At 61.8% G+C, this 56,737-nt stretch carries 49 protein-coding genes (2 of these 49 only partly in view); 19 read left to right on the top strand and 30 right to left on the bottom strand.

Annotated features, from left to right (window positions below; genetic code table 11):
- A protein-coding gene (locus ACFOGH_RS13640) for an MFS transporter (RefSeq protein ID WP_380073620.1) crosses the window boundary here: on the top strand, window positions 1–859 show its 3' portion. Its footprint begins 332 nt before the window's first position; the window shows 859 of its 1,191 coding nt (coding positions 333–1,191); its start codon lies beyond the left edge, outside the window; it ends in the stop codon at window positions 857–859.
- Between the two features lie 88 nt (window positions 860–947).
- Window positions 948–1,970 (top strand): aspartate-semialdehyde dehydrogenase, encoded by a 1,023-nt coding sequence (locus ACFOGH_RS13635; RefSeq protein ID WP_380073619.1) that lies wholly within the window; start codon window positions 948–950, stop codon window positions 1,968–1,970.
- A 196-nt stretch (window positions 1,971–2,166) separates the two neighbouring features.
- Here ACFOGH_RS13635 and ACFOGH_RS13630 read toward each other — a convergent pair whose 3' ends face one another.
- Entirely contained in the window at window positions 2,167–4,113 is a 1,947-nt protein-coding gene (locus ACFOGH_RS13630; RefSeq protein WP_380073618.1) for an oxidoreductase, read from the bottom strand.
- A gap of 118 nt (window positions 4,114–4,231) precedes the next feature.
- Here ACFOGH_RS13630 and ACFOGH_RS13625 point away from each other — a divergent pair, with 118 nt between their 5' ends.
- Window positions 4,232–4,804: a helix-turn-helix domain-containing protein gene (locus ACFOGH_RS13625; protein ID WP_380073617.1), complete on the top strand. Its 573-nt coding sequence runs from the start codon at window positions 4,232–4,234 to the stop codon at window positions 4,802–4,804.
- Here the strand turns inward: ACFOGH_RS13625 and ACFOGH_RS13620 are convergent.
- The 3 genes from ACFOGH_RS13620 to ACFOGH_RS13610 form a co-directional block, all read right to left on the bottom strand.
- Entirely contained in the window at window positions 4,785–6,020 is a 1,236-nt protein-coding gene (locus ACFOGH_RS13620; protein WP_380073616.1) for an ATP-grasp domain-containing protein, read from the bottom strand. The genes ACFOGH_RS13625 and ACFOGH_RS13620 overlap by 20 nt on opposite strands.
- A 242-nt stretch (window positions 6,021–6,262) precedes the next feature.
- On the bottom strand, window positions 6,263–6,721 hold the full coding sequence (locus ACFOGH_RS13615) for a tetratricopeptide repeat protein (protein WP_380073615.1): 459 nt from the start codon (window positions 6,719–6,721) through the stop codon (window positions 6,263–6,265).
- A 79-nt stretch (window positions 6,722–6,800) separates the two neighbouring features.
- On the bottom strand, window positions 6,801–8,135 hold the full coding sequence (locus ACFOGH_RS13610) for an aspartate aminotransferase family protein (protein ID WP_380073614.1): 1,335 nt from the start codon (window positions 8,133–8,135) through the stop codon (window positions 6,801–6,803).
- 143 nt (window positions 8,136–8,278) lie between these two features.
- Here ACFOGH_RS13610 and ACFOGH_RS13605 point away from each other — a divergent pair, with 143 nt between their 5' ends.
- Window positions 8,279–9,904, top strand: a complete 1,626-nt coding sequence (locus ACFOGH_RS13605; protein WP_380073613.1) for a DUF4139 domain-containing protein — start codon at window positions 8,279–8,281, stop codon at window positions 9,902–9,904.
- 390 nt (window positions 9,905–10,294) lie between these two features.
- Here ACFOGH_RS13605 and ACFOGH_RS13600 read toward each other — a convergent pair whose 3' ends face one another.
- On the bottom strand, window positions 10,295–11,506 hold the full coding sequence (locus ACFOGH_RS13600; RefSeq protein WP_380073612.1) for a winged helix-turn-helix domain-containing protein: 1,212 nt from the start codon (window positions 11,504–11,506) through the stop codon (window positions 10,295–10,297).
- A 176-nt stretch (window positions 11,507–11,682) separates the two neighbouring features.
- Here ACFOGH_RS13600 and ACFOGH_RS13595 point away from each other — a divergent pair, with 176 nt between their 5' ends.
- Both ACFOGH_RS13595 and gfa read left to right on the top strand, forming a co-directional pair.
- Window positions 11,683–12,918 carry a cation:proton antiporter domain-containing protein gene (locus tag ACFOGH_RS13595; protein WP_380073611.1) on the top strand — a complete coding sequence of 412 codons (1,236 nt, stop codon included), beginning with the start codon at window positions 11,683–11,685 and terminating at the stop codon, window positions 12,916–12,918.
- A 91-nt stretch (window positions 12,919–13,009) separates the two neighbouring features.
- Entirely contained in the window at window positions 13,010–13,582 is a 573-nt protein-coding gene (gene gfa / locus ACFOGH_RS13590) for an S-(hydroxymethyl)glutathione synthase (RefSeq protein ID WP_380073610.1), read from the top strand.
- Window positions 13,583–13,805: 223 nt separating this feature from the next.
- Here the strand turns inward: gfa and ACFOGH_RS13585 are convergent, their stop codons facing one another.
- The 4 genes from ACFOGH_RS13585 to cysD all read right to left on the bottom strand — a co-directional run bounded on the left by ACFOGH_RS13585 (window position 13,806) and on the right by cysD (window position 21,285).
- Window positions 13,806–16,916 carry an efflux RND transporter permease subunit gene (locus tag ACFOGH_RS13585; protein ID WP_380073609.1) on the bottom strand — a complete coding sequence of 1,037 codons (3,111 nt, stop codon included), beginning with the start codon at window positions 16,914–16,916 and terminating at the stop codon, window positions 13,806–13,808.
- 3 nt (window positions 16,917–16,919) lie between these two features.
- Window positions 16,920–18,173 (bottom strand): efflux RND transporter periplasmic adaptor subunit, encoded by a 1,254-nt coding sequence (locus ACFOGH_RS13580; protein WP_380073608.1) that lies wholly within the window; start codon window positions 18,171–18,173, stop codon window positions 16,920–16,922.
- Between the two features lie 250 nt (window positions 18,174–18,423).
- The gene (cysN, locus tag ACFOGH_RS13575) at window positions 18,424–20,349 is read right to left on the bottom strand and encodes a sulfate adenylyltransferase subunit CysN (protein WP_380073607.1); all 1,926 of its coding nucleotides are present in this window, start codon (window positions 20,347–20,349) and stop codon (window positions 18,424–18,426) included.
- Window positions 20,350–21,285: a sulfate adenylyltransferase subunit CysD gene (gene cysD, locus ACFOGH_RS13570; protein WP_380073606.1), complete on the bottom strand. Its 936-nt coding sequence runs from the start codon at window positions 21,283–21,285 to the stop codon at window positions 20,350–20,352. It abuts the gene before it with no gap.
- 324 nt (window positions 21,286–21,609) lie between these two features.
- Here cysD and ACFOGH_RS13565 point away from each other — a divergent pair, with 324 nt between their 5' ends.
- A complete protein-coding gene (locus ACFOGH_RS13565) occupies window positions 21,610–22,287 on the top strand; it encodes a hypothetical protein (protein WP_380073605.1) in 678 nt (225 codons plus the stop codon).
- Window positions 22,288–22,318: 31 nt separating this feature from the next.
- Here the strand turns inward: ACFOGH_RS13565 and ACFOGH_RS13560 are convergent, their stop codons facing one another.
- From ACFOGH_RS13560 to ACFOGH_RS13535, 6 genes are all read right to left on the bottom strand, one after another.
- The gene (locus tag ACFOGH_RS13560) at window positions 22,319–22,987 is read right to left on the bottom strand and encodes a dienelactone hydrolase family protein (protein ID WP_380073603.1); all 669 of its coding nucleotides are present in this window, start codon (window positions 22,985–22,987) and stop codon (window positions 22,319–22,321) included.
- Window positions 22,988–22,991: 4 nt separating this feature from the next.
- Entirely contained in the window at window positions 22,992–24,029 is a 1,038-nt protein-coding gene (locus tag ACFOGH_RS13555) for a fatty acid desaturase (RefSeq protein ID WP_380073602.1), read from the bottom strand.
- A gap of 211 nt (window positions 24,030–24,240) precedes the next feature.
- Window positions 24,241–25,422, bottom strand: coding sequence for a 23S rRNA (adenine(2503)-C(2))-methyltransferase RlmN (gene rlmN / locus ACFOGH_RS13550; RefSeq protein WP_380073601.1), 1,182 nt, complete (start codon window positions 25,420–25,422; stop codon window positions 24,241–24,243).
- Window positions 25,423–25,504: 82 nt separating this feature from the next.
- Entirely contained in the window at window positions 25,505–25,963 is a 459-nt protein-coding gene (locus tag ACFOGH_RS13545) for a 6,7-dimethyl-8-ribityllumazine synthase (RefSeq protein WP_380073600.1), read from the bottom strand.
- 428 nt (window positions 25,964–26,391) lie between these two features.
- The gene (locus ACFOGH_RS13540) at window positions 26,392–26,685 is read right to left on the bottom strand and encodes a hypothetical protein (protein WP_380073599.1); all 294 of its coding nucleotides are present in this window, start codon (window positions 26,683–26,685) and stop codon (window positions 26,392–26,394) included.
- 305 nt (window positions 26,686–26,990) lie between these two features.
- Entirely contained in the window at window positions 26,991–27,518 is a 528-nt protein-coding gene (locus ACFOGH_RS13535) for an invasion associated locus B family protein (RefSeq protein WP_380073598.1), read from the bottom strand.
- Window positions 27,519–27,696: 178 nt separating this feature from the next.
- Here ACFOGH_RS13535 and ACFOGH_RS13530 point away from each other — a divergent pair, with 178 nt between their 5' ends.
- Both ACFOGH_RS13530 and ACFOGH_RS13525 read left to right on the top strand, forming a co-directional pair.
- Window positions 27,697–28,689: an asparaginase gene (locus tag ACFOGH_RS13530; RefSeq protein WP_380073597.1), complete on the top strand. Its 993-nt coding sequence runs from the start codon at window positions 27,697–27,699 to the stop codon at window positions 28,687–28,689.
- A 413-nt stretch (window positions 28,690–29,102) separates the two neighbouring features.
- Entirely contained in the window at window positions 29,103–29,450 is a 348-nt protein-coding gene (locus ACFOGH_RS13525; RefSeq protein WP_380073596.1) for a DUF2794 domain-containing protein, read from the top strand.
- A gap of 379 nt (window positions 29,451–29,829) precedes the next feature.
- Here ACFOGH_RS13525 and ACFOGH_RS13520 read toward each other — a convergent pair whose 3' ends face one another.
- The 3 genes from ACFOGH_RS13520 to ACFOGH_RS13510 form a co-directional block, all read right to left on the bottom strand.
- Window positions 29,830–30,648, bottom strand: coding sequence for a C40 family peptidase (locus ACFOGH_RS13520; RefSeq protein ID WP_380073595.1), 819 nt, complete (start codon window positions 30,646–30,648; stop codon window positions 29,830–29,832).
- 1 nt (window position 30,649) lies between these two features.
- Window positions 30,650–32,023, bottom strand: coding sequence for a leucyl aminopeptidase family protein (locus ACFOGH_RS13515; RefSeq protein ID WP_380073594.1), 1,374 nt, complete (start codon window positions 32,021–32,023; stop codon window positions 30,650–30,652).
- Between the two features lie 339 nt (window positions 32,024–32,362).
- Complete coding sequence (locus ACFOGH_RS13510) at window positions 32,363–32,755, bottom strand: hypothetical protein (protein WP_380073593.1); 393 nt, start codon at window positions 32,753–32,755, stop codon at window positions 32,363–32,365.
- A gap of 137 nt (window positions 32,756–32,892) precedes the next feature.
- On the opposite strand from ACFOGH_RS13510, the gene ACFOGH_RS13505 reads away from it, so the two are divergent.
- Window positions 32,893–33,540, top strand: coding sequence for a carbonic anhydrase (locus ACFOGH_RS13505; RefSeq protein ID WP_380073592.1), 648 nt, complete (start codon window positions 32,893–32,895; stop codon window positions 33,538–33,540).
- A gap of 433 nt (window positions 33,541–33,973) precedes the next feature.
- On the opposite strand, the gene ACFOGH_RS13500 is transcribed toward ACFOGH_RS13505, so the two are convergent.
- The 6 genes from ACFOGH_RS13500 to ACFOGH_RS13475 form a co-directional block, all read right to left on the bottom strand.
- The gene (locus ACFOGH_RS13500) at window positions 33,974–36,043 is read right to left on the bottom strand and encodes an alpha-galactosidase (protein WP_380073591.1); all 2,070 of its coding nucleotides are present in this window, start codon (window positions 36,041–36,043) and stop codon (window positions 33,974–33,976) included.
- 3 nt (window positions 36,044–36,046) lie between these two features.
- Window positions 36,047–37,993: a beta-galactosidase gene (locus ACFOGH_RS13495; RefSeq protein ID WP_380073590.1), complete on the bottom strand. Its 1,947-nt coding sequence runs from the start codon at window positions 37,991–37,993 to the stop codon at window positions 36,047–36,049.
- Entirely contained in the window at window positions 37,993–39,081 is a 1,089-nt protein-coding gene (locus tag ACFOGH_RS13490) for an ABC transporter ATP-binding protein (protein ID WP_380073589.1), read from the bottom strand. The genes ACFOGH_RS13495 and ACFOGH_RS13490 overlap by 1 nt, the downstream gene beginning before the upstream one ends.
- 16 nt (window positions 39,082–39,097) lie before the next feature.
- Window positions 39,098–39,946: a carbohydrate ABC transporter permease gene (locus tag ACFOGH_RS13485; protein ID WP_380073588.1), complete on the bottom strand. Its 849-nt coding sequence runs from the start codon at window positions 39,944–39,946 to the stop codon at window positions 39,098–39,100.
- Window positions 39,946–40,851, bottom strand: coding sequence for a carbohydrate ABC transporter permease (locus ACFOGH_RS13480; RefSeq protein ID WP_380073587.1), 906 nt, complete (start codon window positions 40,849–40,851; stop codon window positions 39,946–39,948). The genes ACFOGH_RS13485 and ACFOGH_RS13480 overlap by 1 nt, the downstream gene beginning before the upstream one ends.
- A 69-nt stretch (window positions 40,852–40,920) precedes the next feature.
- Window positions 40,921–42,153 carry an ABC transporter substrate-binding protein gene (locus ACFOGH_RS13475; RefSeq protein WP_380073586.1) on the bottom strand — a complete coding sequence of 411 codons (1,233 nt, stop codon included), beginning with the start codon at window positions 42,151–42,153 and terminating at the stop codon, window positions 40,921–40,923.
- A gap of 136 nt (window positions 42,154–42,289) precedes the next feature.
- Here ACFOGH_RS13475 and ACFOGH_RS13470 point away from each other — a divergent pair, with 136 nt between their 5' ends.
- Window positions 42,290–43,240 carry a helix-turn-helix domain-containing protein gene (locus ACFOGH_RS13470; RefSeq protein WP_380073585.1) on the top strand — a complete coding sequence of 317 codons (951 nt, stop codon included), beginning with the start codon at window positions 42,290–42,292 and terminating at the stop codon, window positions 43,238–43,240.
- A gap of 8 nt (window positions 43,241–43,248) precedes the next feature.
- On the opposite strand, the gene ACFOGH_RS13465 is transcribed toward ACFOGH_RS13470, so the two are convergent.
- Window positions 43,249–44,124: a LysR family transcriptional regulator gene (locus ACFOGH_RS13465; RefSeq protein WP_380073584.1), complete on the bottom strand. Its 876-nt coding sequence runs from the start codon at window positions 44,122–44,124 to the stop codon at window positions 43,249–43,251.
- Window positions 44,125–44,232: 108 nt separating this feature from the next.
- On the opposite strand from ACFOGH_RS13465, the gene ACFOGH_RS13460 reads away from it, so the two are divergent.
- The 8 genes from ACFOGH_RS13460 to ACFOGH_RS13425 all read left to right on the top strand — a co-directional run bounded on the left by ACFOGH_RS13460 (window position 44,233) and on the right by ACFOGH_RS13425 (window position 52,299).
- Window positions 44,233–45,255 carry a D-cysteine desulfhydrase gene (locus tag ACFOGH_RS13460; protein ID WP_380073583.1) on the top strand — a complete coding sequence of 341 codons (1,023 nt, stop codon included), beginning with the start codon at window positions 44,233–44,235 and terminating at the stop codon, window positions 45,253–45,255.
- 3 nt (window positions 45,256–45,258) lie between these two features.
- Entirely contained in the window at window positions 45,259–46,467 is a 1,209-nt protein-coding gene (locus tag ACFOGH_RS13455; RefSeq protein ID WP_380073582.1) for a DegT/DnrJ/EryC1/StrS family aminotransferase, read from the top strand.
- Entirely contained in the window at window positions 46,467–47,183 is a 717-nt protein-coding gene (locus ACFOGH_RS13450; RefSeq protein WP_380073581.1) for an aspartate/glutamate racemase family protein, read from the top strand. Before ACFOGH_RS13455 ends, ACFOGH_RS13450 begins: the two co-directional genes overlap by 1 nt.
- A gap of 59 nt (window positions 47,184–47,242) precedes the next feature.
- Window positions 47,243–48,232 carry a taurine ABC transporter substrate-binding protein gene (gene tauA, locus ACFOGH_RS13445; RefSeq protein ID WP_380073580.1) on the top strand — a complete coding sequence of 330 codons (990 nt, stop codon included), beginning with the start codon at window positions 47,243–47,245 and terminating at the stop codon, window positions 48,230–48,232.
- Between the two features lie 61 nt (window positions 48,233–48,293).
- Window positions 48,294–49,082, top strand: coding sequence for a taurine ABC transporter ATP-binding protein (locus ACFOGH_RS13440; protein ID WP_380073579.1), 789 nt, complete (start codon window positions 48,294–48,296; stop codon window positions 49,080–49,082).
- Window positions 49,079–49,939 (top strand): ABC transporter permease subunit, encoded by an 861-nt coding sequence (locus ACFOGH_RS13435; protein WP_380073578.1) that lies wholly within the window; start codon window positions 49,079–49,081, stop codon window positions 49,937–49,939. Before ACFOGH_RS13440 ends, ACFOGH_RS13435 begins: the two co-directional genes overlap by 4 nt.
- Before the next feature lie 16 nt (window positions 49,940–49,955).
- Window positions 49,956–51,266, top strand: coding sequence for a histidinol dehydrogenase (gene hisD, locus ACFOGH_RS13430; protein WP_380073577.1), 1,311 nt, complete (start codon window positions 49,956–49,958; stop codon window positions 51,264–51,266).
- Complete coding sequence (locus tag ACFOGH_RS13425; protein WP_380073576.1) at window positions 51,253–52,299, top strand: YeiH family protein; 1,047 nt, start codon at window positions 51,253–51,255, stop codon at window positions 52,297–52,299. The genes hisD and ACFOGH_RS13425 overlap by 14 nt, the downstream gene beginning before the upstream one ends.
- Before the next feature lie 100 nt (window positions 52,300–52,399).
- Here the strand turns inward: ACFOGH_RS13425 and ACFOGH_RS13420 are convergent, their stop codons facing one another.
- From ACFOGH_RS13420 to ACFOGH_RS13400, 5 genes are all read right to left on the bottom strand, one after another.
- Window positions 52,400–53,251 carry a dipeptide ABC transporter ATP-binding protein gene (locus ACFOGH_RS13420; RefSeq protein ID WP_380073575.1) on the bottom strand — a complete coding sequence of 284 codons (852 nt, stop codon included), beginning with the start codon at window positions 53,249–53,251 and terminating at the stop codon, window positions 52,400–52,402.
- On the bottom strand, window positions 53,248–54,102 hold the full coding sequence (locus ACFOGH_RS13415; protein WP_380073574.1) for an ABC transporter ATP-binding protein: 855 nt from the start codon (window positions 54,100–54,102) through the stop codon (window positions 53,248–53,250). The genes ACFOGH_RS13420 and ACFOGH_RS13415 overlap by 4 nt, the downstream gene beginning before the upstream one ends.
- A gap of 3 nt (window positions 54,103–54,105) precedes the next feature.
- Window positions 54,106–55,008 (bottom strand): ABC transporter permease subunit, encoded by a 903-nt coding sequence (locus ACFOGH_RS13410; RefSeq protein ID WP_380073573.1) that lies wholly within the window; start codon window positions 55,006–55,008, stop codon window positions 54,106–54,108.
- Window positions 55,005–56,012 carry an ABC transporter permease subunit gene (locus ACFOGH_RS13405; RefSeq protein ID WP_380073572.1) on the bottom strand — a complete coding sequence of 336 codons (1,008 nt, stop codon included), beginning with the start codon at window positions 56,010–56,012 and terminating at the stop codon, window positions 55,005–55,007. The genes ACFOGH_RS13410 and ACFOGH_RS13405 overlap by 4 nt, the downstream gene beginning before the upstream one ends.
- 81 nt (window positions 56,013–56,093) lie before the next feature.
- Window positions 56,094–56,737, bottom strand: partial view of an ABC transporter substrate-binding protein gene (locus ACFOGH_RS13400; protein ID WP_380074009.1) — the end only. It continues 955 nt past the right edge of the window; only the last 644 of its 1,599 coding nucleotides appear in the window; its start codon lies beyond the right edge, outside the window; it ends in the stop codon at window positions 56,094–56,096.

Below are 56,737 nucleotides of genomic sequence, written 5' to 3'. Positions count from 1 at the left end.
GGCCTATTACATCTTCGCCCGAAGCCTTGCGCCCGCAGTATTCGGCACGCTGGCGGGGGTGATGATCGGGGTCGGCTCGCTTGGCAATCTCGCGGCCTCACTGCCGCTGTCACTGGCGGTCGAGGTGATCGGCTGGCGGGGTGCACTTTGGGCGCTGTGTGCGGTGACGCTGATCACCGCCGCCGCCGTCTGGCTGCTGGTCCGCGACCCCGCACGGGTGATCCACACCACCAAAGGCTCACTGCTGGACCTTCTGAAAATGCCCGCCCTCTGGCCGATCCTCTTGATGATGGCCGCCTGCTACGCCCCCGCCGCTGGCCTGCGTGGCCTGTGGATCGGCCCCTATATGACCGACGTGTTCCAAGCCGACGCCGCCCGCATCGGCCAGGCCACGCTGATCATGGGGCTGGCGATGGTCGCGGGCAACTTCGCCTACGGCCCGCTCGACCGCATCTTCGGCAGCCGCAAATGGCTGGTGTTTGGCGGCAATGCTTTGGCCGTCGCCTGCCTGATCGGCCTCTACACCCACGCCGACACCCCCGGCCCTTTGCCCATCGCCCTGCTGGCGGGCGTCGGCTTTTTCGGTGCCTCCTTCCCGATGGTGATGGCACATGGCCGCGCCTTCCTGCCGCCGCATCTGGTCGGGCGCGGCGTCACGCTGATCAACCTGTTCGGCATCGGCGCCGCAGGCATCATGCAAATCCTGACAGGGCGCTTGCACCACGCCCTTACCCCCAGCGATACCCTCTTGAACAGCGCCCCGCCCAGCACCCCCTACGCCGCCCTGTTTGCCTTCTATGCCGCGCTGACCACCGCCGGATTGCTGGTATATCTGCTATCCAAAGACCGCACCGACTGACGCCCTTCGTTTTACGCTTTCCCCGCGCCGCCCCATGCGCTAACAGGCCACGTCTTTGACGGTCAAAGACTGAACTTAGGAGACCCCGATGGGCTATAAAGTCGTCGTCGCGGGTGCCACGGGTAACGTGGGCCGCGAAATGCTGAACATCCTCGCCGAGCGCGAGTTCCCGGTTGACGAGATTGCCGCACTGGCATCGCGTAAATCGCTGGGCACTGAAATCAGCTTTGGCGACAAGACCGTTAAGACTAAGGATCTCGAAACTTTCGACTTCACCGGCTGGGACATCGCCTTGTTCGCCGTGGGCTCGGATGCCACCAAAATCTACGCCCCGAAAGCCGCCGCAGCGGGCTGCGTGGTGATCGACAACTCGTCGCTCTACCGCTACGACGCCGCCGTGCCGCTGATCGTGCCGGAAGTGAACGCCGATGCGATTGCGGGCTACACCAACAAGATGATCATCGCCAACCCGAACTGCTCGACAGCACAAATGGTTGTGGCGCTGAAACCCCTGCACGACCGCGCCCGCATCAAGCGCGTGGTTGTCAGCACCTATCAGTCGGTTTCGGGCGCTGGCAAGGAAGGCATTGACGAGCTTTGGGATCAGACCAAGGGCCTCTACGTTCCCGGTCAGGAAGTCGCCCCGAAGAAATTCACCAAGCAGATCGCCTTCAACGTGATCCCGCATATCGACGTGTTCCTCGACGATGGCTCGACCAAAGAAGAATGGAAGATGGTCGCGGAAACCAAGAAAATCCTCGACAAGAACATCAAAGTCACCGCCACCTGCGTGCGCGTGCCGGTGTTCGTCGGCCATTCGGAATCGATCAATATCGAGTTTGAAGACTTCCTTGATGAACACGAGGCCCGCGACATCCTGCGCGAATCCCCCGGCGTCATGGTGATCGACAAGCGCGAAAACGGTGGCTACATCACCCCGATCGAATGTGTCGGCGATTACGCCACCTATATCAGCCGTATCCGGCAGGACAGCACGATTGATAACGGCATCAACCTGTGGTGCGTCTCGGATAACCTGCGCAAGGGTGCCGCGCTGAACGCCGTTCAGATTGCAGAACTGCTGGGCAGCCGTCACCTGAAAAAGGGCTGATCCGGGCCTGCGACGAATTTGAAAAGCCCTGCCGGTTGGCGGGGCTTTTTTTATGCCGCGCCGGGTTCAACTCGCAGCAAGGGCTACCAAGACCACAACATGTTGTGGAAAAATCACCAGAAAAGCCCTAAAACCACAAGTCATTCCCAGCGTGGAAGGCTTTCAGCGCTGCAGGCCAAACGGCGGTAAGCCGTTCTCAGGCCGCCACCCCAGCCTTCAGCCCGTCATAAACCGCTTCCTCTGCGGTGCGGGGGGCAAGGCAATCGCCGATCTGCGTGAAGCTGATGCCCAATGCCTGCAACTCGGCGGCCAGTCCATCCACCGGCACATGCCCAAGGCTCAGCACCAGTGTATCGACGCCCGCGATTTCCATCGCCTCGCCGCTGGGGGTGTGTTGCAGGTAAACCGTGTCCTCGGCGGTGCCAAACAGCCGCGCATAGGGCCGCACCTCGATCTGCAAACGGTGCAGATCGGCGGCCATGGTGTCGCGCACATACAGCGGCAAAGCCTCGCCCGGATGCAAACCGTTGACCGCCAGCGTCACCGTCGCCCCATCCCGCGCCGCCATTTCGGCAATGCCGGGGCCGATCCAGTCGCAGCGCCAATCCGCCACCACCACCCGCGCGCCCAGCTTCACCTCACGCCGCAGCACCTGCCAGGCGGTCACAATCTGGATCTGCCCGTCGGTGGGAAGTTCTGGGATGTGGGGGCGGGCACCCGTGGCGATGATCACCGCATCAGGCGCCTCGGTCTGCACCAGCGCAGCCGTCACCGTCACCCCCCGCCGCACCTGCACCTGCGCCCGCTCCATCTCACGCGCGAGGTTGGTGACAATGCCGCCAAACTCCGCCCGCTTCGGCAGCAGTTGCGCCAGCAACGCCTGCCCGCCCAACTGGCTTGCGGCCTCATACACCGTCACCTCATGCCCACGCTTCGCCGCCGTGATCGCCGCTTTCATGCCAGCCGGACCACCGCCCACCACCATGACCTTCTTGCGTTTGAGGGCAGGGGGCAGATTGCCATAGGTCAGTTCCCGCCCGGTCTCGGGATGCTGAATACAGGAAATCGGCAAACCGCGATGGAAATGCCCGATGCAGGCCTGATTGCAGGCGATGCAGGCGCGAATATCCTCCACCGCCCCCGCTTCGGCCTTGGCGGGCATTTTCGGGTCACAAATCAGCGCCCGCGTCATGCCGCACATATCGGCATGACCCGCCGCAATGATCGCCTCCGCCTCTTGCGGCTGGTTGATCCTGCCCGCGATGAAAACCGGGATGCGCAGGGCCTTGCGGAAGGCCCCGGCATCAGCGGCAAAATACCCCGCCGCATAGGCCATCGGAGCGGCGATATGCACAGCACCGCCAATGCTGGCCGACGTGCCGGTGGTGACATTCACAAAATCCAACCCGGATTCCAGCGCTTTGCAAGCCGCCAAAGCCTCGGGGATGGTCAACCCTTCTTCATCCCGCTCACCCGCCGAAATCCGCAGCCCAATGATGAAATCGTCATCCGTCGCCTGACGGACCGCAGCAAGAACACGGGCAAGAAAATGCTGGCGCTTGGCATCGCTGCCGCCAAAATCATCGTCCCGAAGGTTCACACGCGGATTCAAGAATTGCGCAGGCAAATACCCGTGCGAAGCGACAATCTCCACGCCATCAAACCCCGCCATATGCAACCGCCGCGCAGCCGAGGCATAGCCCGCGATGATATCCTCGATCATCGCAACCGATAAAGCGCGCGGCATCACATGAAACCGCTCATTCGGCACTGCCGATGGCGCATAAGCCACCGCCAGCAACCCATCCGCGCTTTCCATGATTTCACGCCCCGGATGGAACAGTTGCGACAGGATCACTGCCCCCTCGGCATGAACCGCCTTGGCCAATTCCGTATAGCCCGGAATACAAGCATCACTGGTCGCCATCAGCAGATGCGAGGTGTAGCGCGCCGTCTCATGCACCCCCGCCACCTGCGTGATGATCAACCCGACCCCGCCCTTTGCCCGCGCCTGATGATAAGCGATCAGCGCCGGATTGACCGTGCCATCGGTGGGCATGGTTGTGTCATGCCCGGTGGACAGGATGCGGTTTTTGACTTGCGTGCGGCGCAGGGTCAGCGGGGTGAACAGGTGTGGAAACATCGGATGCGGCCTTTGGGTATGCTCGCCGAGTGGTATCAGGTCAGTAAAAAAATTAAAGATAATTTTACTAAGGGCAAAATTGATTGTGCGCGTTGTGAAAGCGCGGCATGGTTGTTGCATGAATGAAACACATGATCCGACGGGTTTTCTGGGCGAACGGATGCGCGGGTTGCGCAAGCGCCGGGGGCTGACTTTGGCGCAACTGGCTGATGCGGCCGGGCTGTCGATTGGTTATATCAGCCAGTTGGAGCGCAATTTGGCCTCACCTTCCATTCCGGCATTGGTGAATATTGCCAAGGGCTTGGGCGTGACGGTGCAGTGGTTCTTCGCGGGTGATGCGCCGGTGCCAGAGGATGAGCGCGGCTATGTTATCCGCCGCGATAACCGCCTTAGCCTGCGGTATGCGGGCGGGATCGTCGATGAATTGCTGACGCCAAAGCTAAGCTTGCAGGTCGAGATGATCTACACCCGGATGCCTGCGGGCACCGAAAGCGCGCAATCTTACAGCCATGAGGGCGATGAGGTGGGCTTTGTGCTGCAGGGGCAGTTGGAAATCTGGATCGGTGAGCGGCATTTTCTGCTGAATGCCGGGGACACGTGCAGCTATGCCTCATCCGAGCCGCATCGTTATCGCAATCCGGGGCCGGGCGAGGCTATTGTGCTGTGGGCGATCAGCCCGCCGAGTTTTTAGCGCACTCTGCCAGCATCGATAGAAATCCTGCGAAGAGATGGCGCATGGCGGGGTGTTTGTAGGGAAACACCTGCGGCGGGTCCATGTCGTGCACGATCATGGCCACATCGACCTCGAACACCAAAAGGCGGCCATCGGGCAGCTCGGCGCAGTCGATGCCGAAGTAGTCAAGGCCGATCAGGTCATAAAGGCTGGCGAAGGCTGTGGCGTGGCGGTGGGCAAAGTCGTGGTGGAAATCGGCCATCCATGCGGCTTCAGCGGCGCGGCGGGTGGGGTGGTTTGACATATCGGCGTTCAGATAATGCACCATCCAATGCGGTGAGAGCGCCATATGGCTGGGGTAGGGCTTGCCCTTGATCAGCACGATGCGCTGTTTGGCGTAAAGGCCGTTGCTGCCGCGATAGTCGATGAAGGGCGCGGCATAGGCTTGGGTGGCGGCGTGGTTGCGCAGCCATGCAGCCAGATCGGCGCTGCTGGCGATCAGCGCCATGCCGATCCCCGCGTGGGTGCCGATGGGGCGCAGGATGTAAGGGGCGGCAACCGGAGCCGTCATCAACGCGGCCACCAGATCGGCGCGGGGCAGCGATCGGGTGGTGGGGATGCAGAGGCCGGGGGCATCGGCCAAGTGGCGTGCCACGGCTTCGCGCGACAGGGTGGAGATGATGTGGGGGGCGTTGTTGCAGATGGGGGTGGGGAAGCCGTGCAGCAGCGTGTGCATATGGGCCAGCACCGCCGCCGTAGTCGGAGATTCGCCGATGGCCATGAAGGCCACATCATGCGCGGGTAGGTTCGACAGGCTATCGGTTTCGCAATCGACGAAATGCAGGATCAGCACCGCATCCGAGCCGTGCAGTAGGAAATCCAACGGCGTGTTGGCCATGAAATCGCCCGCCGTCAAAAAGGCCAGTATCCGCAGACCCAGACCAGAGCCGTGGCTGATCACATAGCTTTTCTGCATTGCAATCGCATGGCGCTGCATCAGCGCGCCCTCGGCTGCCAGATCGCCGCCTTGCAGCATCATCAGGGTGGCGAGATCCAGCAAAGCGCCCAAATCCACTACCGGACCCTGCACGCGGGCCACCAGATCACGGCTGAGGCTGGAAAGATCGGCACCTGCATAGGCCTGCCGGACGATAGCGCCATAGCCAAGGCAGGGCTGCGCGGCCACGGGCCAAGAGGCGGGGGCCGCGGGGGAAAGCTGGGTAGAAAGCTGCATCAACACTCCTTCATACGCGCCGTTCTGGCGTGGCATCAGCAGTAAGGTCGATGTCTGAAGAAAGCGTTTCGGGGATTTGGACTGTATCGGATTTTAGCAAAGAACATGCGGGCCGGTGGGCCTGCACGCTTTCCCATCTGGGAATGACTTGTGGTCTTGGTCGGATACTTCGGGCATTTCCACAATATGTTGTGTTTACCTGCCGAAATTCCCAGGTTTCGCCTTAGAAGGGTTAACGCCAGTTAACCCTTTATGCCGATGGATTCAGCCAGATCGGTGGCTTCTTCACAATCACCACACAGGCCTTGCAGCTTTTTCAGATTGGCGATGGCGGCATCGGTCTGGCCAAGTTCCAGATACATCTCGCCCTGATATTCCAGTGCGCCGAGATGGCCGGGATTGATCTTGAGCGCCGCCGTGTAAGAGGTTGCCGCCACATCCATATTGCCCAGTTTGCGATTGGCAAACCCGCGCAGGTTCCAGGCATCGGCGTTTTGCGGTTCTTCGCTGGTGATCTTATCCAGCAAGGGCAGGGCAGCGGCGTAATCTTCAGCGTCAATCTTGGCCTTGGCGTCGGCATAGGTCGAGGCGGATTCGGTCTCGCTGCTGTCATCGGAACTGCCTGCGGCCATGGCCGGATCCAGCGCCATCGACAACAGCCCGAACAGGCCGATCAGGACGTAAGCAAAGATATGGGGCATTTTGGCTTCTCCCTCTGGTCGCGTAAACGCTAACCGATTCGATGATTTTGCCGCATCAAGCCTGCGTGAGATGGCGAAATTAAGCCAGAGCTTCGGAAATCAGCACCTGACGGATGGATTTTGCGGTTTTATCAACGATCTCTGTCAACTCATCATCGGTGCAGTTATAGGGCGGGGCAAGGATGACGATATCGCCGTTGCTGCCATCGACATTGCCGCTGACCGGGTAGCAGATCAGGCCGTTGGCCATCGCCGCCGCGCGGATTTTCAGTGCCAGTTGGCGCTGGGCGGCGAAGGGTTGTTTGCTGGCACGGTCGGCCACCAGTTCGGCGCAGATGAAATGGCCGCGGCCGCGAATGTCGCCGATGGCATCAAGGTCGTGCATCGCCTCGGCCAGCCAGGTTTTCAGGCGGGCTTCATTGGCGGTGACGCGGGCGAGCAGGCCTTCGCGCGCGATGATCTCTTGCACCGCGACCCCGGCGGCGCAGGCGGCGGTGTGGCCGGTGAAGGTGTGGCCGGTGCCGAAAGCGCCGTCACGCGCGCGGATGGCATCCCAGACGGCGGTGGTGCAGATCGCGGCCCCCAGCGGCATGTAGCCACCGGCAAGGCCCTTGGCGATGGACATGATGTCAGGCTCTACCCCGTCGCGATCCAGCGCGCGCCAAGGGCCGGTGCGGCCAGCGCCACACATCACTTCGTCGGCGATCATCAAGACGCCGTATTTGGTGCAAATCTCGCGCACGCGGCGGGCGTAGGTTTCGGGGGCGGGCACGCAGCCGCCTGCGGCACCGACGACGGGTTCAAAGATGAAGGCGGCGATGGTCTCGGGGCCGTGGGCGAGGATGGCGGCTTCGAGCTCTGCCGCGCAGGCTTCGCCTGCGGTGTCAGGCGTGGCCCCGGCGATGGGGCGGTAGGCGTTGGCCGGGGAAAGTTTGATCGAAGGGATGAAGGCGCCTTCATAGGCGGCGGTGCGTTCGGCAAAGCCCGAAACCCCCAATGCGCCCAAAGTGTTGCCGTGCCAGGATCGTTCGCGGCTGATGAAACGGCGGCGGGATTTCTGGCCGATGGCGGTTTGGTATTGCAGGGCAATCTTCAGGCAGCTTTCGACAGCCTCGGACCCGCCGGTGACAAACACCATCTCGCGCAGGGTGCCGCCGGTGTGCGTGCGGATGATCTCGGTGAGGTGTTCCAGCGCGTCGGTGCTGAAGTTATAGCGGTAGCCGTGGGCGATCTGGCCCAGTTGGGCGGCGATGGCGGCGTTGACCTCGGGGTGGGCGTGGCCGAGGCAATAGACGGCGGGGCCACCCGATCCGTCGATATACTGCTTGCCCGTCGCGTCCCACAGATAGCTGCCGCGCGCATGGGTGACTTTCGGCAGGGCGGCGGTGGCGGTGAGGGCATCTTTGCGCGACATGGTTGGGCTTTCCAGGTGGGCCGTTCGATTTGGGGCAGAATGGCAGGGCGCGGAATGGCCAGCAAGGGGCGAACGGGGGGGCGAGGGGGCTTGCCTGAGCGGGGGCTGCGGCCCTAGGCTTAGCGCAGGTGTTGGAGGGTTTCATGCGATATTTTGTTGGGCTGGTTTGGGCTTTGGGCATGGCAGCGGGTCCGGTGTTGGCCGATCAGATTGTGGTCGGCAGCCATATCACGGCGGTGACGGTCTATCCCCAAGGTGCGCAGGTGACGCGCGAGGTGGATTTTGACGCACCTGCGGGTGCGAGTGAGGTGCTGATCACCGATCTGCCGGAAGATACGCAGGCCGAACTGATCCGGCTGAATGCAACGGGTGTGGTGCTGGGGGCGTTTTCGCTGCGCACCGATCGGCTGCCGCCGCGCGATGATTCAAAAGACCCGGCGGTGCTGGCGGCCAAGGCGGCGGTCGAGGCTGCAGAGGCAGGCGTGCGCAAAGCCCAAGCCGGGGTCGATGCGATCACCGCCAAGGTGGAAGCGGCAGAGGCGCAGGCCGATTTCCTGCGGCGGGTGAAGCCTGAGGGTGACGCGGTGACGGTGGATGGCGTGAAGGCGCTGGCGGTGATGGTGGGCACGGAAGTGCTGGCCGCGCGCGAGGCGGCGTTGGCCGCCAGTGCCGATCTGCCCGCGGCACAGAAAGCCGTGGAGGATGCGCAGAAGGTTTTGGCCGATGCCCAGCAGACGCGGGATGCGGTTTCGCAGGGGGCTGTGGATTACACCGGGCTGTCGGTGGCGGTGACGGCGGATGCGGCGGGGCCTGCGCATCTGGTGGTGACGCATTTCATCGAAAGCGCCAGTTGGCAGCCGGTCTATGACATGATGCTGACCCGCAAAGACCCCAAGCTGACCATCGCGCGTGGGGCTTTGGTCAGCCAGTATTCCGGCGAGGATTGGCAGGGGGTGGACCTGACGCTATCCACCGCGCAGCCCTCGGCGCAGGCGGAGCCTTCAACGGTTTGGCCGCAGTTGCGGCGCGTGGTGGACCCAGCACCTGTGTCGCAGCCGTTGGCAAAGGGTGCCGCGTTGGCGGAAGGTGAAATGGACGCGATGGTCGAGCCGGTGATGGAGCCCGAGGTGGTGATGGCAGCGCCGATGATACAGGGCGATGTGGTGGTCTATCACTACCCCGCCAAGGTGGATGTGGCGGGTGGGGTGGAAAACCTGCGGCTGGCATTGGATGAGATCACGGTGGTGCCGACAATCGTGGCGCAGGCGGTGCCGCGCGCGGATCAGACGGCGTTTGTGATGGCGAAGTTCACCAATGACAGCGGCGAGATCTTGCTGCCCGGTCAGGCGTTCCTGCTGCGCGAGGGCGTGTTGGTGGGGGCGACTTCGATCGACTCGGTGGCACCGGGGGCCGAGGAGGAGATTGCGTTCGGTGCCATTGAAGGCTTGCGGCTGAAGCGCGACATGCCGCTGCGGGCCGAGGGGGATCGCGGGATTCTGTCCAGCTCGACGCAGGTCGAGGAGAAGGCGGTGTTGCAGATCGAGAACCTGACGGATGAGGCTTGGCCGGTGCGGTTGCTGGATGTGGTGCCCTATTCGGAACAAGAGGAGTTGGAGATCAGCTATACCGCCGATCCCGCCCCGAGTGTGGTCGATGTGGACGGCCAGCGCGGCGTGTTGGCTTGGGAATTTGAACTGCCAGCCGGTGAGAAGAAAGCGGTGCAGTTGGACAGCGTGATGCGCTGGCCCGAGGGGAAAGAGTTGCAGTAAGGGGGGGTGGTGTTGCGGCGGGAATGGTCTTTGCACGCCGTGAAGCAGGCAAAGCTTGCCACATACTCCACGCCGCCCCGGACTTGATCCGGGGCCTCTCTTCATTCGCCATGAGGCCCCGGATCAAGTCCGGGGCGGCTGGGAAGAGGTGGCGCGGTTTGGTGCCGTTTCAGGCAAAGACCCCGCCCGGAATCAAGGCGCGCATGCGCCGCCGGGCAGCGCCCCATTGCCCGGTAAGCGATTGCTTGCAATCGCTGATAGGGGGCCTCCCCCCGGGAGGGCGCGTTTGCAACGGTTGCCAGCAGAAATCCGGTAGGATTGCTTGAACCATAAAGTGCTTAGAACCAGCCTTGGCGCGCCATCCCGAGGTCGGGCGCGGCCCTGTGTTGGTCAGAGGCGCAACGTCTCTCTGCTCCAGCCATCCTGAAACTCCACCCGGTCGCAATCGGTGAAGGCGGCCCAACGGGCCAGTTCGGATTCGAGTTTCGCCACGCGGCCTGTGCCCAGCTTTACGCCTGCTTCCGGCCAGAAGGCTTTGACGCGCAGGGTGCGGTCATCGCGGAAGGATTTGCAGTCGATGCGGCCGATCAGGCGGTCGCCTTCCAGCACCGGAAACACGTAATAGCCGTATTGGCGCTTGGGTTCGGGCACGAAGACTTCGATGCGGTAGTAAAACCCGAACAGAAACTCAGCGCGTGCGCGGTCGCGCAGGGCAGGGTCGAACGGCGACAGGATGCGCAGGCGGCCGGTCGGCTCGGGCGCTGCGGCCGCCTGTGCCAGCACATCGGGGCGAGCATAGGCGCGGCGGCGGTTGCCTTGCGCGCCTTCGACCTCGATCTCGATGATCTCACCGCGGGCAAGCGCTGCTTTCACCCAAGCGCGGACTTCATCGGGCTCCAGCGCGTGCCAATAGGCGCGCAGTTCGGTGGCATTGGCAAAGCCCAGATTGTCGAGCGCCGAGGCGCAGGCCCAATCGGTCATCTGCGCCAGATCATAGACCGTGCTGCGGTGCTGGTGGGGGATGACACGCTCGGTCAGGTCATAGATTTTCTGAAAGCCATCGCGGCCAGAAATCGACAGTTCGCCGGTGCGCCACAGCCATTCCAGCGCGGTTTTTGACGGGTGCCATTCCCACCAGCCGCCCTTGCTGCGCGTCTCATCCTGCCCGACATCCGAGGTGGTGACGGGGCCATGATCGGCGATATGGCGCAGGATGGTATCCAACTGCGACTCATCGCCATTGGGAAACCAGCGGTGTCGGTTCTTGCTCATCCGTTCGGCGCTGCGGGCAAATCGGTGCTGCCAATGCGCGTGCAAATGCACCGGCAGGATAGAGGCGTCATGCGTCCAGTGTTCAAACAGCGCGCGGTCGCGTTCCAGCAGGGCTTTCAGGGCTGCGGGTTTATAGGATTGGCGGCGCGAAAACAGGATCATGTGATGCGCGCGGGCGACGGTGTTGATGCTGTCGACCTGCACGAAACCGATGCGGTGGATCAGATCGGCAAGCGCCTGACCATGTGCGGCACCTGTCGGCGCCTCGGCCAAGGCGTGACGGTGCAGGAACAGGCGACGGGCGGCGGGGTTTGTCAAAAGCGGCAGCATGTCGCAGGGGTAACAGGGCTGCGGGATAGGTCAACAGTGACTTATTCCCAAGGCTTCGCGGCGCGTCGTTACAAACTGACATATTGGCCCGGAAATTGTGACTAAAACGGTCGATTTAAAAGATTGATCGGGTGGCGTGCAGGCCTCAAGCTGGGTCTTATCCCAAGGAGTTCTGGATGACGCATGACACGCCACTGATCGCGATTATTGCCATCGGCCTGTCGATGGCCTTTGTGCTTGGCCTTGTGGCGCATCGGTTCAGGTTGCCGTTGATTGCGGGTTATCTGATGGCGGGTGTGATCATCGGGCCGTTTACGCCGGGCTTTGTGGCCGATCAGGAACTGGCGAATGAGTTGGCCGAAATCGGGGTCATCCTGCTGATGTTCGGGGTGGGGCTGCATTTCTCGCTGAAGGATCTTATGGCGGTCAGGGCGGCGGCGATTCCGGGGGCGTTGGGGCAGATCGCGGTGGCGACGCTGGCGGGGCTGGGGTTGTCTTTGGCCTTGGGTTGGGGTCTTGGCGCGGGGGTGATCTTTGGGCTGTCGCTGTCGGTCGCCTCGACGGTGGTGCTGCTTCGGGCGCTGCAATCGCGTGGCATCATGCAGGATGAGACGGGCCGGCTGGCGGTGGGCTGGCTGATCGTTGAAGATCTGGCGATGGTGGTGGTGCTGGTCTTGATCCCGCCGTTGGCCGGGCTGATGGGCGGCGTCGAGGTTCCGGTTGAGGGCGAGGCGGCAGAGGTGGCCAGTTGGGGCTTTGGCCCCTTGGGCGCGACCCTGCTTTTGACGGGGCTAAAGGTGGCGGGCTTTATCGGCCTGATGCTGGTGGTGGGCGCGCGGCTGATCCCGATGGTGCTGCATTACTCGATGCACACGGGTCAGCGCGAGTTGTTCCGGCTGGCGGTGCTGGCGATTGCCTTGGGCGTGGCTTACGGATCGGCGGTGTTCTTTGGTGTCAGCTTTGCGCTGGGGGCGTTCTTTGCCGGGATGGTGATGGCGTCGTCGACGCTGTCCAATCAGGCGATGAAGGACACTCTGCCATTGCGCGATGCCTTTGCGGTGCTGTTCTTTGTCTCGGTCGGGATGCTGTTCAACCCGTCGGTGATCTGGACGCAGCCCTTGGCGCTGTTTGGCACGGTGGGGATCGTGCTGGGGATCAAATCCGTCGCGGCTTATGGGCTGATGCGTTGGTTCGGGCATGACCGTTCTGCCGGGTTGGTGCTGGCGGCAAGCCTCGCGCAGGTGGGCGAGTTTTCGTTCATCCTTGTCGGCATGGGGGTCAAGCTGCAGATCGTGCCGGTGGGCGCGCGTGATCTGGTGGTGGCGGCGGCGCTGGTGTCTATTCTGATCAATCCGCTGATGTTCCACCTGTCGGATCGCTATGCCGCGAAACCGACACCCGAGACGGTTTAGGCGACGCGCCCCCGGCTTGTTCGACTCTGTGCCGAGGTCTAGGCTTTGGCCTTGAAGGCCCTGGAGGAGGGCCGTTTCAGGGAGAGAGTTCATGGCATCTGTTTCGATTCATCCGTCGGTGGATGGCGGCGTGAAGCCCGGCAAGACGGGCTTTGCGGGTGGCACTTTGACGTGTCACTGCAAGAGCAATCCGGTTGAGGTGCAGATCGGTTCGGATTGTCTGCACAACCACGTCTGCGGTTGCACCAAATGCTCGAAACCGGCAGGGGCGGCGTTTTCGATGGTGTCGGTGGTGACTTCGGATAATGTGAAAGTCACCAAGAACGCCGACAAGCTGGCAGTGGTGGATGGCAATGCTCTTATCCAGCGCCATGCCTGCAAGGAGTGCGGGGTGCATATGCACGGGCCGGTGACGCGGGCGAACCATCCGTTCACCGGGTTGTCGTTCATCCATACCGAACTGTCGGGGACCGAGGGCTTTGCGGCGCCGACCTTTGCGGCGTTCGTGTCGTCGGTGATCGAAGGTGGCACCGATCCGTCAAAGATGGATGGCATCCGCGCGCGGCTGAACGAATTGGGCCTGCCGCCCTATGACACGCTGTCGCCGGGGCTGATGGACTACATCGCCACGTTTACCGCCAAGGCGAATGGGGTGTTGAAGTAAGCGCAAGGCTTGGTCTTGCCCCGAGCCAATGAGAAACGCTCCAGTGGAGCGTTTCTTGGCGAGTTGCTCATAAGGCGGAACGCCGTTGAGCAAGGGGTGTGGGGCTAAACTCCACGCTGTGAAATCTGCCCGCGCCTGACTGGCTGGCGCGGAAACGCGCCTGCCGGGGGCAGGCAGGCGCGGGCAGATTTGTCGCCGGACAAATCTGCCAAACGGCCAACGTTCAGACAGTCTTCGCCTTCTTCATCGTCAGCCTGCGCACCACGACATAGAACGACGGCACCATGAAGATGCCCAGCACGGTGGCCGACAGCATCCCGCCCAGCACGCCGATGCCGATGGCGTTTTGCGCGCCTGCGCCCGCGCCGCTGGCGATGGCCAACGGCAACACCCCCAGGATGAACGCCAGCGAGGTCATCAGAATGGGGCGCAGACGGGTGCGCGCGGCCTCAAGCGCGGCTTGCACCGGGGTGCGGCCATGCGTTTCCAGCTCTCGCGCGAACTCGATGATCAGGATGGCATTCTTTGCCGCCAGACCAATCGTCGTCAGCAAACCCACCTTGAAATACACGTCATTCGACTGGCCAAACAACCACGCCGCAATCAGCGCCCCCAAAATCCCCACCGGCACCGCCAGCATCACCGAGAACGGGATCGCCCAGCTTTCATACAAAGCCGCCAGACACAGGAACACCACCAACGCCGACAGCGCGTAAAGATAGGGCGCTTGGTTGCCCGATTGGCGTTCCTGATACGACAGATCGGTCCATGCCACACCGTAACCACCGGGCATCGCGGCCACCAGTTGCTCCATCGTGTCCATCGCCTCACCCGAGGACACACCATCGGCCTGTGCGCCGTTGATCTGCACCGCGGGCAGCGCGTCGATCCGGGCCAAGCTGGGCGCAACCGGCGCCCATTCGGTTTTGGAAAACGCCGAGAACGGCACCATCTCGCCATCAGCGTTGCGGGCAAACCACGCCAGCACATCTTCGGGCTGCATCCGCGCCCCGGCGATGCCCTGCACGATCACCGGGCGCAATGCGGTGCCAAGCTGGAAGTCGTTCACTTCTTGCCCCGCAAACACCGTCGAAAGCATGGCGTTCACTTCGGTCAAGGACACACCCAGCGCGGCGGCCTTTTCCTGATCAATCACCAATTTCAGCGCGGCCTCATCCTCGGACGCGCCGCTGCGCAGGTTGATCACCCGGCCACTGGCCTGCGCCTGTTTGATCAGATCGGCGGCGGCGGCAAACAAGGCATCATTGCCCGCGCCGGATTGATCGACCAGATACATCGAGAAGCCCGCCGAGTTGCCAAGGCCCTGAATCGCGGGCGGTTGGTTGAACTGCACCGTGCCCGCGCGCAAGCTCTTGAACTTGGCATTGGCTCGCGCCGCCACCGCCTTGGCCGACAGATCGGCTGTGCTGCGTTCGTCAAAGCTGCGCAGTTTCACAAACACCATTGCCTGATTTTGCCCGGTGCCGCTGAACCCGAAGCCCATTGCGACAAAGGTGGATTCCACCGCCGCTTTTTCTTCGGTGTTCAGATATTCCTCGACCTGACGCACCACATCCAGCGTGGCCGCAGTGGTCGAGCCTTGCGACAGCGAAATCCGCGTCATCAGCACGCCCTGATCTTCTGACGGCAGGAATGACCCAGTGATGCGGCCATAGATCGAGGCAGCACCGCCACCAACAAGGCCCAGCACCAGCACCATGGCAAACGGCCATTTCAGGATACCCGCCAGCGTGTTGGCATAGCCGCGGGTCGCCGCGCCAAAGCCCGTGTTGAACCACCGACCGGGGGCGGAAAGCCAGCCCGTGCCATGGGCGGAATGCGGCTTGAGGATGCTGGCGCACATCGCGGGCGTCAGGATCAGCGCCACCGCCGCCGACAGCAGCATGGCCGAGATGATGGTGACAGAAAACTGCCGGTAGATCACGCCCGTTGACCCCGATGTGAACGCCATCGGCAAGAACACCGCCGACAGCACCAGCGCGATGCCGATCAGCGCGCCGGTGATCTGGCTCATGCTTTTTTCGGTGGCCTCCACCGGGGGCAGGCCTTCCTCGGCGATCACGCGCTCGACGTTTTCCACCACCACGATGGCGTCATCAACCAGAAGGCCAATCGCCAGCACCATGGCAAACATCGTCAGCGTGTTGATCGAATAGCCCAAAACCCCCAGCACGGCGAAGGTGCCCAGCAGCACGATCGGCACCGCGATGATCGGGATCAGCGTGGCGCGCCAGTTTTGCAGGAACACCAGGATGACGAGGAACACCAGCGCGATGGCTTCCAGCAGGGTATGTTCTACCTTTTCGATGGAAAGCTCGACGAAGGGGGAGGTGTCATAGGCGTATTGCACTTCGACACCTTCGGGCAGGGCTGCTTCCAACCCGCTGAGCGTGGCACGCACCGCCGCCGCCGTATCCACCGCATTGGCGCCGCTTGCCAGGTTCACCCCAAAGCCCGAGGCATTGGCCCCGTTGAACCGCGAGTCGCCACCGTAGGTTTCCTTGCCAATCTCGACCGTCGCCACATCGCCCAAGCGCACAGTGTTGCCTGCGGCGGTCGTGGTCAGGCGGATTTGTTCGAACTGCTCGACCGTGGTGAGCTGGCTTTGCGCGGTGATGGTGGCGGTGAACTGCTGGCCCGGTGTGACAGGTTGCGCGCCCAGCGAGCCGATGGAAACCGTGGTGTTTTGCGCCCTGACCGCGTTGACCACATCGGCGGGCGTCATGGCAAATTCCGCCAGTTTCATCGGATCCAGCCAGATCCGCATCGCATAGCCCGAGCCGAAAGAGTTGATGCTGCCAACGCCATCGGTGCGCAGAACCGCGCCCTCGACGGTCGATGACATGATGTCGCCCAGTTGCACCGTGCTATAGCGGCCATCCTTCGACACCAGCGAGCCCACCAGCAGGATCGACGACGACGACCGCGTGACGTTGACGCCGGAATCCTGCACTGCATCGGGCAGGCGGCGGGTGATCTGATCCACCTTGGCCTGCACATTGGTCTGCGCGTCATCCGGGTCAACGCTGTCGTCAAAGGTCAGCGTCAGGCTTGCCCGCCCAGTCGAGGACGAGCCAACGGTATACAGCAACCCCTCCAGCCCGGTCAGACCGTCTTCGATGGTTTCCGTGACCGAGGTTTGCACGGCCTCAGCCGTAGCCCCTGCATAGCTGGCCGAAACCCGGATCGTGGTGGGGGCGATGTCGGGATATTGTGAGACGGGCAGTTGCAGCAGCGAATAGGCCCCGGCCAGCATCACCACAATCGCCAGCACCCAGGCAAACACCGGGCGGTGAATGAAAAAACGCGGCATGGCTCAGTTATTCCCTGTTGCGGCGGGCTTGCCAGCTTCGGGTTTAGCCGTATCTGGGCTGGCGGCATCGGGGGTGGGTGCGTCATGCACCACGCCATCGGCGTCAATCGTCACCGGCACCGGCTTGATCTCGGCCCCGTCGCGCAGGTTGGTCAGGCCATCGACGATCACCAGATCGCCATCCTCCAGCCCGCCCGTGACAATCCAGGCGTTGTCTTGCGTGCCCGAACTGGTCAGCGCGACTTTCTTCGCCACGCCATCCTTGGCGACAAACACCGTCAGCGTGCCGTCTGAGGTGCGCCCGGTGGCCCGCTGTGGCACCAGTTTGGCACTGGTGCTGCCCAGCGTCAGCTTGACCCGCAGAAACTGCCCCGGCAGAATCAGCCGCTTGGGGTTGTCGAACTGCACGCGCAGATCAAAGGTGCCGGTGGTGGCTGACACCACATTGCCCAGCACCACAACGGTGCCTTGGCCGTCATAGGTGGTGCCATCCTCCAGCACCAAGGCCACGCCAACCTTGGTGCCGAGTTTCAGGCTGCCATCGTCGATCTGGGCGCGCACCCGCAGCATCCCGGCGCTGGAGTCGCTGACATCAATGTAGATCGGGTCAAGCCGCGTCACGGTCGCCAGGGCATCGGCCTGATTGGCCGTGACCAACGCCCCGACCGAGACGCTGGGGATACCCGCGATGCCCGAAATCGGGCTGCGCACGATGGTGCGATCCAGATCAAGCTGGGCCACGTCAACAGCGGCTTGCGCTGCGGCATAGCTGGCAACGGCGGCGGCGGCGGTGGCTTGCGCGGTTTGCAGATCGGCCTTGCTGACAGCACTGCCTTGCAGGGTCTTGTAGCGGTCGACCGTGGCCTGCGCGGTATCGCGCGCCACCTCCGCCCCCGCCAGCGCCGCCTTGGCCGAGGCGAAAGCCGCGACATAGGTGGTGTCTTCAATCTTGAACATCGGATCGCCGGGTTTCAGCTTGTCGCCCGCGGCATACAGGATTTCCTCGACCACGCCGCTGACGCGCGCCCGGATCTCGCCCGTTTCATAGGCCACCGCCCGCCCCGGCAAAGTGCGCACATAGGGCACATCCACGGTTTGCACGGTGATCGTCCCCACACTCACCGGCCCTTGGGGTGGCCCGCCCGGTCCGGTTTGCGCTGCTGCATCCAGCGCGAACAGGGCGCAAGACAGCAGCGAGATCAGACCAAAGGTGCGAAGGCCAAGGCGCGGGCGATTAGCGGGCGAAGTCTGAAACATATGAGGTCCGTTTTTGATTATTCTGCAAGCAATGCGCGGGGCGGCACAACAATAGGCACACAGCACGTTTCGGCGGCTGAGCAAAGCTGCGCTGAAGATAAGGCTTTTACGCCGGGCGGAAAGGTTTCCGTCGCGCTTTGTGCAAAATGAATCGTTTCGCGGCTGCGTTTGGGTTCACGAGTTGGTGTGCGGCCCTTTAATGCCAAAAGGCCGGGCGCTGGGCCCGGCCTTTATCTGGCTTTGGCAGCCGTCAGCGCGCGAGGATCGCCTCGACGATGCGGTCTGCGGCTTGCTCTGCCGAAAGATCGGTGGTGTTCACCACGATTTCGGCGGCATCCGGGGCCTCATAGGGGCTGTCGATGCCGGTGAAGTTTTTCAACTGGCCAGAGCGGGCTTTCTTGTACAGCCCTTTCACGTCGCGGCTTTCGGCCACGGCCAACGGGGTATCGACATAGACCTCAAGGAACTCGCCCGCTGCCATCAGATCGCGCACCATTCGGCGCTCGGACCGGAATGGCGAGATGAAGGCAGTCAGCACGATCAGGCCTGCATCTGTCATCAGCTTGGCCACTTCGCCGACGCGGCGGATGTTCTCCACCCGGTCGGCATCGGTAAAGCCGAGGTCGCGGTTCAGACCGTGGCGGACGTTGTCGCCATCCAAAAGGAACGTGTGCTTGCCCAAAGCGTGCAGCTTTTTCTCGACAAGGTTCGCAATCGTCGATTTGCCCGACCCGGAAAGCCCGGTGAACCACACCACCGCAGGCTTTTGCATTTTCTGCGTGGCATGGGCGTTGCGATCAATATCCACGGCCTGCCAATGGATGTTCTGGCTGCGGCGCAGCGCAAAATGGATCATCCCGGCGGCGACGGTGGCGTTGGTCATCCGGTCGATCAGGATGAAACCGCCCAGATCGGGGTTGGTCGCGTAAGCCTCAAACGGAATCGCGCGGTCAATCGACAGGTTGCAAACGCCAATCGCGTTCAGCGCCAGCGTGCGCGACGCCAGATGCTCCAGCGTGTTGATGTTCACCTCATACTTCGGCTCGGTCACTGTGGCGGTGACGGTCTGGGTGCCGATTTTCAACAAATACGGGCGGCCCGGCAGCATCGCGGCCTCGTCCATCCACACCAAGGTGGCTTCAAACTGATCCGCCACTTCGCAAGGCTCATCCGCCTTGACGATCACATCCCCGCGCGAGCAATCGACCTCATCGTTGAAGGTGATCGTCACCGATTGGCCGGCAATCGCCTGATCCAGATCGCCATCCATCGTGACGATGGATTTGACCGTGGTGGTCTTGCCCGAAGGCAGCACGCGGATCGCATCGCCGGGGCGCACCACGCCCGCGCCGATCTGGCCCGCAAAGCCGCGGAAATCGAGGTTCGGGCGGTTCACCCATTGCACCGCCATACGGAACGGCACATCCAGCATCCGCGCATCATTCACCGGCGCGGTTTCCAGATGCTCCATCAGCGTCTGGCCCGTATACCACGGCATCTGGGTCGAGCGGGTGATCATATTCTCACCCTTCAGCCCCGAAATCGGGATCGGCAGGAAAGCCTCCATCCCGATCTGCTTGGCGAAGTGGCTGTAATCCTTGACGATCTCGTAAAAGCGTTCCTGGCTGTAGCCCACCAGATCCATCTTGTTCACCGCCAGCACCACGTTCTTGATGCCCAGCAGTTTCACCAGATAGGAATGCCGCCGCGTCTGGGTCAGCACGCCTTGGCGCGCGTCGATCAGGATCACCGCAAGGTCAGCGGTCGAAGCCCCCGTCACCATGTTGCGGGTGTATTGCTCGTGTCCCGGCGTGTCGGCGACGATGAACTTGCGCTTGTCGGTGGCGAAGAAACGGTAGGCCACGTCGATGGTGATGCCCTGTTCGCGCTCGGCCGCCAGACCATCCACCAGCAGGGCAAAGTCGATGTCCTGCCCCTGCGTGCCCGAGGTTTTGCTGTCATGCTCCAGCGAGGCCAACTGATCTTCAAAGATCATCTTGCTGTCATACAGCAAGCGCCCGATCAGCGTCGATTTGCCGTCATCGACCGAGCCACAGGTGATGAACCGCAACATGGTCTTGTGCTGGTGCTTCAACAGATAGGCGTCGATGTCGTCGGCGATCAACTGATCGGTGACATAGATGGGGTCTACAGGGGTGTTTACGGCGGCGGTCATTTAGAAATACCCCTCTTGTTTCTTCTTCTCCATCGAGGCGGCCTGATCGTGGTCAATCGCGCGGCCCTGACGTTCCGATGTGGTGGTCAGCAGCATTTCCTGAATGACTTCGGGCAGCGTCTTGGCCTCAGACTCCACAGCCCCGGTCAACGGATAGCAGCCCAAAGTGCGGAAGCGCACCGATTTCATCTGCGGCACCTCGCCGGGGTTCAGGCGGAAACGGTCGTCATCCACCATCAGCAACATGCCGTTACGCTCTACCACCGGGCGCTTTTCGCTGAAATACAGCGGCACGATCTCGATGCCCTCAAGGTGGATGTATTGCCAGATGTCCAACTCGGTCCAGTTGGAAATCGGGAAGGCGCGGATGCTTTCGCCCTTGGATTTGCGGGTGTTATACAGCTTCCACAACTCGGGGCGCTGGTTCTTGGGGTCCCACCGATGGTTGGCCGAGCGGAACGAGAACACACGCTCTTTCGCGCGCGACTTCTCCTCATCGCGGCGCGCGCCACCAAAGGCCACGTCAAAGTTATACTTGGTCAGCGCCTGTTTCAGACCCTCGGTCTTCCACATGTCGGTGTGCAAAGATCCGTGGTCGAACGGGTTGATGCCTTTTTCCACCGCCTCGGGATTGTGGTAAACGATCAACTCCATCCCGGCGTCTTTCGCGGCTTTCTCGCGCAGCTTGTACATCTCGCGGAATTTCCACGTCGTATCGACATGCAGCAGTGGGAACGGCGGCGGCGCGGGGTAGAAGGCTTTCTTCGCCAGATGCAGCATGGTGGCCGAGTCTTTGCCCACCGAATACAGCATCACCGGGTTTTCGGCATTGGCGACCACTTCGCGCATGATATGAATGCTTTCGGCCTCAAGCCGTTGCAAATGGGTCAGCGTGCTGGCGCTGAGGCCTTTTGCGGTAGGGGTGCTGGTGGTCATGCGGGCATCCTTCAAGCTTTGTTGGCGCTATTTGGCAATTTTCGACCGCTGGCGCTAGTTGGCCAAAGCTGAATTTGTGCCGAAACACAAGAAATTTTGCCCAAAATCTGCGGTGTCGGCGGCGTTCAGGCATATCAACAGGCGCGGGCTGTCAATTTGGTTCCAACGATGTCGCCAAAGCTGGAACGCCCTTCTTTTCTGTCACAGGCCTGCGGCGCGATCCATCGGCACGGGCAGTTGGCCGCAAGGCGCGGATTTGCCTGTCACAGTTGTGCCAAAATTGTCTGCGATTGCGCAGGTGTAGTATTTGACAGGAGTTTCCGCATGCGCCGCGCCGCCGCTTGTTTTTGTGCCGCTTTGATTTCGCTGAATGCTGTGTCGGCCAGCGCCGAGGTCGCGTTCAGCGACGGCGATGCGCTTTTTCAGGCGCAGATGGAAGCAATGGGTTTGCGCGTGGGGCCGGACTTCAAAGTCACCCCCGATCTGGCGCTGATGATGGCCAAGTCGGACGGCAATTCTGAGGCCCGTCAGATTCTGCAAATGGTGCTGCAAGTCGGTCGCCCCCGCCGCGATGCCGAGATGCTGCGGCAGCAAATCTTTGGCCGCATGGGCGAGATGCGCGACAACAACCTGACCAAACCGTTTCGCTATGCCGCCGCCGAGCAAGTGCAAGACGCCAGACAGCGCGCGCAACTTTGGGGGCAGATGCTGGCCGCTGATCTGAACAACGATGGTCAGATCACCAAGCAAGAGTTGAAAGACACGCTGGAATTCATGCCTTCGGACGGGATTTCAGACGCATTTTTCACCTCCGACGCCAACGAAGACAACGTGTTATCGGCAGATGAATTGCGCGAAGCCGTCACTACGCGGTCGCAAAGCCGCCGATATGGCCGTGGCGGCAAGGGCATTGCGCAGATGTTCGACTTTGACGACGACGGCGCCCTGACGGCGGCCGAGTTTGAGCGCGGCGCTGTGGCCTTGGGATATGCGGCGCCATAAGCGCGCCGCATAAAGCCTTTAAGTCGGGTGGCTATGCCAAATGCTTGGCGAAATGCGCCGAGGTGCGTTCCTGCGCCAGTTTGGCCGATGTCGCGTCATATGATCCGCGCGCATCGCAGTTAAAGCCGTGACCGGCATCATAGATATAGATCGGCAACTCAGGGCGTGCCGCTGCGAATGCACGCACCTTGTCGACCGGGATATGGTCGTCCAGCGCGCCGAAATGCAGCATGACCGGGCATTGCGGCTGCAGATCGGTCAGGTCCAGGATGTTGCCGCCGTAGTAGCCCACCGCTGCCGACAGGCCCGGCAGTTTGGCAGCCGCCGTCCAAGCCAGCGTGCCGCCCCAGCAAAAGCCGACAACGCCAACTTTGCCGGCCTCTGCCGCAAACGCAATCGCCGCAGCGATGTCGAGCAAGGCAGGCCCGCTGGAAACCTTGCCGATCATCGCATAGGCGCGCGGCATATCCTCGGGCTGGTAGCCGGATTGAAAGCCAGGCTCTGCCCGGTCAAACAGCGCCGGGGCGACCGCCAGATAACCCTCCGCCGCATAGCGATCCGCCACGCTGCGGATATGCGGATTAACGCCGAAAATCTCTTGCACCACCACGATGCCACCCTTGGGCACACCTGCGGGGCGCGCCACATAGGCATCACAGACAAAGCCATCGCTGGCCGTCAGTCGAATATTCTCACCCATAAGTTCAGGCCCTTCCGTACAACCGCTTCGCCTCTCGAAACGACATCAGCTTTTGTAGTTTTTCATCCCACAAATGCAACTTTACGGACTGGAAACTTTCGACAATCGTCAAACGCTGGGCTTGGGCAAGGTCGGCATTGTCGCGCAACACCTCGGGCAGGCGGTAGAACGGGATGCGGCTGTAGAGGTGATGTACATGGTGGATGCCGATATTGGCGGTCAACCAGCGCAGCGGTTGCGGCAGCACATAATGCGAAGACCCTTCCAGCGCCGCCTCGTGCAACTGCCAGTCTTCGGTTTTCGACCAATGGGTTTCTTCAAACTGGTGCTGCACATAGAACAGCCAGACCCCAATCGTCGCCGCGATCACGGAAGTGGGCAGATAGATCAGCAACAGGGGCATCCAGCCGCCCAGCCAGATCATCAACCCGACCGCAATCGCGATCACGGCATTGGTGCCCATGGCGGATGTCCAATACTTCCATCCCTTGTCCATCAGCCCGAACGGCAGGCGGTTTTGCAGGATGAACAGATAGCTTGGCCCCAGCACAAACAGCACCAGCGGGTGACGATACATCCGATACAGAAACCGCCCCATGGGGCTGCGGGCGCGGTATTCTTCGACCGTCAGCGTCAGCACATCACCGATGCCGCGCTGATCAAGGTTGCCGTGGTGCGAGTGGTGGATGGAATGCGTGCGCTTCCACACGTCATAGGGCGTCAGCGTCAACACTCCCAAGCAGCGCCCGACCCAATCCTGCGCGGTGCGGCTGGTGAAGTACGAAGCATGGCCGCAATCGTGCTGGATCACGAAGATCCGCACCAGAAACACCCCGTTCAGCAGGGCAATGCCAAAGGCCAGCCAATAGCTGATTTCCAGCGACACCCAAGCCAGCCCCCACAGCATCACGAACGGCACCAGCGTGGCCATCAGTTCAAACACCGAACGGAAGGTCGAAGGCTCGCGATACTTCGCCAGCACCAACACCCATTCCTTGGCGGTGCGTTCAACCGCCTGCGCGGTAGTCTCGGTCTGTGTCATTCAAAGCGCCCTTACGCTCGCCCGGTCAGCCACCGGAGGGCCGCAGCGCCTGTTTAGCGCCTTGTGTTGATTGGGTCGCACGATGATGCACGACCATGTTTGCCGTTTCATTAACGGGTTTCGCCACCATGACGCCCACAAGCCCCGCTGTGAAGCGGAAACTTGCGGTTTGGTTCCATTGTGTTGACACAATCGGGTGTCTGCGACGTTTTCACTCAGCCGCGGCGGCCTTGGCGCTGGCCTTTTGCGCCGATTTGCGCTGCTTTTCGGTGGCCGATTTCAACTGACCACAGGCCGCCATGATATCCTCACCGCGCGGGGTGCGGATCGGGGTGGCGAAACCGGCGTTATACAGGATGTCGGCAAAGGCGTGAATCCGGTTGCCGCTGGAGCGTTTGTAAGGCGCGCCCGGCCATTCGTTGAATGGGATCAGATTGACCTTGGCCGGGATGCCGCGCAGCAGTTCCACCAAGCGGTGCGCATCTTCCTTGCTGTCGTTCACATGATCCAGCATCACATATTCAAAGGTGATACGTTCGGAATTGGTCAGGTTCGGGTATTCCCGCAGCGCCTCGAGCAGCGTCGCGATGTTCCATTTCTTGTTGATCGGCACCAGCACATCGCGCACGTCATCGGTGGTCGCATGGAACGACACCGCCAGCAGACAGCCGATTTCTTGCGCGGTGCGGGCGATTTCCGGCACCACGCCGCTGGTGGAAAGCGTGATACGGCGGCGACCCAAGGCGATGCCCTCGCCGTCCATCACAACCTTCATGCCGTCACGGACGTTCTCGAAATTATACAAAGGCTCGCCCATGCCCATCAGCACGATGTTGCTGACCAGACGAGTTTCCACCTTGGGCGCGCCGGGCACCGGCCATTCGTTCAGATCATCGCGGGCCAGCATGACTTGGCCGACGATTTCCGCCGCCGTCAGGTTGCGCACCAGCTTTTGCGTGCCGGTGTGACAGAAACTACAGGTCAGCGTGCAGCCGACCTGGCTGGAAATGCACAACGTGCCGCGATCGGTTTCGGGGATATAGACCACCTCAACCTCGTGCCCGCCGGCGATGCGCACCAGATATTTGCGGGTGCCATCGGTCGAGACTTGCTTGGTCACGATTTCCGGCACTTCCAGCACGAAATTCTCGGCCAGCAGCGCGCGGTAGTCTTTCGCCAGATTGGTCATGCGGTCAAAATCGCGCACGCCCCAATGATAGACCCATTGCCAGACCTGCCCCACGCGCATCTTGGCGGCCTTTTCCGGCGTGCCTGCGGCGATCAGCGCATCGCGCATCTGATCGCGCGTCATGCCGACCAGATTGGGCTTGCCGCCCTCGGGCGTTTTGCGCGGAATGGTCAGCACGTCTTGCGTGATCGGGGCGGTCGTCATGGCAGAGTCCTTGGGCTTTGAAGGTGCTGATATAGGGGATAAGCGCGCAAAACGAAACCACGCAATATCAGCCCTGCGCGCCCTATGCCGAAAGCTGCGGCTCCAGCGCCAGAATCTGCTGCACCGCATGGGCGGCCTCGGCACCCTTTTTGACGAAATGCGCGGTGTAATAGCTGATCAGGCTGTCAACCGGCTGGAAGTTATGCGGAGTCAGCGACACCGAAAACACCGGCACGCCGGTTTCCAGGCCGACATTCATCAGCCCCGTCACCACGGCACCTGCGACGAAATCATGCCGGTAAATCCCGCCATCCACCACCAAGGCCGCCGCGACGATCGCATCATAGCGCCCGGTCTTGGCCAGCTTTTTCGCCACCAGCGGCATCTCAAACGCGCCGGGCACCTCAAAGGCATCAATCGTGGCACCGGGCAGCAGGGTTTTTGCCTCGGCCACAAAGCCGTTGTGCGCCTGATCGACGATTTCGGCGTGCCAGCGGGCTTTGATAAAGGCGATGCGGGCGGGGGTCTGGGCTTGGGTCATGCGCTGTGGTTCCATGCATAAGAATTGCCCCCTGCATATCTTTCACGCTGCGGCGGGGCAATGGATGCATATTCTGAAATAGAGCCGTCAGGCAGATGAAATGACATGGTTTTCATGCCATTTCCGACCTGCTTGCGCTAACTCCAGAGGGTATCGACATCCATCCTCAACAACTTGGCGAAGGCCACCGCCTTCGCCATGCGATGCCGGTGCCGCTGAAACCGCCGGGCCTCAAAGGCCCGACGCAGCGCCCGACCCGCCAATGGCGGGCGCTTCTCGCCCGCCGGGTCGGGCACTGGCCTCATGTGATTCCTCGTTGACGCGACTTCAGGGGTAAACCGCTCGCGCGGGCGGGGAAACGCAGTGCGTTTCCTGTTTCCGCCCGACGTGACGCTCTGCAAGCGCGTGAATGTCGATCAGCCCTAACGTCAGCGGTTGCTGTCGATCCAGCGTGCCAGCAACTGGCGGTCGCGGAAACATTCATCCGGCACCGCACGGCGCTTGTAGCGCGCGATCTTTTCGGCAAAGGCGACCTGTTTCGAGCTGGGCCGCCCATCGCTTTCCATCGGACGCAGCTTGGCCTGCGCATCAATCCACGCGCTCAGGCTGCGGCGATCCAACTGCACATCCCATGGCAGCACGACCCCGTTGCGCTGCGCCAAAGCGCGGGCGTAAGACAACTGCCGCTCTGTCGCAGCGATGGCAAATGTAGTGGCTTCCATAACATCACCCCGTCTTGGTTCTCGAGTCTGAATATAGAACAGAACAAGAACAAATTCAACCAGAGTCACGAAATAGAGAACAACTTCGCCAAAACGCGAACACCCAAAGCGCAGGTCTTTGGGTGTTCGCGGGCATAAAGGCTGGGGGAAATCAGAAAGCGTGTTAAGCTGGGGTAAACCGCGCGCGCGCCACTATACCACAACATATAGTTGCCAAAGGGCCGAATTCAATCATTGCACACAAGGCGTTCCCAGATGGGAAGAAGTTTCAGGCGGCCCAGGTCAGGGCCGGCCCAAAGCCGTGATCACTTCGCGCATTGCTTGGCAGCTTCGTCCATCGCCGCGGTAAAGCCGCGCAGGCTAAAGCTGTCTTTGGTCTGCGTGCCCTTGGCCGAACGCGCGGTCAGCACCGCCGTGGTGCCCTTTTTCAGCGCCGCCAGAATGGTCGCATCATCCTCAGAGGTGCCCGGCCAAGCCCACTCGCCATCCGAGAACAGATCAAACGAGGTGCCATCGACATCCAGCTTGACCGTCGACCCCGGCGCGAACGGATAGCCGCCCGAGAACGAGGTTTCGCCTTTGGCACCGGGCCGGAAGGTGACGAACAGCAGAATATCGCCGCGCCGCACCGAGACTGGCTTGCCATCCTTGGTGTTCACGGTTTCCTTCGGGCTGGACACGCCCCAACATTCGGTCGGGTTCTTGTCGGCAAACACGCTCCAATCCGTCATGGTGGCGACGCGATTGGTCGATTCCTGCGCCACAGCGCTGGTCGCAAAGCCCATCATGGACATCATCGCAACGCCTGCCGCGCGCGTCATCCAGCTTGTCATATTCTACAGCCTCCAAGCCGTTTTGCCTCTGCCCGCCTGTGCGACCGCTTCAGGTGCGGTTTTTCGATGGCGCGCAAGAATTTCACTCGATATGCCTTCATAACCGAAAAATGACGCTTCGTGAAAGCCCTGCCGGGGCCAAACGGGCAGAAAATCGCGCATATGTGAGGGGGATGGCATGGCAGCGGCGGAAATGGTGCAACTGTGGCGGGGCGGATTGCTGGAAAGCACGCACCGCGGCCATGCGGTGATCTGTGATGAAGCGGGTCAAGTGGTGCAGGCCTGGGGCGACCCGGATCGGGTGATCTTTCCACGCTCGTCGTGCAAGATGCTGCAAGCCTTGCCGCTTTTGGAATCCGGGGCTGCCGAGGCTGCGGGGCTGACCGATGCCCATATTGCGCTGTCCTGCGCCAGCCATCAGGGGGCGGCGCTGCATGTCAACATGGCAAGCCGCTGGTTGGCTGATCTGGGCCTCGGCGAAGCTGACCTGCGCTGCGGGTCGCACGAGCCCTATGACCGCACCGAGCGGGATCGGCTGATCGAGGGGCACGAGGCGCCCTGCCAGTTGCACAACAACTGTTCCGGCAAGCATTCGGGTTTTCTGACCACCACCCGGCATCTGAAAGCCGGGCCGGAATATGTTGAACTGGATCACCCGCTGCAAAAGGCGATCAAGGCCGCGACCGAGGAAGTCACCGGTGAGACTGCCGCCGGTTACGGCATCGACGGCTGCTCGGCCCCGAATTTTGCCATGTCGGTGGCGGGCCTTGCGCGCGGCATGGCGGCGTTTGCGAAAGCCTCGGACACCGGGTCGGTGCGCGAGCGGGCGATGCACCGTCTGGCCCGATCCATGGCGGCACATCCCGAACTGGTGGCCGGCGAGGGCCGCGCCTGCACCGAGTTGATGCGGGCGATGGGGGGCCGGGTGGCGATCAAGACTGGCGCGGAGGCGGTGTTCATCGCCATTATCCCCGAGAAAAAGCTGGGAGTGGCGCTGAAGATCGAGGACGGCAATTCCCGCGCCTCGGAAGCGGCCTTGGTGGCGATTCTGGCGCAGTTGGGGGTGCTGGATGGCGCACATCCGATGGCGCAGAAACGCCTGCCCGCGCCGCAGGTGAATTGCCGGGGCCTGACGGTGGGAGAGTTGCGGCTGGCTCCGGGGTTTCTGTAGCTGAGGGCCTAGGCGGAGCAGGCCCCCGGCGACTTCCCAACTGGGAATGACTTGTGGTTTGCAGGTGCCTTTAGGCCAAAATCCACAACATGTCGTGGTTCTACGCCAGTTCTGCGGCCTGTGCACCATGCGGAAAAGGCCCCTACCTTGCGGTAGAGGCCTTTGTTGCGACAGCGCCGGTGAAGCAAGCTGGGCGGGGGCAAAGACTTGCTCCACCGGTTTCGTTGCACTGTAGCCCGTTCTGTATGACGCCTGATCGGGGCGGCATTGCGCAGGGCGCGGGGCCATTTACGGGCATTGTCGCGGCAACTTCGGGGCACGAGTCCCCAAGCTGGACAGGCATTTACACGCAGGGGTTGTGTCATGCCATTTGCAGGGCTTGATTTGCCGCAGGCCTTGGGTAAACTTTGCCCATGACGGTGCAAACGCCGACCCCTTTCCCAGCGCCAGAGCCCCTGCCGGATCAGGTTACTTTTGATCGCCACGAGCTTGGCGCGATCTTGCGGCTGTATGGGCAGATGGTGGCTGCGGGCGAATGGCGCGACTATGGCCTGTCGTTCCTGCGCGAGGTGGCGGTGTTTTCTGTGTTTCGCCGCACCGCTGAATTTCCGCTGTATCGCATCGAAAAGCGCCCCAAGCTGCGGGCGCGGCAGGGCATGTATGCGGTGGTGGGGATGGATGGGTTTATTCTGCGCCGGGGGCATGATCTGGCGCAGGTGCTTCGGGTGTTGGAGCAAAAGCTGATCCGTCCGGTGGAGTGATGGTGTCACCCGGCACCACGCCGCCCCGGACTTGATCCGGGGCCTCCGGTCCAACCATGAGGCCCCGGATCAAGTCCGGGGCGGCGAGGGAGTTGGGGGGGGGGCCGCTGCTGCAGATTTAGCAAGCCTCCGTCATATTTTCCCCGAACCGGTAGAAAACTCTGCGGGGCAGAGTTTTCCGGTTCGTTGCTTGTAAGGCTGAAAGCCGTCAAGCAAGGGGTGTTGTGCCACAAACCGTCGGGTTGGAAATCGGGGCGCGGCTGCCTGGGCGGGCGCGGACTCGCGCCTGCCCTAGGGCAGGCAGGCGCGGCCCGATTTGTCGCGGGCCAAATCGGGCAAGTGGATAGGGCAGTTCCCGTCCGGTTGGTGACGTAGCGCGCTACAACCTGCGCCGATGGCTGACAGGTTGGCCCTCTGCCGCCAGCACGCGGGCGATGCAGGCCTCGATCCCCTCATAGGCCACTGACATCGTGTGGCCGTTGGCATGGATCAGGCGGTGCGCGTCCACCACCAGCGCGACATGGCCCTTCCAGAACAGCAGATCGCCGCGCTGCAATGCCACGCCCTCAGGGATCTCTTGCCCCAAAGCCTGCTGCATATCGGAATCGCCCGCCGCCTTGATGCCGCAAGCCAGCAGCGCGCCCTGCGCCAGACCCGAGCAATCAATCCCGGCGCGGGAATTGCCGCCCCACAGGTAGGGCACACTCAGAAACCCCTCGGCCACCGCAATCGGGTCTGTATGATACTGCCCCAGCGGCAGCAGATGCGGCGTTGGGATAAAGCCTTGCGTGGTTTCGGTAAACTTCGCACCTTGGGCGATCACCGCGACCTGCGCACCCATGCTGAGTGCGGCAATCTCATGCGCTTGCACGCGCGGTTCGGGGTAAAGATGCGTGCCGGGGGTGGCGACCCAATGGGTCGGCTTCGGCGCTTCGCCCACCGCTGCCTCTGGCAGCCAGCCGCAATAGCCGTCTTTCGCAGCAAAGCCGAAAGCATAGCCATCCTGATGGTCAATCACAGTAAAGCCGTCGCCCAGCAAAAGCTGCCGATCGCGCGCACCGCCGGGGCTGCGCAGCAGGTCAACCAAGGGCATGGCCACGCGGCGCTTTTCGCCTTCGGTATACTGGGGGGCCTCGACGATGCCTTTCAGCGAGACATGGGCGACGCGCGGGGTGGCAGGCGTGGTGCGGCGATCCATCTTACAGCCCCAACATGGTCGGAAGCCCCGCCAGAATGGCGCGTGCGCCTTGGCCCACGCCGCCCTTGGGCCGCGCAGGCGCATCGGCGGGGGTGTGGCCGTAGATGTCAAAGTGCATATAGCGCGGATGATCGGCAAAGCGGCGCAGGAACAGCGCTGCCGTCACCGACCCGGCGAAACCCCAGCCGGGGGCATTGTCGAGATCGGCGATGCCGGGTTCGATGATAGGCTCGTAAGGCGTGTGGAACGGCAGCCGCCAGACCGGATCGAAGGTTGCGGTCGCACCCTGTTCCAACGCTTGCGCCATCGTGGAGTCGTCGGTGTAATAGGGTGCCAGATCCGGCCCCAGCGCGGTGCGCGCGGCCCCGGTCAGCGTTGCCATCGAGATCAGCACATCCGTCGGCGTCTCGGTCGCCAGCGCCAGGGCATCGCCCAGCACCAGACGGCCCTCGGCATCAGTATCGTTGACCTCAACCGTCAGGCCCTTGCGCGAGGTTAGAATATCTTTAGGTTTCAGGGCGTTGCCTGCAATCACATTCTCGACCACCGCCACGATCACCCGCAAGCGCAGGGGCAGGCCCAACTGCATGATCATCTGCGCCAGCCCCATCACCGTGGCAGCGCCGCCCATATCCTTTTTCATCAGCGTCATGCCCGAGGTCTTGATGTTCAAACCGCCAGTGTCAAAACACACGCCCTTGCCGACCAAAGTCAGGCTTGGCCCGACGTTGCCCCAGTGCATCTCAAGCAAACGCGGTTCGCGGGGCGAGGCGCGGCCGACCGCGTGGATCATCGGGAAGTTCTGCTCCAGCAGGGCTGCGCCCTTAACCACCTTAGAGCGCGCGCCGAACCGGGTGGCGAGGGCGGTAAACGCGGCTTCCAACTCATCCGGGCCCATGTCTTGTGCGGGGGTGTTGATCAGATCGCGGGTCAGATATTCGCCCGCCGCCATCGCCAGCAGGCGCGGGCCGTCGCAGCCTTCGGGCAGCACCAGCGTCGCCTCGGCTGCTGGCGATTTGCGGTAGCGGTCAAAGCGATATTGCGCCAGCAGCCAGCCCAAGGCGGCCTCATCGCGCTGCGCCGGGGTCAGATCGCCAACCAGGTGCCATGCGCCGGCGGGCAGGGCCGTGGCTTTCGCCAAGCCAAACCGCCCGCGCGCCCGCGTGGCGGGGGTGCCATAGCCGATCACCGCTGCGGCCACGCCATCGCCACCGGGGATCAGGCGCAGATCGCCCAATGCGGCCGCAAACCCCGAAGCCGTCAGCCACGCCCGCACGGATTCGGGCTGTGCTGACAGGAACGCCGCTAGACCATCGACCCCGACGACGTAAAGCGGCCGCGACACGGCATCAGCATCAGCAAAAGCGGGAACCATCGGCGCATCCTTTGTTATGACGCGCAGAGCCTAATGCTTCCATCTGCCGCTGCAACCCCCGGCTATGGCCGATAAGGTGGGATGGAGAGTCACTTTCTTCAATCTGGTGAAGGCCATCGCCTTCGCCATGCGGGGCGGTTGGCGCTGAGACCGCCGGGCCCGAAAGGCCCGGCCAGCGCCCGACCCGCCGATGGCGGGCGCTTCTCGCCCGCCGGGTCGGGCACTGGCCTCGTGGCGTGATTGCTGAACCGACTACAGGGTGAAACCGCACGCGCGGGCGGGGAAACGCGGTGCGTTTCCAGACTCCGCCCGGACGCCAGCATCTGAATGCTGATCCCTTCAGGACGTCGTCTGATCCAACTGTTCCAACAAGGCCTTATCTGATGCCAGCGACCTTTCGGCAATCCGCAGCAGCCGCGCCCAGACGGCGGCGAAGGCGGTGGTATCTGCGCGGTCCAGACAGGCACGCAGATCGCCCGAAACCACGCCCAACGACACCATCCCGAGATTCTCGGCCATCCGCTGCAAACGCCGCAACTGCCGTGTCAGATCGCCCAATTCATGCGCGCGCACCTGCGTGGCCAGCCCTGCCATGGTCAGCGCCAGCTCTCCCAAGGCGCGCGTTACAACCTGCTCTGCCCCCGAGGTGCCCAGATTTCGATAGATCGTCGCAATCGGTTCGGCATCTTGCCGCACCCTTTCCTTTGGCCGCAAAGCCACTACGTTTTTCATCACACCCTCCGAAACACCCGAGGACCATCTTGCGCGTTCGTGCTGAAGAAATCGTTGCCGCGCGCAAAAGAAATCACTCGAATTTTCTGCGATTGCAGCATAACTACGCAGGACAAACCAAGCCGAGAAGGATGACCATGAGCCACATTCGCGCGCTGCCAAATTACCTGGTGCAACGGTTTCACGGCTGGAAAGCCACCACCTACAACGACAACAAGGCGTGGTATCGCCGTTTGGCTGCCAATGGCCAACACCCGCGCGCGATGGTGATTTCCTGCTGCGACAGCCGCGTGCATGTGACCTCAATCTTCGGTGCGGATGAGGGCGAATTCTTCATCCACCGCAATATCGCGGGCCTTGTGCCGCCGCATAACCCGGATGGCGAATATCACGGCACCTCGGCCACGGTGGAATATGCGGTGCAGTCGCTGGGGGTCGCGCATATCGTGGTGCTGGGCCATTCCAACTGCGGCGGGGTGAAGGGCTGCCTTGACATGTGCTCGGGCAATGCGCCTGCGCTGCTGGAAAAAACCAGCTTTGTCGGCCGCTGGATGGATATTCTGCGCCCCGGTTATCAGCGGATTTCCGGCTTGCCGCCCGAGTTGCAACAGCCCGCGCTGGAGCGTGAGGCGGTTCTGGTCTCACTGGAAAACCTGATGACCTTCCCCTTCATCAAGGAGGCGGTTGAAGGCGATCGGCTGACCCTGCACGGGCTGTGGACGGATACCGGCGAGGGCGGGCTAGAGCAGTTTGATCCGGCCAAGGGCGGGTTTGTGCCGGTTTGAGGGGATAGCTGACGCGGGAAGCTACGCGTTTGCCCGCCCGCGCGTGCGGTTTCTTTGTGTAGTCAGGTCAGTAAGAAATCCCCTGAGGCCAGTGACCGACCCGGCGGGCGAGAAGCGCCCGCCATCGGCGGGTCGGGCGCTGGCCGGGCGTTTGAGGCCCGGCGGCTTCAGCGGAAGCCTTATCGCATGGGGAAGGCGGGGGCCTTCGCCAAAGTGTGGAAGGTGAATGTCGATCCGATTTGGAATGCCGGGCGCTGGCTGAGGCATGAATTGCCGAAAACGTCTGTTGCTGCGCCCGGTCACGGCAGTAACGAAAACCGGGCGAAAAGGGTTTAAGTGTTAACAAAACCTTAAATCTGCCACCCCAACAGGCTGATATAAAACGATTAAAAATGGTCCCGAGTTGGGACCACGCGAATTCTGCTTGCGGTGATCAGATCACGCGCCCCTCGATCATCCAGATCGACGCGGGCCATGCAACCGGCAGCAGGATGCCTTGCTGCATCAGCACCGCACCGCTGAGGCGCAGCGGGCCTTTGGCCAAGGCGCATTTGGCGCGCGATTGCGGCGGGGCGTCTTCCGGGTTCAGCAGGCGGATTTCATACTGGGCGGATGGATCAAGCCCGGTCAGGCGCAGCGGTTTGGGAAGGATCTGTCGGCTCATTTCCATCTGGGCCGAGGCCAGAACGAACCGGCTGCCATCTTCGGCCAGTTGCATCTCTGCGGTGACGGCGGGGTCGGCGCTGTCCAGCCGCAGGACGGCTGCCCGCATCAGCCAATCGCGGTTGGATTTCCACCAAGCGGTGACGCGACCCAGTGTCTGCGCCTCGTCTGCGTCCAGCGCGCGCAGATCCATCTCAAAACCGAAGTGGCGGGTGGCGGCAACCCAGGCGCGCAGCGACATCGGATGCACGAGGCCCGTGGTGTGGGATTTCCGCGCGCCGACATGGCTGCCGACAACACAGGACGGCAGGAACAGGGCGGCGTCGTGCTGGATGCGAATCCGCTCGACGGGGTCGATGCAATCGGACAGCCAGACACGCTGGGTTTGCGCCAGAATCCCGGCGTCGATCCGCCCGCCGCCCGAGGCACAGCTTTCCACCTCAACCAGCGGAAAGGCGGCGCGCAGGCGGGCCAGAAGGGCGTAGATGCCACGGGTCTGGGCGGCATCCACCACAGGCAGCAGGCGGTTGTGATCCCATTTCAGATAGTCGATCGGATATTCGCGCAGCAGGGTCGACAGCGCCTGAAACAGGTGATCCTGCACAGGGTGCAGCGCGAGGTTCAGCACCATTTGATTGCGCCCTGTGGTCTGATCGGCGGGGCCCAGCACCCAATCGGGGTGGGCGCGGTAGAGGTCGCTGTCGGGGTTGATCATCTCGGGTTCGACCCAGAGGCCGAAGGTCATGTTCAGCGCGTGGATATGGCTGATCAGTGGATGCAGGCCTTGCGGCCATTTGCGGGTGTCGACCGTCCAATCGCCGAGGCTGGAGGTGTCATCATCGCGCCGCACGAACCAGCCGTCATCCAGCACGAAACGCTCGGCCCCTAAGGCTGCGGCGCGGGTTGAGATATCGGAAAGCGTGGCGAGGTCGTGGTCGAAATACACGGCCTCCCAGCAGTTGTAATGCACCGGGCGGGGGCGGGCCGGGTTGGGCCATGTCACCACGCGGTCGCGGATGTCGCGTTGAAAGGTTTGGCCGATGCCGTTCAGGCCGCTGGTTGAGACCAGTGCCAGCAGTTCAGCCGATTGAAAGCGGGTCGCGGTGTCCAGTTCTGCGCCGCTGGCGTGACCAAACTGCACCTGACGCCGCCCGTCGGGCAGTTCTTCGGCAACCATGCGGTGCCCGCCAGACCAAGCGTAATGCAGGGCGCGCACGGTGCCTGCGGTGTTGGTGCAGCCGGGTTCGGGGAACAGCGCGTAGGGGGGATGTTCCTGACCCGAGCGGCCGGTGCGGGATTCGCGCAGGCGGGTGCCGATTGTCCACGGCTGCGATTGCAGTTGAAACTCGCCCAGCCATTTGCCGGCGACGTCGATCATCTCGCTGCCCAAGGCCGGGATCGGCAGCACCGGGGCGGCCAGCCAATGCAGGCGGACCGGGCGATTGGCTTGCAAGGTGGTGGTCATCGCGATCACGCCGGTGGCATGGGCGCGAAAGCTGTGGCTGAGGCGCAGGCCATCGGCGGCGCTGTGCAGGGTCAGGGCGTCTTGGGCAGGTTCGGCGGATTGAAACTGAAAGCGCGGGGTCAGCGGGCGGCCGTCTGCTTCGGCGATCACCATGCCGGGTTGGCCCTGCCAATCGGCCCCCGGCAAGGGGCAGAGCGACAGATCGGGCAGGCGGTCGAGCATTCCACCTGTCAGATCGGACACCTGCGATAGCGCGAGGGCGGCCAGATCTTCGGAAGCGGGCAGCGGCGCCCCCCAGTAGACCACCTGCGGCACCATGCCATCGGTTGCCAGAACAAGGGTTTGCTGCGGGGTATCCAGACGCCACTGCGGCATGGGTTAGACCTTTTTTGAAAGGGGCTTGGCGACAGTGATGCTGTGGGCGGGCATCTGATGGCCGCCGAGCAGGCATTCAAAGCCTTCGGGCAGGCTCCACGCTTCGGGGCCGTAGTTGGTGAAGAAGTGCAGATCACCACGGCGGCGCAAGCGGATGTGTTCGGGCAGCGCCATGGTGGTCAGGCCTGCGTTGCGGCAGACCAGATCCATCACCGAGCCCAGCAGATCCTGATCTGGCCAGCAGAGCAGGTGCAAGGCCTTGCCGTGTTGGGTCAGCGCTGGGCCGCCATCGTCGAACCGGGCCAGCACCTGCGCTTGCGTGGTCGCATGGTCGCGCCAGCGGATCGCTTTGCCTTGCACCGCACCATTTACCGTTTGGTTCAGACCGGGGCGCAGCGAGGCGACTTCGATCACGCGGTTCTGTGTCAGCGTGTGCAACGGGCCGGGGGGGAGATCGTGCGGGATGGCAAAGTTGCGGGTGCGTGAGCCTGCGCGCGGGCCGATCAGCACGACGCCACCCGCAGCCTCAAGTGCTGCCTGTGCGGCATCGGTGACGTGGATCATGGTGGGGACGATCACCGCCGCGTAGCCATCCAAGGGCGCACCGGGGCGGACCACATCGACATCAAGGCCGCGCCGACGCAAAGCCTCATACCAGCGGAAGGCGAGTTCTTCATAGCGGAAGTCGCGGCCCTGCGGCTGCACTATGGTTGCCCAATAGCTGGCGTAATCAAACACGATGGCCACCGCGGCCTGTTGCACGGCGGGCAGGGGGCCGAGTTGGGCGATTTCGCGGGCGACGGTGCCAGCCTCTTGCCCACCGGGCGAGAGTTCGTCCAGCCCCGGCAGGTTCAGGCCCGCGTGATACTGCTCTTGCGCAAAGGGCGCCTGACGCCAGCGGAAATAGCTGACGACTTCGGCCCCGTGGGCCATGGCTTCCCATGTCCACAGCCGCACCATGCCGAGCTTGGGCACCGGGTTCCATGCCGCCCAGTTCACCGGGCCGGGCTGCTGCTCCATCACCCAGAACCGGCCACGTCCGACGCCGCGATAAAGGTCGTGGTGCCAAGGGGCGATATCGGGATGCGAGGTTTCGGCCCAGCGGTTGCGCTCGGTTTCCGAGAAGGGGAATTTTTCGACAAAGCCAATCGGGTAGCTGTCCCATGATGCCAGATCAAGGTGATCGGCCACGGCGAAATGGTCGAAATCTGACACAAAGCCCATGAAGTTATGGGTGATCCAGCGGCCCGGTGAATGGGCGCGGATGATGTCGCATTGCATCAAGTCATAAGCCGCGACCTGATCGGAATGAAACCGCCAGAAATCCATCCGATGCGCCGGGTTGGCCTCGGTCACGGTCAGGTTGGGCAAGGTGACTTGGGCGAAATCGGCAACCTCCATCGACCAGAACACCGCGCCCCAGGCTTCGTTCAACTGATCGCAGGATTGATAGCGGTGGCGCAGCCAGTCGCGGAAGGCGCGCAGGTCTTCCGGCCCCCAAGACAGGGTGGTGTCGTGGCAGCCGTATTCGTTATCGGTTTGCCAGCCGACCAAGCCGGGATGATCGCCGTAACGCTGGGCAATCGCGGTGACGATGCGGGCGCTTTCGCGCCACCACGTTTGCGATGACATCGTGTAATGCCGGCGCGAGCCAAAGCCGCGCACCCGGCCCTGTTCGTCGTAGGGCAGAATGTCGGGACATTCATCAACCAGCCATTTCGGCGGCGTGGCGGTGGGCGTGCCAAGCACGATCTTCAGCCCAGCGGCGTGCAGCACGTCCATGGCGCGGTCCAGCCAGCCAAAGTTGAACTGATCGCGGGCGGGTTCGATCCGCGACCACGCGAATTCGCCGATACGGACATATGTGATGCCAAGCGCGCGCATCCGCTGGGCGTCTGTGATCCAGCGGGCTTCGTCCCAGTGTTCCGGGTAATAGCAAACTCCCAACATCAGCGCGTCAGATCCCCGTTCAGCACAGCATTGCCCGCAGCATCGAACAGATGGCAGGCGCGGGCGGGAAAGCCGATCTGCATGGTGTCGCCGGGGCGCTCGGAGGCCAGACCATCGGCTTTGACGGCGATTTCAGTGCCATCTGCGAGACTGACGAAGAAGAGGGTTTCCGAGCCGAGATGTTCGGCCAGTTGCACCTTGGCGGACAACACCGCATCGCCCGCGCCGATGGCGCTGGCATGTTCGGGGCGCAGGCCGAGCGTCATCTTGCCTGCAGCTGCCAGCGTGCCTGCCAGTTGCAGCAGGGTGCCGCCCGGCAGGGACACTTCGATGCCGCCGTTGTGAGGGCGGGCTTCGACCGGAATGAAGTTCATCTTCGGGCTGCCGATAAAGCCTGCGACGAACAGGTTTTTCGGGCGGTGATACAATTCCAGCGGGCTGCCGACCTGTTCGATGCGACCCGCCGACAGCACGACGATCTTGTCGGCCATCGTCATCGCCTCGACCTGATCATGGGTCACGTAGATCATGGTGGCGCCCAGATCCTGATGCAGCCGCGAGATTTCGCCACGCATCTGCACCCGCAAGGATGCGTCAAGGTTTGAGAGCGGCTCGTCAAACAGGAACACTTCGGGGTTGCGCACGATGGCGCGTCCGATTGCAACGCGCTGCCGCTGCCCGCCCGAAAGCTGGCCGGGTTTGCGATCCAGCAGGGGTTCCAGTTGCAGCATTTTGGCGGCGACGGCGGTGCGCTTGGCAATCTCGGCCTTGTCATGGCCAGTCATCCGCAGGCCAAAGCCGATGTTCTCGGCTACAGTCATATGCGGATAAAGCGCGTAAGATTGGAACACCATCGCCACGCCGCGATCTGAGGGGCCGACTTGGGTCATATCGCGGCCACCGATGCGCAGGGCACCTTGGGTGATCTCTTCAAGACCTGCGATCATCCGCAGCAAGGTGGATTTGCCGCAGCCCGAGGGGCCGACAAACACGCAGAACTCGCCGTCTCTGATCTCAAGGTCGATGCCCTTGATGATGCTGATGGCACCGAAATCTTTTTTGACATTGCTCAGGCTTACTTCGGCCATGACAGGCTCCTTTTCATCAGCCCTTGGTCGCGCCAAGGGTCAGTCCGGCAATGAAATGCCGCTGCATCAGGAAAAACATCAGCACGGGGGGCAGGGCGGCGACGATGGACCCGGCGGAAACCAGATGCCAGGCGGCGACCCATTGCCCGTTCAGCGCGTAGAGTCCGGCTGTGACGGGCATGGCGTGTTGGCCTTGCACCAGAACCGTGGCCCAGAAGTAATCGTTCCACACGAAGGTGAACACCAGCACCGACAGCGCCGCGATGGCCGGGCGCATCAGGGGCAGCACGATATGGCGGAAAATCTGCCACTCGCTGACGCCTTCGACCCGCGCGCTTTCGATCAGGGCAAAGGGCATACCCTTGATGAAATTACGCATGAACAGTGTGCAAAATCCGGTCTGGAAGGCGACGTGAAACAGCACGAGGCCGAGTGTGCTGTCATAAAGCCCCGCCTTCAGGGTAAGGTCGCGCACCGGCACCATCAGGATCTGGAACGGGATGAAGTTGCCCGCGACAAAGGCGAAGAATACCCAAAGATTGGCGCGAAAGCCGTAGACCGCCAGTGCAAAGCCGGTCAGGCACGACAGGCCCACAGCGCCGATCACGGTGGGGATCGTTACCTTGAACGAATTCAGGATATACCAGCCGATCGGGCTGTCGCGGAACACTGCGGCGTAATTCTCGAACGCGATGGACGAGGGCACGCCAAAGTAATTGCCCGCTGCCAGATCGGACGCGGGGCGCAGCGACGTTACCGCCACGCCGATCAGCGGAAACAGCCAGATCACCAGGGCGATGGGCAGGGCAATCTGGTAGGCAAGCCGCGCCGGGGTAGAGGCTTTCTGGATCGGAGTCGGAAACATCAGCGGTTCCTTTCCTGTGCGATCATCCGCACGATGAACAGCGTGATAAACACCATCATGATCAGGAACAGCACCACGGCGATGGCCGCGCCATAGCCCATCCGATAGCCGTATTCGGACAGCGCCTGTTCATACATGAAGTAAGACAGCACCTGACTGGAGCCGTAGGGGCCGCCTGCTGTCATGATCGAGACCAGATCAAAGCTGCGCAAAGCGCCGATCACCGTCACCACCATGGCGATGAAGGTTGCGGGGGCCAGTTGCGGCAAGATCACATGGCGCAGCAAGCGCCAGCCGCGGGCATTGTCCATCCGCGCGGCCTCGATCTGCTCGGCGTTCAGATTGTTCAGGCCGGTCAGATACAGGATCATGCAATAGGCGGTCTGCGGCCAAAGCCCGGCGGCAATGATGCCATAGGTCACGTAACGCTCATCCGCGAGAATGGCGACTTCGCTTCCGGTCAGCCATTTGATTGCCTGCGAAAACAGTCCGAAATCGGGGGCATAGAACCATGTAAACATCAGGCCGACCACGACCTGACTGATCACGAAGGGAAAGAAGAACATGGATTTGTAAAGCCGGATGCCCCAGACGTTCTGGTTCAGAAACAGGGCCGCTGCCAGCCCCATCGGGATCGCCAGCAGATAGAGACCCAGCCATAACAGGTTGTTTTTCAGCGCGACATAGAAGGTGTCGTCGTCCAGCAATTCCACATAGTTGGCAAGGCCAACCCAGGTTTTCGGGCCCAGACCATCCCAATCCTGAAAGCTGATCCAGATGGATTGCACGATCGGGATCAGCACATAAATCAGGAACATCAGCGCGCCGGGTGCCAGAAACACATAGGGCGCAATCTTCATCTGGTTCCGTTTCCAGAACCCGGCAGGTTGGGGATCGTGCGGCATGGCGACCTCGTGAATGAAGCGGGTCGGGGCCGCCAGAAGGCGACCCCGCAGTCGGGGGAGGAGTCCGACCTATTTGTAGACCTTGGCGCGGGTTTTCTCGAGCCGCTCAAGAATGCGGTCCAGATCGTCGGGCTTGACCATGAATTCCTGGAAGCCTTCCATCCCGGCCTTTGCCATCTCGGCAGGCGCGTCGCGGTCATAGAACTGCGCCAAGGCATGCGCGTTCGACAGCATGGTGAAGCCTGCTTCAAGGAACTTGTCGGTGGGTTTTGCCGCCTGATTGTTGACCGGCAACTGGCCCAGCGTCGCGTTCATCTTGGCCTGTGCTTCAGGCGAGGCGAGATAAGCGAGGAACGTCTTGGCGTCTTCCTTGTTCTTCGCCCCGGCAGGGATGTGGAACGTGTCGGTCGGCGCATCTTCTGACATCGGGATGCCAGCGGTGATTTCCGGGAACTGCATGAAGCCGATCTGGTCTTCGGTCAGCCCGCCGTCTTTCATCGTGGCCACGGCAAAGTTGCCCATCAGATACATCGCGGCCTTGCCTTGCACCATTTGCGGGATGGCATCCTGCCAATCAATCGCGGCGTGGTTTTCGATGAAGTAACCCGGCTTGACCAATTCGGCCCATTTTTCGAACACGGCTTTGACGCGCGGATCGGTGTAGGGGATTTTGCCCGCGGTCAGGTCCATGTGGAATTCATAGCCGTTGACGCGCAGATCAAGATAGTCGAACCAGCCCGCGGTGGGCCACAAAGCCTTGGTGCCGATGGCGAAGGGTGCGATGCCTGCGGCTTTCAGCTTTTCACAGGCGGCGAGCAGTTCGGCCCAGTTTTTCGGCGCGGTGATGCCGTTCTGTTCGAACAGGTCTTTGCGGTAGTAGATGCCCCACTGATAGTAGGTGTAGGGCACGCCCCATTTCTTGCCATCAATCGTCATCGACGAGGCTGCCGATTTCAACTGATCGTCCAGACCATTGGCGGCCCAGACGTCGCTGACATCTTCAAACAGACCAGCCTTGACGAAGGGCTCCATCCGGTTGCCCGCATACCAGGCGGCGACATCCGGCGGATCGGCGGTCAGGAAGTTGCGGATCGCGGCCTTGTAGCCTTCGTGATCGAAGTTGTTCCATTTGACGGTGATGTCAGGATATTTCACCTGAAAATCAGCGATCAATTCCTCCATCGCCTTTTTCGGCGTTGGATCGGAATGGTCCGAGTTGATCACGATTTCGCCGGCAAAGGCGGCGGTGCCCATCAGAAATGCGCTAAGCGCCAGCCCGGAAAGGGCTTTGGTGAGTGTCATGGTTTCCTCCCTGAAACCGGAATTCGGTTTTGCCCCAGAAACCTCTCCTCCTTGAGAGTATCTGGTTGCGATTGAGTTTGGCATGAAATGCAGTAAACTCTACCGACATGCAGCCTAATATTTCCGGGATTCTAAGGTGTCTGTGCAAATTCAATCTGCGATGACGGGGAATGTGCGTGATGAGTCCACGCCCGCGCATCCCGAGCATGACCCGCGCCACCCGCTTGTGGTGTTTGGCGATCATCGGTTTTGCGCCGGTGCGTCGCTGGATGTGCAGCGCATGGCGGGGCCGCATATGCACAGCCAGATCGAGTTGAATTTCGTTCTGGAAGGCGAGATGACCTATTGGTTTGACGGGCGTGAGTTGACGGTGGATGCCGGGCGGCTGTGCCTGTTTTGGGGGATGGTGCCGCATCAGGTGATTTCCCGTGCCGATCCGACGCGGTTTGTCTGCCTTTACGTGCCGATGTCGGTGTTTCTGGGGTTTGCCTCGCTGAGCCGGTTTCGCGATGCGGTGTTTCGCGGGGCTGTGATCGAGGCGATGCATCTGACCGCTTGGGACCGCGATATTTTTCTGCGCTGGCGCGAAGAATTGCTGTCGGGCGATGCCAGTCTGTCTGAAATCGTGCGCAATGAATTGACGGCGCGGGTGCTGCGGATCGAGCGCGATGGCTGGCGCGATCTGCGCGAGGAAGGCTCGGCCATCGCCAGCCTTGCGCCACATGGGGCAGAGCGGATTGAACATGTCGAGCGGATGCTGCGCTTTGTGGCGGAACATGCGCTGGGCGATGTGCGGGCTGAAGCGGTGGCGGCGAGTAGCGGGCTGCATCCAAACTATGCCATGTCGCTGTTCAAGCGGTCGGTCGGGCACAGCATCACCCAGGCGATCACCCGGCACAGGCTGGATACGGCGCAGTCGCTGTTGATCTCGACCGACAAATCGATCACCGAAATCGTCTACGAATCCGGCTTTGGGTCGATCTCGCGGTTTTACGAGGCGTTTTCCGGCAGGTTTGGCGAGCGCCCAAAGAAGTTCCGCCAGCGCCTGCGCGCCAAGGCGATGGCACCCGGTGTTTCGGCGGCGTAGTGGCCGCGCTACAGGGCCTGCAGTTGCGACCAGAATGCGGTGCCGGCCAGATTTGAGCTTCCCTGCAAGCGCATCGCCCTGATTTGCAGATCGCAAGCGGGCAGTTCTGCTGCCAGCGACACCAATTGCCCCGTGGCCAGACGGCTTTGCGCCAGCGATTCTGGCACCCAAGCCACCCCCACCCCTGCAACCGCCATTTCCACCGCAGCGAGGGTCAGGGCGGTTTCGACGTTGGGTGTGTGATGGATGCCTGCGTCAAGGAAAGGCAGGATTTTGCGCGCCATGACGCGGCCGAAAAACACATCTGAAGGGTAGGCGATGTAGGGAATTTCGCCGCCCCGCGCCGCAATCGCCGTGTTGAACACCGGGATCAGGCGATCTGTGCCGATGGTCATGATTTCCAGAAAGTCTGCGTTGAAATCGCTGGTTTCCTCGGGAAGTTGATAGACGATGGCCACATCTGCCTGACGTGACAGCAGCAGGCCCGTGCATTCATCAAGGTTGGCCGAGCGCAGGCGAACCTGAATGCTGTCGTGCTGGATGGGAAGCTGTTGCAAGATCGACGGAATCCGCATCGCCGTCAGCGAGTGCTGGCAGGCGATCACCACCTTGTTGCTGGTCATCCGCTCGCCCCGGCGCAGATCGGCCAGCAACTGCCGCAGGCCGGTGGCCAAGGCGAGGATCTGATCGCTTTGGGCCAAGGTTGTGGCTTGCAGGCGGATTGGCTTGTGGTCGCGGTCGAACAGTTCCACCCCGACATAGTCTTCGATCTGCCTGATCCGGCGCGAAAAGGCCGATTGCGTCAGCCGCCGCCGCTCTGCCGCGCCGCTGAATGAGCCGGTTTCGGCAATTGCCAAAATGTCTTCCAACCATTCCAGCCGCATGATGCCTCATAACTTGCAAGAATTGCATAATACTTCAAAAATTTCGCATTAGCCACGCTCATAAATCTGTGTGAGGATCAAAACATACAAGTTAGACAAGGAACTGCCATGCATCTCGCCCGTTTTCCCCGCGTTCATCTGGCGCATCTTCCGACGCCTTTGGAAAAACTGGATCGCTTGTCGAAAGAGTTGGGCGGGCCGGAAATCTGGATCAAGCGCGATGACTGCACGGGGCTTTCGACGGGCGGCAACAAAACCCGCAAGCTGGAGTTTCTGATGGCCGAGGCGCTGGCGCAGGGCGCGGATACGGTGATGACCCAAGGGGCCACGCAATCGAACCACGCGCGGCAGACGGCGGCTTTTGCGGCCAAGCTGGGCATGGCCTGTCATATTCTGCTGGAAGACCGCACTGGGTCGAATGACGCGAATTACAACGGCAATGGCAATGTGCTGCTGGACCATCTGCATGGGGCCACCACGTCTAAACGCGCCGGTGGCCGCGACATGCAGGCCGAGATGGAGACGGTGGCCGAACGGCTGCGCGGTGAGGGGCGCAAGGTCTATCTGATCCCCGGTGGCGGGTCAAATGCGACGGGCGCGCTGGGCTATGTCAACTGCGCGTTCGAATTGGTGGGGCAAGCCAATGACCGCAGTCTGGTGATTGATCATCTGGTGACGGCAACGGGGTCTGCTGGCACGCAAGCCGGGTTGATCACCGGGCTGAAGGCGATCAATGCGGGTATTCCGCTGACGGGTATCGGGGTGCGTGCGCCGAAGGAAAAGCAGGAAGAAAACGTGTTCGCGCTGGCGCAGAAAACCGCCGAAAAGCTGGGTTGCCCCGGTGTGGTGGCGCGGGGCGATGTGGTGGCGGATAGCAGCTATGTTGGCGCAGGATACGGTATTCCGCGCGAGGATACGCTGGAGGCGATCCGCATGTTTGCGCAACTGGAAGGCATCCTGCTGGACCCGGTTTATTCCGGCAAGGGTGCTGCTGGCCTGATTGACTACTGCCGCAAGGGCAAGTTCAAGAAGGGTGAGCGGGTGGTGTTCCTGCATACCGGCGGATCGGCGGCGCTGTTTGGCTATGACGCGGTGTTTGCCGAGGGCAACAAAGCCTTGGTGGTGGCCTGATCCATGGCCCGCCCGCAGTTTTCCCGCAGCTTTACCCAACAGCCCCCGATCCCCGAGGTTGGGATCGAGGCGGCCGTTGCGGTGATGCGATCGGGGCGGCTGCATCGCTATAATGTGGTCGGTGACGAGCCCAGCGAGGTGATGGCGCTGGAGCGTGACTATGCGCTTTGGCAGGGCGCGGCCTATTGTCTGGCGGTGGCTTCGGGTGGGCAGGCAATGCAGATTGCGTTGCGCGCCTCTGGGGTGGTGCCTGGCGATCTGGTGCTGACCAATGGCTTTACGCTGGCCCCGGTGCCCGGTGCGATTGCGGCGGTGGGGGCGCGTCCGGTGCTGGTCGAGATCACGCCCGATCTGGTGATTGATCTGGATGATCTGGCTATCAAGGCCCGTAATTCGGGTGCGCGGTATCTGCTGCTGTCGCATATGCGGGGGCATTTGTGCGACATGGACCGGCTGGTGCGGCTGGCTGCCGATCTGAACCTGAGGGTGATCGAGGATTGCGCGCATACGATGGGGGCAAGCTGGAACGGCAAACGGTCTGGCGGGTTTGGGCTGGCGGGGTGTTTCAGCACGCAGACTTACAAACATATCAACTCGGGTGAGGGGGGCTTGCTGACCTCGGACGATGCCGTGTTCATGGCGCGGGCGACGATCTTGTCGGGGTCTTACATGCTGTTCCATCGGCATGGCGCGGGGCCAGCGACCGAAGCTTATGATCGCATCCGGCTGGAAACGCCCAACACCTCGGCCCGGATGGACAATGTGCGCGCGGCTTTGCTGCGTCCTCAACTGCGTGGGCTGGCCGACAGTATTTTGGCGTGGAATGCTCGGTATGATCTGATGGCGGAGCGTCTGGCGCGCGTCGGGATCATCCGCTTGCCGCAGCGGCCTGCGGCGGAAAGCTATGTGGGGTCGTCGATCCAGTTCTGTTTGCCGGGGATTTCCAAGGCGGATGCGGCGACATTTGTGGCGCGGCTGGCGGGCGTGGGGGTTGAGGTGAAATGGTTTGGCGCGGACCAACCGGCGGGGTTCACCTCGGATCATCACAGTTGGCAGTATGTTGCGCCGCAGGCTTTGCCGAACACCGACGCTGTTCTGGCTGGGTTGTTCGACATGCGTTTGCCGCTGACCTTTAGTCTGGAGGATTGCACGCTGCTGGCCGACCATATCCTTGATGCGGTGGCGGCTTTGGCTGCCGAGGGGCGGTTGTGATGCGGCGGGTGGGTATCTTGGGCGGGATGGGGCCAGAGGCCACGATCCTGATCATGCAGAAGGTGCTGGCCGGGGTGAAGGCGCGGGATGACCGGGATCATATTCCGTTGATCGTTGATCAGAATCCGCAGGTGCCGTCGCGGATTGCGCATCTGATCGAGGGCACGGGCGATGACCCCAGCCCGGTATTGGCCGAAATGGCGCGGCGTCTGGTGGCGGGTGGGGCAGAGGCCTTGGCGATGCCGTGCAACACGGCGCACCATTACGCAGCGGCCATTCGGGCGGCGGTGGCGGTGCCGCTGCTGGATATGATCGCGCTGTCGGTGGCCCATGCCGCAAGTCTGGTGCCGCGCGGTGGGGTGGTGGGGATTCTGGCCTCGCCCGCTGTGCGCAAGGTCGGGCTGTTTGATGCGGTGCTGGCAGAGCAGGGGCTGCGCGCGCTTTACGCGCAGGATGAAGCCGCGATGCTGGCGGCGATCCGCCAGATCAAAGCCGAGGGGCCGCAGCCAGAAGCCCGCCAGACCCTGCTTGCGGCTTCGACAGAGTTGCTGCAACGCGGTGCTGCGGTGCAGATGATCGCCTGCACCGAGTTTTCGCTTATTCCCGAGGCAGTTGCGGCCAAAGTGACTGCTTTTGACACGCTTGACCGCTTGGTTGCGGCGATCATTGCGTTTTCAACGCAGGTTGACGAACGACAGACCAAAGCCACGCCATAGTGGCCTGATCCAATAAAATGCGAGGTAAATCCCGTGAAACAAACAACAGAGGTATCAAAATGAAAAAATTGCTGACGAAGATGATGATGGGAACGGCGGCGCTGGCGCTGTCGGCGGTTGCTGCTGCGGCGGAAACCATGGTGATTGCGACCTTCAGCGACCCCACCCCGATGAACGCCGTGCGCGCAACCGATGCGTTCGAAAAGGCGACCGGGTGGACGATTGAATGGCGGGTGTTCGATTCCGGCACCGATGTGATTGCGGCGATGGCCTCGGGCGATGTGAAAGTGGCCGAGTTGGGATCGTCTCCGCTGGCGATTGCGGCCAGCCAAGGTGTCGATCTGCAGATGTTCATGCTGTCTTATGCCATCGGCGAATCCGAAAGCCTGATTGCGCACAACGGGTCTGGCATTGCCTCGGTTGAAGATCTGAAGGGCAAGCGGGTGGCGGTGCCGGTGGGGTCTACTGCGCATTACTCGCTGATGGGGGCGATTGCCCATGCCGGGCTGACCGAAGCGGATGTGACCATCATGTCGATGCCGCCGGATCAGATCGCGGCTGCTTGGGATCAGGGCACGATTGACGCGGCCTTCATCTGGCCGCCGGTGCAGACGCAGATTCTGCAGACCGGCACGCGGATTGTCGGGGCGAACCAGACGGCGGAATGGGGCTATCCCACCTTTAACGCCTGGGTGGTGAACAAGGAATTTGCCGCCGAGCATCAGGCCGAAATGGTGGCTTTTGCCAAGACGATGGATGCCGCCAACCAAGCCTATCTGGCAGACCCGGCTGCGTGGACGGCGGACAATGCCAGCGTCAAGGCAATTGCCGAGTTGACCGGGGCTGGTGCTGATCAGATCCCGGAAATCCTGAAAGGCTACACGTTCGTGCCCTTGGCCGATCAGGTGGGTGACAAATGGCTGGGCAACGCGGCCAATGTGATGAAATCGACGGCGGATTTCCTGAAAGCAGCGGGCCGGATCGACACGGTGGCGGATGACTATTCGGCCTTCGTGAACACCGACATCGCGGCAGAAGCCACGAAGTAAGCCTCGCGGCAGCCCGACCCATTGTTCGGGCTGCCCCCTTACTGCACCAGGAGCACGCCAAGTGGGATTGCATATCGAGGACGTGTCTGTCGTTTATCCAGCCGCAGACCGTCGCCCGCCCGTCGAGGCGTTAAGCCGGATAAATCTGAAGATTGAGGACGAAGAATTTGTCGTGGCGCTGGGCGCTTCTGGCTGCGGCAAATCCACGTTGCTGAACCTGATCGCGGGCTTTCTGTCGCCGACATCGGGGCGGCTGGTGTTGGATGGCCGACAAGTCTCGGGCCCCGGTGCGGATCGCGCGGTGGTGTTTCAAAAACACGCGCTGCTGCCCTGGCTGAATGTTTTGGATAACGTGGCGTTCGGTTTGCAAATTCAAGGCATTGGCAAGACCGAGCGTGACCAGATTGCCAACAAGTTTCTGGGCATGCTGGGGCTTGACGGGTTTCAGCAATCGCCGGTTTACAAGCTGTCAGGCGGGATGCAGCAACGCGTCGGTATCGCGCGGGCGCTGACTTGTGATCCGCGCGTTCTGCTGATGGACGAGCCTTTGGGTGCGCTGGACGCGCTGACCCGCGAGAAGGCGCAAGAGTTGATCCTGAACATCTGGAATGACACCCACAAATCGGTGTTCTTCATCACGCATAGTGTCGAAGAAGCGCTGTTCATGGGCACCAAACTGGTGGTGATGTCACCGCGCCCCGGTCGGATCACCCATTTGTTCGACCTGCCGTTCTCGCGCCAGTTCCTGAATGGGATGCCTGCGCGCCAGGTCAAAGCCTCGCCCGAGTTCATCAAGCTGCGTGAGGATGTGCTGAAGATCATTTTTGCCGATGAGGAGGCCGCAGCATGACCGAACACTCGCCGCAGAAAGCGGATGGCCTGTTCGCCCGGTTGGCCCGCGCCCGCCCCACCAAACCCGGTGAGATTTATGGCGTGCCGGGGCATGGCAACACGCTTTGGCTGTCGGTTGGGTCGATTGCCGTGTTCTTCTTTGTGTGGTGGCTTGTCACCTACATGGGATGGGTGAAGCCGCTGTTCGTGCCGTCGCCCGCCGCCATCGTCAGCAAGTTTGTGGCGATCTGGAACGACGGCTACACCGGCACGCCGTTTCTGGAGCATGTCTGGATTTCCACCGTGCGGGTGTTTGGGGCGTTTCTTCTGGCCTGCGTCATTGGCCTGCCCTTGGGGCTTGCGATGGGAATGAGCCCGATGATGCGCGGTATTTTCGATCCGCCGATCGAGTTCTACCGCCCGATCCCGCCACTGGCCTATCTGCCGCTGATGATCATCTGGTTTGGCATTGGTGAGACGTCGAAAGTTCTGCTGATCTTTCTGTCGGTGTTTGCCCCGGTGGTGCTGGGGGCGCGGTCTGGCGTGAAATCGGCAGCGATTGAGCAGATTCATGCGGCCTATTCGTTTGGGGCGACGCGGTGGCAGGTGATGCGGCATGTGATCATGCCATCCGCCATGCCGGAAATCCTGACCGCGATGCGCATCGGCATCGGCTTTGGTTGGACGACGCTGGTTGCTGCCGAGATGGTCGCTGCGACCAAGGGGCTTGGCTACATGGTGCTGTCGGCCAGCCAGTTTCTGCAAACCCCGGTTGTGATCATGGGGATTTTCGTGATCGCCATCATCGCCTTTGCCTTTGATTTGTTCATGCGTTTTGTCGAACGCCGCTTGGTGCCCTGGAAGGGCCGTATGTAAACGGAAAGCTGAAACTATGATTTATCTGAAGAAAGCCGCTCGGACTGCCGAGACGGATCAGGAGAGTGTGCGCGAAGTCGTCACCAGCATGTTGGCCGAGATTGCTGCTGGCGGGGAAGAGACGGCGCGGGCCTATGCACGTGATCTTGATAAGTGGTCGGGCGATATCATCGTATCGGCAGCGGATCGGGCGGCAGCGGCGGCTTTGGTTCCGGCACAACTGAAGGCGGATATTCAGTTCGCCCACAACAATGTGCGCCGTTTTGCCGAGGCGCAGCGGGGCACGGTGACGGATTTTGCCATCGAGATCCTGCCGGGGTTGACGGCGGGGCAGCGGCAAATCCCGGTCTCGGCCGCGGGATGTTACGTGCCGGGCGGGCGCTATAGCCATGTTGCCAGTGCCATCATGACCATCACGACGGCCAAGGTTGCGGGTGTGCCACACATCGCTGCATGTTCTCCGCCGCGCCCCGGCGTTGGGATACCGCCTGCGATCCTTTACGCGATGGATTTGTGCGGCGCGGATGTGATCTTGTCGATGGGTGGTGTGCAGGGCGTGGCGGCCATGGCCAACGGGCTGTTTGGCTTGCCCAAGGCCGATATTCTGGTGGGGCCGGGCAATCAATACGTGGCCGAGGCCAAGCGGATTTTGTTTGGGCAGGTGGGGATTGATATGTTCGCGGGGCCGACCGACAGCATGGTTGTGGCCGATGCGACGGCAGACCCCGAGATGGTTGCGGCGGATCTGGTGGGGCAGGCAGAGCATGGCTATAACTCGCCAGTCTGGCTGGTGACATCAGACCGCGCTTTGGCCGAACAGGTGATGGCGCTGGTGCCCCGGTTGATCGAGACCCTTCCCGAGATCAACCGCATCAGCGCGCAGGCGGCGTGGCGCGATTTTGCCGAGGTGATCTTGTGTGGCTCGGCCGAGGAAATGGCGCAGGTGTCTGATCAGTTCGCGCCTGAGCATCTGCACATTCAGGCTGAAAACCTGGATTGGTGGCTGCAACGCTTGCAGTCCTATGGCTCGCTGTTTCTGGGCGAGGAGACGACGGTGGCCTTTGGTGACAAGACCTCGGGGCCAAACCATGTGCTGCCTACCTCTGGTGCGGCGCGCTATACTGGCGGGCTTTCGGTGCATAAGTTCATGAAAACAGTGACATGGCAGCGGGCCACGCGCGATGCCGCCCGCCCGTTGGCCGAGGCTACGGCGCGGATTTCGCGTCTTGAAGGGATGGAAGGTCATGCGCGCTCGGCCGATATTCGGTTGGCCAAGTTCTTTCCCGGCGAAACCTTTGATCTAAGCCAAGCCAATGGCCAAGGTTGACCGAAACCAAGGCCCCGAAATCGGGCTGAAGCCGCCGCATGGGTTTTGGCCGCACCGTTGGCTGGACTGGCTGGAGGCGCAAAGAAGCGGCGTCATTCTGGCGGTCACGATTGCTTTGGCCTCGAGCTTTCTGGCCGACCATTATGCGGCGCCGGCGATGTTGTTTGCGCTGCTGATCGGTATGGCGTTCAACTTTACCAATGAAGCGCCGCGCACAGCCGAGGGGATTTCGTTTTGTGCGCGCAGCCTGCTGCGGTGTGGCGTGGCCTTGCTGGGGCTGCGGCTGACCTTTGCCGATGTGTCACAACTGGGCGTGACGCCGATTGTTGGCGTGGTGGTGCTGCTGGTTTCGACGTTGATTGGTGGGGTGGTTCTGGCGCGGTTGTTTGGGCGCAGCACGGCGTTTGGGCTGCTGACCGGAGGTTCGGTTGCCATTTGCGGCGCTTCGGCGGCAATGGCGATTGCGGCTGTGCTGCCAAAGCGGTTCCTGAAAGAGGAAGACGTTTTGCTGACCGTGGTCGGTGTCACCGCGATGTCGACTTTGGCGATGATCATCTATCCGGTGCTGTTCCGCTATCTGGGACTGGCCGATGTGGAGATCGGCTACATGATCGGGGCAACCATCCATGATGTCGCGCAGGTGGTGGGGGCGGGCTATTCGGTGAGTGATACGGCAGGCGATATTGCCACATTCACCAAATTGCTGCGGGTGGCCTTGCTGCCAGTGGTGTTGCTGGCGGTGGCGGTGATCTTTCGCAAAGAGGCGGGCGGGGCCACGGGCTTGCCGTGGTTTGTGGTAGCCTTCATCGGGTTGATGATCTTGCGGAATTTTGTGCCGCTGCCCGAGGCGTTGCTGAGTTTCGTCAATGACACGTCGCGGTTTTTGCTGGTGGTGGCAATTTCGGCTTTGGGGGTGAAAACCTCGTTGCAAAAGCTGTTCGCGCCGGGGCTGAAAGGGCTGTTGCTGATCGCGGTGGATACGCTTTGGCTGTTGGGGCAAGCGATTGTGTTTGCACATATCTTTCTGATGTGAATGCCGAAGCGGCATCAGAAGAAGAACGGCTGGGAAGGGAGCGGGTGACGGGAGGCAATCAAATTGCCCCCATCACCCGATCGGCTAGTGTCTGGTAGGGTTACAGCCCTGCCCGTGCCAGTTTGCGGCGTTCCACCCTTGCGCGGATAGCTGCGACATCTGTCACCGGGGTCGCGGCAAACAGTTGCTGGGTGTAGGGATGTTGCGGGTTGGCAAACAGCGCCTCGCGGCTGCCTTGTTCAACGGCGACACCTTTGCTGAGCACCAACACATCATCGGCAATGTAGCGCACGACCGACAGATCGTGGCTGACGAAAACATAGGTCAGGTTGAATTCGTCTTGCAGATCAGCCAGCAGGTTCAGCACCTGCGCCTGCACCGATAGATCGAGTGCAGAGACGGGTTCGTCCAGCACCAGCAGGGCCGGGTTCAGCATCAGCGCGCGGGCGATGGCGATGCGCTGGCGCTGACCACCCGAGAACATATGCGGGTAGCGGTTGAAATGCTCGGGCTGCAGGCCGACTTTTGCCAGCATCGCCTCGGCCTTCTCGCGGCGCTCGGAAGCGGATAGGGAGGTGTTGATCAGCAAGGGCTCCATCAACACATCGCCGACCTTTTGGCGCGGGTTCAGACTGCCGTAGGGGTTCTGAAACACCATCTGCACCTTGGAGCGCATGGCAGGCGTCAGCTTTTGCCGGCCGATGTTGACCTCTTGGCCATCGACCTTCAACACGCCGCCTGAGGGCGCATCAATCAGTGCGATGATGCGCGCGAGGGTGGATTTACCCGAGCCACTTTCGCCGACGATGGCAAGGGTCTTGCCCTTTTCCACCGCGAAATCAACGCCTTTGACGGCGCGCACGGTTTTGGTGCCGCCGAACATTCCGCCGCTGACATAGTAATCCTGCGTCAGGGCGCGGCCTTCTACTACGATTTTGGAATCGGTGGTCATTTCAAAGCCTCCGCTGCCATGAAATCGGCGACGGTTGGCAAACGGTCGCCCTTGGCGTTTTCGGGCAGCGCCGATAGCAGCGCGCGGGTGTAGGCGTTTTGAGGGGCTTCGAACAGGCTCAGCACGTCGGCTTCTTCCATCTTGCGGCCTTTGTATTGCACGATCACCCTGTCTGCGGTTTCGGCCACAACGCCCATGTCATGCGTGATCAGGATCAGTGCCATGCCGTGCTTTTCCTGCAGATCCATCAGCAGATCGAGGATTTGTTTCTGGATCGTCACGTCCAGCGCCGTGGTGGGTTCATCGGCGATCAACAGCCGCGGGTTAGAGGCGATGGCCATGGCGATCATCACGCGCTGGCATTGCCCGCCGGACATCTGATGCGGGTAGGCGTTCAGCTTGGTTTCCGGCTCGGGGATGCCGACGGCGTTGAACAGTTCCACCGCGCGGGCGCGGGCGGCGCGACGGTCCATCCCGAGGTTGAAGCGTAACACTTCCTCGATCTGGAAGCCCACGGTGAAGGATGGGTTCAGCGAGGCGACGGGTTCCTGAAAGATCATGGTGATCTCGCGCCCGATCAGTTTGCGGCGCTCTGCTGCCGTCATCTTCAGCAGATCGCGGCCGTCATAGGTCATCTCGTCGGCGGTGACGGTGGCGGTGTCGGGCAGAAGGCCCATCACCGCCAGCATCGACACCGATTTGCCCGAGCCACTTTCGCCGACAATCGCCAGCACTTCACGCGGGCTGACCGAGACATCGACGCCATCAACCGCGGTGAAGGCGCCGGTGGAGGTGGCAAAGCGCACGGTCAGGTTCTTGATGTTCAGCAGGGCTGTGGTTTTCTTCTCCATGGCTCAGCTCCGCTTCAGTTTGGGGTCGAGGGCGTCACGCAAGCCGTCGCCCATCAGGTTGATCGCCAGCACCGAAATCAGGATGGCAAGGCCGGGCAGGGTGACGACCCACCAAGCGCGCAGGATGAACTCGCGCGCTTCGGCAAGCATGGTGCCCCATTCCGACGAGGGCGGCTGTGCGCCCATGCCGAGGAAACCCAAGGCAGCGGAATCGAGCACGGCGGACGAGAACGACAAAGTGGCTTGCACGATCAGGGGTGCCAGGCAGTTCGGCAGGATGGTCTTGAACATCAACCGCATGGTGCCAGCGCCTGCGACGCGGGCGGCGGTGACGTATTCACGCTCTTTCTCGCCCATCACGGCGGCGCGGGTCAGGCGGGCGAAATGCGGCTGATAGACAACGGCGATGGCGATCATCGCATTGGTCAGCCCCGGCCCCAACACTGCTACCAGCACCAAGGCCAGCAGCAAGGACGGGAAGGCGAGGATCACATCCATCACCCGCATGATCACGGTATCGACCCAACCGCCGAAGAAGCCCGCCAGCAGGCCGACAAAAATGCCGCCAATCAGCGCAATGGCGACCACGACGATGCCGATGAACAGCGAATACTGCGCGCCGTAGATCAGGCGGGACAGCATATCGCGGCCCACCGCATCGGTGCCTAGCAGAAACTCGGGCCGTCCGCCCTCTTGCCAGAACGGCGGTGCAAGCAGTGCATCGCGGTATTGCTGGGTTGGGTCATGCGGGGCGATAACTTGGGCGAAAATGGCCAGGATCACCAAGCCGATGAACACCCACATGCCGACGACCGCGCCACGGTTCTGGCGGAAGTAGAACCAGAAATCGGCCAGCATCTGACGGCGGATCGCGGCGTCGCTGAGTTTGATTGTTGTATCGCTCATTTGTGGCGGATCCTCGGGTTGATGAGGCCATAGGTCAGATCGACCAGCAGGTTGACGAGCATGACCAGCCCGGCAATCAGCAGCAGGCCGCTTTGCACGACCGGATAGTCACGGCGCGAGATGGAATCGATCATCCATTTGCCGATGCCGGGCCATGAGAAGATGGTCTCGGTCAGAATGGCACCGGCCATCAACACGCCGACTTGCAGGCCGATGGTGGTGATCACCGGGATCATGGCATTGCGCAAGGCATGCACGCCGATCACGCGCGATGGTGCCATGCCCTTGGCGCGGGCGGTGCGGACGTAATCTTCGCCCATCACTTCCAGCATCGCCGAACGGGTCTGGCGGGCGATCACGGCCAAGGGGATGGTGGCCAGCACGACAGAGGGCAGGATCAGATGCGACAGGGCCGAGCCGAAGGCACCCTTTTGCCCGGAAATCAGGCTGTCGATCAGCATGAAACCCGTCACATCGGGGAAGAAATACATCAGGCTGATGCGGCCCGAAACCGGGGTCCAGCCCAGGATGCCCGAGAAGAAGATGATCAGCAGCAGGCCCCACCAGAAGATCGGCATCGAAAAGCCCACCAAGGCGGCGGTCATCGACACCTGATCAAACCACGAGCCGCGCTTGATGGCGGCCATCACGCCGACCGGCACGCCGATCAGGGTGGCGATGATGATGGCGACCAGACCAAGTTCGACCGTTGCCGGGAACAGGGTAAGGAATTCGGCCATCACCGGCTTTTTCGTCACCAGTGAGTTGCCAAGATCGCCGTGGAACAGCCGCCCCAGGAAATCGAAATATTGCACCCAGATCGGGCGGTCAAAGCCAAGCTGCGCCGAAAGCTCTGCGTGACGCTCGGGAGAGATGCCGCGCTCGCCTGCCATCAACAGCACCGGATCGCCGGGCAGGATGCGGACAAAACTGAAGGCAATCAGGGTGATGCCCAGAAATGTCGGCACCAGATACAGCAGTTTGCTGAGAATGAATCTGATCATGTGGGGATCCTTGGGCCAACATGCGGCCAAAATGTCGGATGCGCGGGGAGGGTCCCCGCGCATCCGGTAAGGTTGGCTGACTTATTCGGTCAGATCGACGGTGTCGAAGGTGAAATCGCCCAGCGGGCTCATCACGAAGCCGGTGACGTTCTTGGCCATCGGCACGTATTGGGTCGAGTGGTCAAGGGTTGCCCACGGCGCTTGATCCTTGAAGATCACCTGCGCTTGTTCGTAAAGCTTGGTGCGCTCTGCCACGTCCGAGGTTTGCTTGGCTTTGGCCAGCAGGTCAGAGAACTCTTGGTTGCACCAGAACGCGCGGTTTGCACCGCCCGGCTGCGCGGATGCGCAAGACAGCAGCACGCCCATGAAGTTGTCCGGGTCGCCATTGTCGCCCGTCCAACCCAGGATCACCGCGCCATCACGGCCCGCTTCCATCGACTTATCAAGGTATTCGCCCCATTCGTAGGACACGATTTCAACCTTGACGCCGACTTTGGCGAAGTCTTCCTGCATCAGTTCTGCCGCACGACGCGCGTTCGGCATGTAGGGGCGCTGCACCGGCATTGCCCAGATCTTCATCGACAAATCCTTGACGCCTTCGGCTTCCAGTGCGGCTTTGGCGGCAACCGGATCGTAGACATCGTCTGCGATGGCGTCGTTATACGACCACATCGTCGGCGGGATCGGGTTTTTGGCGACTTGGCCCGCGCCTTGGAACACTGCGT

The sequence above is a fragment of the Cypionkella sinensis genome (assembly GCF_042646385.1).
GTDB classification, from domain to species: Bacteria; Pseudomonadota; Alphaproteobacteria; order Rhodobacterales; family Rhodobacteraceae; genus Cypionkella; species Cypionkella sinensis.
This window is presented reverse-complemented; position numbering and strand designations above follow the sequence as displayed.

Excerpts from the sequence above, each read along its gene's own strand:
- ACFOGH_RS13535 (WP_380073598.1), bottom strand. The coding sequence starts at position 27,518 with ATGACAAGCTGGATGACGCGCGCGGCAGGCGTTGCGATGATGTCCATG.
- ACFOGH_RS13615 (WP_380073615.1), bottom strand. The coding sequence starts at position 6,721 with ATGCCCCATATCTTTGCTTACGTCCTGATCGGCCTGTTCGGGCTGTTG.
- ACFOGH_RS13495 (WP_380073590.1), bottom strand. The coding sequence starts at position 37,993 with ATGTTGGGAGTTTGCTATTACCCGGAACACTGGGACGAAGCCCGCTGG.
- ACFOGH_RS13595 (WP_380073611.1), top strand. The coding sequence starts at position 11,683 with ATGACGCATGACACGCCACTGATCGCGATTATTGCCATCGGCCTGTCG.
- ACFOGH_RS13625 (WP_380073617.1), top strand. The coding sequence starts at position 4,232 with ATGAATGAAACACATGATCCGACGGGTTTTCTGGGCGAACGGATGCGC.
- ACFOGH_RS13505 (WP_380073592.1), top strand. The coding sequence starts at position 32,893 with ATGAGCCACATTCGCGCGCTGCCAAATTACCTGGTGCAACGGTTTCAC.
- ACFOGH_RS13540 (WP_380073599.1), bottom strand. The coding sequence starts at position 26,685 with ATGGAAGCCACTACATTTGCCATCGCTGCGACAGAGCGGCAGTTGTCT.
- ACFOGH_RS13580 (WP_380073608.1), bottom strand. The coding sequence starts at position 18,173 with ATGTTTCAGACTTCGCCCGCTAATCGCCCGCGCCTTGGCCTTCGCACC.
- ACFOGH_RS13600 (WP_380073612.1), bottom strand. The coding sequence starts at position 11,506 with ATGCTGCCGCTTTTGACAAACCCCGCCGCCCGTCGCCTGTTCCTGCAC.
- ACFOGH_RS13560 (WP_380073603.1), bottom strand. The coding sequence starts at position 22,987 with ATGGGTGAGAATATTCGACTGACGGCCAGCGATGGCTTTGTCTGTGAT.
- ACFOGH_RS13425 (WP_380073576.1), top strand. The coding sequence starts at position 51,253 with ATGGCCAAGGTTGACCGAAACCAAGGCCCCGAAATCGGGCTGAAGCCG.
- ACFOGH_RS13415 (WP_380073574.1), bottom strand. The coding sequence starts at position 54,102 with ATGGAGAAGAAAACCACAGCCCTGCTGAACATCAAGAACCTGACCGTG.
- ACFOGH_RS13585 (WP_380073609.1), bottom strand. The coding sequence starts at position 16,916 with ATGCCGCGTTTTTTCATTCACCGCCCGGTGTTTGCCTGGGTGCTGGCG.
- ACFOGH_RS13610 (WP_380073614.1), bottom strand. The coding sequence starts at position 8,135 with ATGTCGCGCAAAGATGCCCTCACCGCCACCGCCGCCCTGCCGAAAGTC.
- tauA (WP_380073580.1), top strand. The coding sequence starts at position 47,243 with ATGAAAAAATTGCTGACGAAGATGATGATGGGAACGGCGGCGCTGGCG.
- ACFOGH_RS13410 (WP_380073573.1), bottom strand. The coding sequence starts at position 55,008 with ATGAGCGATACAACAATCAAACTCAGCGACGCCGCGATCCGCCGTCAG.
- ACFOGH_RS13480 (WP_380073587.1), bottom strand. The coding sequence starts at position 40,851 with ATGCCGCACGATCCCCAACCTGCCGGGTTCTGGAAACGGAACCAGATG.
- ACFOGH_RS13455 (WP_380073582.1), top strand. The coding sequence starts at position 45,259 with ATGGCCCGCCCGCAGTTTTCCCGCAGCTTTACCCAACAGCCCCCGATC.
- ACFOGH_RS13565 (WP_380073605.1), top strand. The coding sequence starts at position 21,610 with ATGCGCCGCGCCGCCGCTTGTTTTTGTGCCGCTTTGATTTCGCTGAAT.
- ACFOGH_RS13420 (WP_380073575.1), bottom strand. The coding sequence starts at position 53,251 with ATGACCACCGATTCCAAAATCGTAGTAGAAGGCCGCGCCCTGACGCAG.
- hisD (WP_380073577.1), top strand. The coding sequence starts at position 49,956 with ATGATTTATCTGAAGAAAGCCGCTCGGACTGCCGAGACGGATCAGGAG.
- ACFOGH_RS13605 (WP_380073613.1), top strand. The coding sequence starts at position 8,279 with ATGCGATATTTTGTTGGGCTGGTTTGGGCTTTGGGCATGGCAGCGGGT.
- ACFOGH_RS13530 (WP_380073597.1), top strand. The coding sequence starts at position 27,697 with ATGGCAGCGGCGGAAATGGTGCAACTGTGGCGGGGCGGATTGCTGGAA.
- gfa (WP_380073610.1), top strand. The coding sequence starts at position 13,010 with ATGGCATCTGTTTCGATTCATCCGTCGGTGGATGGCGGCGTGAAGCCC.
- ACFOGH_RS13525 (WP_380073596.1), top strand. The coding sequence starts at position 29,103 with ATGACGGTGCAAACGCCGACCCCTTTCCCAGCGCCAGAGCCCCTGCCG.
- ACFOGH_RS13630 (WP_380073618.1), bottom strand. The coding sequence starts at position 4,113 with ATGTTTCCACACCTGTTCACCCCGCTGACCCTGCGCCGCACGCAAGTC.
- ACFOGH_RS13520 (WP_380073595.1), bottom strand. The coding sequence starts at position 30,648 with ATGGATCGCCGCACCACGCCTGCCACCCCGCGCGTCGCCCATGTCTCG.
- ACFOGH_RS13405 (WP_380073572.1), bottom strand. The coding sequence starts at position 56,012 with ATGATCAGATTCATTCTCAGCAAACTGCTGTATCTGGTGCCGACATTT.
- ACFOGH_RS13515 (WP_380073594.1), bottom strand. The coding sequence starts at position 32,023 with ATGGTTCCCGCTTTTGCTGATGCTGATGCCGTGTCGCGGCCGCTTTAC.
- ACFOGH_RS13485 (WP_380073588.1), bottom strand. The coding sequence starts at position 39,946 with ATGTTTCCGACTCCGATCCAGAAAGCCTCTACCCCGGCGCGGCTTGCC.
- ACFOGH_RS13450 (WP_380073581.1), top strand. The coding sequence starts at position 46,467 with ATGCGGCGGGTGGGTATCTTGGGCGGGATGGGGCCAGAGGCCACGATC.
- ACFOGH_RS13620 (WP_380073616.1), bottom strand. The coding sequence starts at position 6,020 with ATGCAGCTTTCTACCCAGCTTTCCCCCGCGGCCCCCGCCTCTTGGCCC.
- cysN (WP_380073607.1), bottom strand. The coding sequence starts at position 20,349 with ATGACCGCCGCCGTAAACACCCCTGTAGACCCCATCTATGTCACCGAT.
- ACFOGH_RS13460 (WP_380073583.1), top strand. The coding sequence starts at position 44,233 with ATGCATCTCGCCCGTTTTCCCCGCGTTCATCTGGCGCATCTTCCGACG.
- ACFOGH_RS13635 (WP_380073619.1), top strand. The coding sequence starts at position 948 with ATGGGCTATAAAGTCGTCGTCGCGGGTGCCACGGGTAACGTGGGCCGC.
- rlmN (WP_380073601.1), bottom strand. The coding sequence starts at position 25,422 with ATGACGACCGCCCCGATCACGCAAGACGTGCTGACCATTCCGCGCAAA.
- ACFOGH_RS13465 (WP_380073584.1), bottom strand. The coding sequence starts at position 44,124 with ATGCGGCTGGAATGGTTGGAAGACATTTTGGCAATTGCCGAAACCGGC.
- ACFOGH_RS13555 (WP_380073602.1), bottom strand. The coding sequence starts at position 24,029 with ATGACACAGACCGAGACTACCGCGCAGGCGGTTGAACGCACCGCCAAG.
- ACFOGH_RS13510 (WP_380073593.1), bottom strand. The coding sequence starts at position 32,755 with ATGAAAAACGTAGTGGCTTTGCGGCCAAAGGAAAGGGTGCGGCAAGAT.
- cysD (WP_380073606.1), bottom strand. The coding sequence starts at position 21,285 with ATGACCACCAGCACCCCTACCGCAAAAGGCCTCAGCGCCAGCACGCTG.
- ACFOGH_RS13545 (WP_380073600.1), bottom strand. The coding sequence starts at position 25,963 with ATGACCCAAGCCCAGACCCCCGCCCGCATCGCCTTTATCAAAGCCCGC.
- ACFOGH_RS13475 (WP_380073586.1), bottom strand. The coding sequence starts at position 42,153 with ATGACACTCACCAAAGCCCTTTCCGGGCTGGCGCTTAGCGCATTTCTG.
- ACFOGH_RS13435 (WP_380073578.1), top strand. The coding sequence starts at position 49,079 with ATGACCGAACACTCGCCGCAGAAAGCGGATGGCCTGTTCGCCCGGTTG.
- ACFOGH_RS13490 (WP_380073589.1), bottom strand. The coding sequence starts at position 39,081 with ATGGCCGAAGTAAGCCTGAGCAATGTCAAAAAAGATTTCGGTGCCATC.
- ACFOGH_RS13500 (WP_380073591.1), bottom strand. The coding sequence starts at position 36,043 with ATGCCGCAGTGGCGTCTGGATACCCCGCAGCAAACCCTTGTTCTGGCA.